Source organism: Streptomyces sp. DSM 15324, assembly GCF_001514285.1.
Lineage (GTDB): Bacteria > Actinomycetota > Actinomycetes > Streptomycetales > Streptomycetaceae > Streptomyces.
In genome coordinates this window covers 225,323-282,993 of record NZ_KQ949035.1, presented here as the reverse complement: position 1 = coordinate 282,993, position 57,671 = coordinate 225,323, and the positions used below count along the sequence as shown (strand labels likewise).

43 protein-coding genes and 2 pseudogenes (2 of these 45 running past the window's edge) are annotated in these 57,671 nt (G+C 72.6%); 15 read left to right on the top strand and 30 right to left on the bottom strand.

Translation table 11 applies throughout. The features are described 5' to 3' along the window. On the top strand, positions 1-5,378 hold part of the coding region annotated (locus tag AQJ58_RS44015) for an SDR family NAD(P)-dependent oxidoreductase (protein WP_199844746.1) (this coding region is incomplete at its 5' end). The annotated region extends 4,110 nt beyond the left edge of the window; 5,378 of 9,488 annotated nt are visible. Between the two features lie 79 nt (positions 5,379-5,457). After that, the gene (locus AQJ58_RS33940) at positions 5,458-6,504 is read left to right on the top strand and encodes a ketoacyl-ACP synthase III family protein (protein ID WP_067257103.1); all 1,047 of its coding nucleotides are present in this window, start codon (positions 5,458-5,460) and stop codon (positions 6,502-6,504) included. Between the two features lie 102 nt (positions 6,505-6,606). Here AQJ58_RS33940 and AQJ58_RS33935 read toward each other — a convergent pair whose 3' ends face one another. The 6 genes from AQJ58_RS33935 to AQJ58_RS33910 form a co-directional block, all read right to left on the bottom strand. Beyond that, on the bottom strand, positions 6,607-7,374 hold the full coding sequence (locus AQJ58_RS33935) for an ABC transporter permease (RefSeq protein ID WP_067257102.1): 768 nt from the start codon (positions 7,372-7,374) through the stop codon (positions 6,607-6,609). 3 nt (positions 7,375-7,377) lie between these two features. Continuing rightward, positions 7,378-8,346, bottom strand: a complete 969-nt coding sequence (locus AQJ58_RS33930) for an ABC transporter ATP-binding protein (protein WP_067257100.1) — start codon at positions 8,344-8,346, stop codon at positions 7,378-7,380. Positions 8,347-8,428: 82 nt separating this feature from the next. Then, positions 8,429-9,211, bottom strand: a complete 783-nt coding sequence (locus AQJ58_RS33925) for an NAD-dependent epimerase/dehydratase family protein (RefSeq protein ID WP_067257098.1) — start codon at positions 9,209-9,211, stop codon at positions 8,429-8,431. Beyond that, complete coding sequence (locus AQJ58_RS33920) at positions 9,195-10,679, bottom strand: NDP-hexose 2,3-dehydratase family protein (protein WP_067257096.1); 1,485 nt, start codon at positions 10,677-10,679, stop codon at positions 9,195-9,197. The genes AQJ58_RS33925 and AQJ58_RS33920 overlap by 17 nt, the downstream gene beginning before the upstream one ends. Before the next feature lie 107 nt (positions 10,680-10,786). Further along, positions 10,787-11,602 (bottom strand): 4'-phosphopantetheinyl transferase family protein, encoded by an 816-nt coding sequence (locus AQJ58_RS33915; RefSeq protein WP_079079399.1) that lies wholly within the window; start codon positions 11,600-11,602, stop codon positions 10,787-10,789. Then, a complete protein-coding gene (locus AQJ58_RS33910) occupies positions 11,599-12,450 on the bottom strand; it encodes a metallophosphoesterase family protein (protein WP_067257095.1) in 852 nt (283 codons plus the stop codon). Before AQJ58_RS33910 ends, AQJ58_RS33915 begins: the two co-directional genes overlap by 4 nt. Before the next feature lie 292 nt (positions 12,451-12,742). Between AQJ58_RS33910 and AQJ58_RS33905 the strand changes: the two genes are divergently transcribed. After that, positions 12,743-13,513, top strand: a complete 771-nt coding sequence (locus tag AQJ58_RS33905) for a thioesterase II family protein (protein ID WP_067257093.1) — start codon at positions 12,743-12,745, stop codon at positions 13,511-13,513. Positions 13,514-13,564: 51 nt separating this feature from the next. Here the strand turns inward: AQJ58_RS33905 and AQJ58_RS33900 are convergent, their stop codons facing one another. The 6 genes from AQJ58_RS33900 to AQJ58_RS33875 all read right to left on the bottom strand — a co-directional run bounded on the left by AQJ58_RS33900 (position 13,565) and on the right by AQJ58_RS33875 (position 26,228). Further along, a complete protein-coding gene (locus AQJ58_RS33900; RefSeq protein ID WP_067257091.1) occupies positions 13,565-16,444 on the bottom strand; it encodes an AAA family ATPase in 2,880 nt (959 codons plus the stop codon). Between the two features lie 71 nt (positions 16,445-16,515). Then, complete coding sequence (locus AQJ58_RS45520) at positions 16,516-19,035, bottom strand: AAA family ATPase (RefSeq protein ID WP_067257090.1); 2,520 nt, start codon at positions 19,033-19,035, stop codon at positions 16,516-16,518. Beyond that, on the bottom strand, positions 19,032-21,725 hold the full coding sequence (locus AQJ58_RS33890; RefSeq protein WP_067257088.1) for a LuxR family transcriptional regulator: 2,694 nt from the start codon (positions 21,723-21,725) through the stop codon (positions 19,032-19,034). Before AQJ58_RS33890 ends, AQJ58_RS45520 begins: the two co-directional genes overlap by 4 nt. Positions 21,726-22,381: 656 nt before the next feature. Continuing rightward, positions 22,382-23,431: a sensor histidine kinase gene (locus AQJ58_RS33885; RefSeq protein WP_234360376.1), complete on the bottom strand. Its 1,050-nt coding sequence runs from the start codon at positions 23,429-23,431 to the stop codon at positions 22,382-22,384. A 587-nt stretch (positions 23,432-24,018) separates the two neighbouring features. Beyond that, entirely contained in the window at positions 24,019-25,500 is a 1,482-nt protein-coding gene (locus AQJ58_RS33880) for a sensor histidine kinase (protein WP_067257084.1), read from the bottom strand. Positions 25,501-25,502: 2 nt separating this feature from the next. After that, entirely contained in the window at positions 25,503-26,228 is a 726-nt protein-coding gene (locus AQJ58_RS33875) for a response regulator transcription factor (RefSeq protein ID WP_067257082.1), read from the bottom strand. Between the two features lie 182 nt (positions 26,229-26,410). On the opposite strand from AQJ58_RS33875, the gene AQJ58_RS33870 reads away from it, so the two are divergent. Beyond that, entirely contained in the window at positions 26,411-27,637 is a 1,227-nt protein-coding gene (locus AQJ58_RS33870) for a helix-turn-helix domain-containing protein (protein WP_067257080.1), read from the top strand. A gap of 704 nt (positions 27,638-28,341) precedes the next feature. Here the strand turns inward: AQJ58_RS33870 and AQJ58_RS33865 are convergent. Next, positions 28,342-29,436, bottom strand: a complete 1,095-nt coding sequence (locus AQJ58_RS33865) for a non-reducing end alpha-L-arabinofuranosidase family hydrolase (RefSeq protein ID WP_067257079.1) — start codon at positions 29,434-29,436, stop codon at positions 28,342-28,344. Positions 29,437-29,930: 494 nt separating this feature from the next. Here AQJ58_RS33865 and AQJ58_RS33860 point away from each other — a divergent pair. Then, positions 29,931-30,971, top strand: a pseudogene (locus AQJ58_RS33860) (endo-1,4-beta-xylanase); the annotation flags it as partial. A gap of 109 nt (positions 30,972-31,080) precedes the next feature. On the opposite strand, the gene AQJ58_RS33855 reads toward AQJ58_RS33860, so the two are convergent. From AQJ58_RS33855 to AQJ58_RS42975, 3 genes are all read right to left on the bottom strand, one after another. Beyond that, entirely contained in the window at positions 31,081-31,641 is a 561-nt protein-coding gene (locus AQJ58_RS33855) for a hypothetical protein (protein ID WP_159056364.1), read from the bottom strand. Between the two features lie 114 nt (positions 31,642-31,755). Beyond that, entirely contained in the window at positions 31,756-32,568 is an 813-nt protein-coding gene (locus AQJ58_RS33850; protein ID WP_079079398.1) for an RNA ligase family protein, read from the bottom strand. 381 nt (positions 32,569-32,949) lie between these two features. Next, the gene (locus AQJ58_RS42975) at positions 32,950-33,273 is read right to left on the bottom strand and encodes a hypothetical protein (RefSeq protein WP_199844753.1); all 324 of its coding nucleotides are present in this window, start codon (positions 33,271-33,273) and stop codon (positions 32,950-32,952) included. A gap of 99 nt (positions 33,274-33,372) precedes the next feature. Between AQJ58_RS42975 and AQJ58_RS33835 the strand changes: the two genes are divergently transcribed. After that, on the top strand, positions 33,373-33,546 hold the full coding sequence (locus AQJ58_RS33835) for a hypothetical protein (RefSeq protein ID WP_234360375.1): 174 nt from the start codon (positions 33,373-33,375) through the stop codon (positions 33,544-33,546). A 12-nt stretch (positions 33,547-33,558) separates the two neighbouring features. Here AQJ58_RS33835 and AQJ58_RS45015 read toward each other — a convergent pair whose 3' ends face one another. The 3 genes from AQJ58_RS45015 to AQJ58_RS43570 form a co-directional block, all read right to left on the bottom strand. Further along, a complete protein-coding gene (locus AQJ58_RS45015) occupies positions 33,559-34,290 on the bottom strand; it encodes a nitroreductase family protein (RefSeq protein WP_234360374.1) in 732 nt (243 codons plus the stop codon). Between the two features lie 42 nt (positions 34,291-34,332). Then, positions 34,333-35,469 (bottom strand): ThiF family adenylyltransferase, encoded by a 1,137-nt coding sequence (locus AQJ58_RS45010; RefSeq protein ID WP_234360373.1) that lies wholly within the window; start codon positions 35,467-35,469, stop codon positions 34,333-34,335. A 96-nt stretch (positions 35,470-35,565) separates the two neighbouring features. Then, positions 35,566-36,339: a LuxR C-terminal-related transcriptional regulator gene (locus tag AQJ58_RS43570; protein WP_067257071.1), complete on the bottom strand. Its 774-nt coding sequence runs from the start codon at positions 36,337-36,339 to the stop codon at positions 35,566-35,568. Between the two features lie 389 nt (positions 36,340-36,728). Here AQJ58_RS43570 and AQJ58_RS33820 point away from each other — a divergent pair, with 389 nt between their 5' ends. After that, positions 36,729-37,925 carry a glycosyltransferase family 4 protein gene (locus tag AQJ58_RS33820; protein WP_067257069.1) on the top strand — a complete coding sequence of 399 codons (1,197 nt, stop codon included), beginning with the start codon at positions 36,729-36,731 and terminating at the stop codon, positions 37,923-37,925. Between the two features lie 51 nt (positions 37,926-37,976). Here AQJ58_RS33820 and AQJ58_RS33815 read toward each other — a convergent pair whose 3' ends face one another. Then, the gene (locus tag AQJ58_RS33815) at positions 37,977-38,696 is read right to left on the bottom strand and encodes a hypothetical protein (protein WP_079079396.1); all 720 of its coding nucleotides are present in this window, start codon (positions 38,694-38,696) and stop codon (positions 37,977-37,979) included. Between the two features lie 92 nt (positions 38,697-38,788). Between AQJ58_RS33815 and AQJ58_RS45005 the strand changes: the two are divergent. Then, positions 38,789-38,932 (top strand): annotated as a pseudogene (locus AQJ58_RS45005) (ATP-binding protein); the annotation flags it as partial. A gap of 76 nt (positions 38,933-39,008) precedes the next feature. On the opposite strand, the gene AQJ58_RS33810 reads toward AQJ58_RS45005, so the two are convergent. From AQJ58_RS33810 to xylB, 6 genes are all read right to left on the bottom strand, one after another. Continuing rightward, entirely contained in the window at positions 39,009-40,064 is a 1,056-nt protein-coding gene (locus AQJ58_RS33810; RefSeq protein ID WP_324613853.1) for a hypothetical protein, read from the bottom strand. Positions 40,065-41,043: 979 nt separating this feature from the next. Further along, positions 41,044-42,567 (bottom strand): acetaldehyde dehydrogenase ExaC, encoded by a 1,524-nt coding sequence (locus tag AQJ58_RS33805; protein WP_067257067.1) that lies wholly within the window; start codon positions 42,565-42,567, stop codon positions 41,044-41,046. A gap of 55 nt (positions 42,568-42,622) precedes the next feature. After that, entirely contained in the window at positions 42,623-43,927 is a 1,305-nt protein-coding gene (locus tag AQJ58_RS33800; RefSeq protein WP_067257065.1) for a GAF domain-containing protein, read from the bottom strand. A gap of 130 nt (positions 43,928-44,057) precedes the next feature. Continuing rightward, positions 44,058-44,657 (bottom strand): N-acetylmuramoyl-L-alanine amidase, encoded by a 600-nt coding sequence (locus AQJ58_RS33795; RefSeq protein WP_067257064.1) that lies wholly within the window; start codon positions 44,655-44,657, stop codon positions 44,058-44,060. Between the two features lie 162 nt (positions 44,658-44,819). Continuing rightward, entirely contained in the window at positions 44,820-46,031 is a 1,212-nt protein-coding gene (locus AQJ58_RS33790) for an ROK family transcriptional regulator (RefSeq protein WP_067257062.1), read from the bottom strand. Between the two features lie 127 nt (positions 46,032-46,158). Beyond that, on the bottom strand, positions 46,159-47,604 hold the full coding sequence (xylB, locus tag AQJ58_RS33785; RefSeq protein WP_067257060.1) for a xylulokinase: 1,446 nt from the start codon (positions 47,602-47,604) through the stop codon (positions 46,159-46,161). 151 nt (positions 47,605-47,755) lie between these two features. On the opposite strand from xylB, the gene xylA reads away from it, so the two are divergent. From xylA to AQJ58_RS33770, 3 genes are all read left to right on the top strand, one after another. Continuing rightward, complete coding sequence (gene xylA / locus AQJ58_RS33780) at positions 47,756-48,922, top strand: xylose isomerase (RefSeq protein WP_067257059.1); 1,167 nt, start codon at positions 47,756-47,758, stop codon at positions 48,920-48,922. A gap of 118 nt (positions 48,923-49,040) precedes the next feature. Next, positions 49,041-49,436 carry a hypothetical protein gene (locus AQJ58_RS41835; RefSeq protein WP_079079394.1) on the top strand — a complete coding sequence of 132 codons (396 nt, stop codon included), beginning with the start codon at positions 49,041-49,043 and terminating at the stop codon, positions 49,434-49,436. Positions 49,437-49,587: 151 nt separating this feature from the next. After that, positions 49,588-49,770 (top strand): hypothetical protein, encoded by a 183-nt coding sequence (locus tag AQJ58_RS33770; RefSeq protein ID WP_067257057.1) that lies wholly within the window; start codon positions 49,588-49,590, stop codon positions 49,768-49,770. An 83-nt stretch (positions 49,771-49,853) separates the two neighbouring features. Here the strand turns inward: AQJ58_RS33770 and AQJ58_RS33765 are convergent, their stop codons facing one another. Continuing rightward, positions 49,854-50,726, bottom strand: coding sequence for a hypothetical protein (locus AQJ58_RS33765; protein ID WP_067257055.1), 873 nt, complete (start codon positions 50,724-50,726; stop codon positions 49,854-49,856). A 134-nt stretch (positions 50,727-50,860) separates the two neighbouring features. Further along, complete coding sequence (locus AQJ58_RS33760) at positions 50,861-51,196, bottom strand: hypothetical protein (RefSeq protein ID WP_067257052.1); 336 nt, start codon at positions 51,194-51,196, stop codon at positions 50,861-50,863. A 105-nt stretch (positions 51,197-51,301) separates the two neighbouring features. On the opposite strand from AQJ58_RS33760, the gene AQJ58_RS33755 reads away from it, so the two are divergent. After that, positions 51,302-52,201 (top strand): oxygenase MpaB family protein, encoded by a 900-nt coding sequence (locus AQJ58_RS33755; protein WP_067257050.1) that lies wholly within the window; start codon positions 51,302-51,304, stop codon positions 52,199-52,201. On the opposite strand, the gene AQJ58_RS33750 is transcribed toward AQJ58_RS33755, so the two are convergent. Next, the gene (locus AQJ58_RS33750; protein ID WP_067257048.1) at positions 52,187-52,711 is read right to left on the bottom strand and encodes a PadR family transcriptional regulator; all 525 of its coding nucleotides are present in this window, start codon (positions 52,709-52,711) and stop codon (positions 52,187-52,189) included. The genes AQJ58_RS33755 and AQJ58_RS33750 overlap by 15 nt on opposite strands. 105 nt (positions 52,712-52,816) lie before the next feature. Between AQJ58_RS33750 and AQJ58_RS33745 the strand changes: the two genes are divergently transcribed. Further along, entirely contained in the window at positions 52,817-53,575 is a 759-nt protein-coding gene (locus AQJ58_RS33745) for an alpha/beta fold hydrolase (RefSeq protein WP_067257158.1), read from the top strand. A 4-nt stretch (positions 53,576-53,579) separates the two neighbouring features. Here AQJ58_RS33745 and AQJ58_RS33740 read toward each other — a convergent pair whose 3' ends face one another. After that, the gene (locus tag AQJ58_RS33740) at positions 53,580-54,179 is read right to left on the bottom strand and encodes a class I SAM-dependent methyltransferase (protein ID WP_067257156.1); all 600 of its coding nucleotides are present in this window, start codon (positions 54,177-54,179) and stop codon (positions 53,580-53,582) included. Between the two features lie 152 nt (positions 54,180-54,331). Here AQJ58_RS33740 and AQJ58_RS33735 point away from each other — a divergent pair, with 152 nt between their 5' ends. Further along, the gene (locus tag AQJ58_RS33735; protein WP_067257047.1) at positions 54,332-55,126 is read left to right on the top strand and encodes an MHYT domain-containing protein; all 795 of its coding nucleotides are present in this window, start codon (positions 54,332-54,334) and stop codon (positions 55,124-55,126) included. A 109-nt stretch (positions 55,127-55,235) separates the two neighbouring features. Then, positions 55,236-57,671, top strand: partial view of a sensor histidine kinase gene (locus AQJ58_RS33730; protein ID WP_067257045.1) — the 5' portion only. Its footprint extends 117 nt past the window's final position; the window shows 2,436 of its 2,553 coding nt (coding positions 1-2,436); the start codon lies at positions 55,236-55,238; its stop codon lies beyond the right edge, outside the window.

The window sequence follows — 57,671 nt, the reverse complement described above, 5'->3', positions numbered from 1 at the left end:
ACGCCGGCACCGCCGCCGGCCCGGCGCTGCTGCTCGCGATGCGGCTCGACGCGCGCGCCCTGCGCTCACGCGCCGAGGCCGGGGAACTCCCCCCGATGCTGCGCGCACTGGTGCGCGTCACCGTCCGGCGCGGCGCGGCCGGCGAGGGCGGCGGATTCGCCCGCCGGCTCGCCGCACTGCCGCGTGCCCGGCGGCACCGCGCGCTCGCCGAACTCGTCACCGGCCAGGTCGCCGCGATCCTCGGCTACGACAGCACCGACCTGGTCGGCTCCGACAAGCCGTTCAAGGAGCTGGGGTTCGACTCGCTCGCCGCCGTGAACCTGCGCAACCGGCTCGGTCAGGAGACCGGACTGCGCCTGCCCGCCACCCTCGTCTACGACCACCCCACCTCCGGTGCCCTGATCCGGTACCTGGCCGCGGAACTGGGCGTGGGCGGGGAACAGACCGACGGCGTCGGCACCCCCGACGGCCCGGCCCCCGCCGTACCCGACGACGACCCGGTGGTCATCGTCGGCATGGGCTGCCGCTACCCCGGCGGAGCGGACTCCCCCGAAGCGCTGTGGCGCCTGGTCGCCGCGGGAGCCGAAGGACTGGGCCCGTTCCCGGCCGACCGCGGCTGGGACCTCGACGCGCTGTACCACCCGGACTCCGACCACCCCGGCACCACCTACGTCCGCGAGGCCGGATTCCTGTACGACTCGGGCGAGTTCGACGCCGAGCTCTTCGGCATCTCCCCGCGCGAGGCGCTCACCATGGACCCCCAGCAGAGGCTGCTGCTGGAGACCTCCTGGGAGGTCTTCGAGCGGGCCGGGATCGCACCCGCCTCCCTCAAGGGCAGCCGCACCGGCGTGTTCGCGGGCGTGACCTACCACGACTACGCCTCCGGGATGCAGGCGGGCACCGCCGGGAACGTGGCCGCCGGCCGGGTGTCGTACGCCTTCGGTCTGGAGGGCCCCTCGGTGGCCGTGGACACGGCCTGCTCGTCCTCCCTGGTCGCCCTGCACCTGGCGGCGCAGGCGCTGCGGGCCGGGGAGTGCGACCTGGCGCTGGCCGGGGGAGTGGCGGTGATGTCGCAGCCGGACCCGTACGTGGCCTTCAGCCGGGAGCGCACCCTCGCCGCCGATGGCCGGTGCAAGCCGTTCTCGGCCGACGCCGACGGCACCAACTGGGCCGAGGGCGTGGGCCTGCTGCTCCTGGAGCGGCTCTCCGACGCCCGTCGGCGCGGTCACCAGGTCCTCGCCCGGATCGCCGGGAGCGGCATCAACCAGGACGGTGCCTCCAACGGACTGACCGCCCCCAGCGGCCCCGCCCAGCAGCGGCTGATCCGGCAGGTGCTGCGCTCCGCCGGACTGCGCGCAGCCGACGTGGACGCCGTCGAGGCCCACGGCACGGGCACCCCGCTCGGCGACCCGATCGAGGCCCAGGCCGTCCTCGCCACCTACGGACAGGACCGGGAACACCCGTTGTGGCTGGGCTCGATGAAGGGCAACGTCGGTCACACCCAGGCGGCCTCCGGCGCGGGCGGCGTCATCAAAATGATCATGGCGATGCGGCACGGCGTCCTGCCCCGCACCCCGCACACCGACCCGCCCTCCCCGCACGTCGACTGGTCCGCGGGCGCCGTGGAACTGCTGCGGACGGACGTGGCCTGGCCGCCCGGCGACCGCCCCCGCAGGGCCGGTGTGTCCTCGTTCGGCATCAGCGGCACCAACGCCCACGTCATCCTCGAAGAGCCGCCCCGGGACGGGGAACACGCCGACGGCGGCGACACCCCCCTCGACACCCCCACCGCCGATGGCACCCCGCTGCCGCTGCCGTTGTCCGCGCGCAGCGCCGAGGCCCTGCGCGGGCAGGCGGCCCGCCTGCACGCCTACCTGACGGAGGAGCCGGCGCCCCGGCTGGCGGACGTGGCCCTGTCACTCGCCACCACCCGCTCCGCACTGGAACACCGGTCGGTGCTCACCGTCCCCGACCGCGACCGCGCGCTGGACGCCCTGAAGGCCCTCGCGGACGGGACCGCGCCGGGCACCGCCGTCGTCAGCGGCACCGCCCCCACCGGCTCCGCCGCACCCGCCGTCGTGTTCGCCTTCCCGGCCCCCGACGCCCGGTGGACGGCGGGTGCCGCACCGCTGGCCGACGCCGCCCCGGTCTTCGCCGAGACGCTCGCGGCCTGCGGACGGGCCCTGTCCGCACTGGTCGACTGGACGCCCGCCGAGGTCCTGGCCGGACGCGCCGCCCCCGACTGGACCGACCGTCCCGAGATCGCCGGACCGCTCGGCTGGGCGGTGGCCGTCGCGACGACCGCGCTGCTGCGTTCGTACGGCATCGAGCCCGCGGCGGTGACCGGCCGGGGACTCGGGGAGATCGCGGCGGCCTGTGCCGCCGGACTGCTCCCGCTGGAGACCGGTGCCCGCATCGCCGTGCACCACAGCCGGACCACGCCGGGGGAGCTGCCCCCGGTCCGCTTCGGGCCCGCCGACGCGCCGTTCTGCTCCGCCGCGACCGGTGGCTGGCTCGACGGCGACGAGAGCGAGGCCGACGCGTGGGCGGCAGGCCTCGCGGGCGATCCCGCACGGCCCGGACAGGCGCTGCGGGCGCTGCTGGACAGCGGCCACCGCACGCACGTCGTCCTCGGTACGCCCGACCCGGGCGCAGAGCGGGCCGACGACGGCACCCCGCCCGAGCAGCAGGTCGACCTGCTGCCGCTCACCGCACCGGACGGAACCGGCCTCGTGACCCTCCTCGCGCAGCTGCACGTCCGGGGCGTCGACGTCCACTGGAGCACCCTGCTCGCGCCGTCCGGGGCCCGCCCGATCCCGCTGCCGACGTACGCCTTCCACCGCCGCCACTACTGGATGGCACCCGCCCCGCAGCCCGGCGCCGGCGTCCCCGCCGCCGGCCCGGCGGGCCGGCACCCGCTGCTGGACTCGGCCGTCGAACTGCCCGAGCCGGGCGGGCTGGTGCTGACCGGCGCGCTGGACCGCGCCGCCCTGTGGCCCGCCACTCACTCCGGCACCGGGGCCGTGCCCGGCTCGGTGCTGGTCGAACTCGCCGTCCAGGCCGGCGAACAGGTCGGTTGCGACCACGTCCTCGAACTGACGCCCAAGGCCCCGCTGGTCCTGCCCGAACGGGACGAGGTCGCGCTGCGCGTCACGGTCGGCGAGGCGGACGCCGCGGGGGAACGCGTCCTGCGCGTCCACTCCCGGCGCGTGGGCGCCCTGCCCGGCACACCCTGGACCTGCCACGCCCGGGCGGTGCTGAGCCCCGCCGCCGGACCGGCCTCCTTCGACCTCGAACTGTGGCCGCCCGCCGACGCCGAGCCCGTCGACCTCACCGGACTGCCCGGGACCGACGACGGCAGCCTTCGGGGCCTGTGGCGGCGCGGTGACGACCTGTTCGCCGACGTCGCCCTCACCGACGGACAGCGGCCGCAGGGAGCCTCGTACTGCCTGCATCCGGCGCTGCTGGACACCGCCCTGAGCGCCCTCGCCCGCACGGAGGAGACCACCGGCACCGGCGGACCGGCGCTGCCCGGCTCCTGGCACCGGACGGCGCTGTACGCCGTCGGAGCCCCCGCGCTGCGCGTCCGCCTGACGCGTACCGGGAGCGACACCGTCGCCCTGGAGGCCGCCGACGACATGGGGCTGCCCGTCGTGTCCATCGGCGAGATACGGCTCGCCACCGCCGACCCGGAGCGGCTCACCGGTGCCCGCACCACGCACCACGGACCGCTGTTCCGGCTGGAATGGCCCCGGACCGAGTGCCCGGCCCCCACGGACAAACCCCGCTGGGCACTCGTCGGCCCCGATCCGCTCGGCGCCCGCGCGGCCCTGATGAGGGCGGGCGTCTACACCGAGGCGTACGACGGCCCGGCCGCGCTCGCCGAGGCACTGGACTCCGGCACGGCCGTGCCCGAGGCGGTCCTGGCCGGCTGCGTACCGGAGCCCGGGGACCCCACCGGCGCCGCGGCGGTGCGCCACATCGCCGCGCTGGCGCAGGAGTGGCTCTCCGACGACCGCTTCGCCGACGCCCGGCTCGTCGTGCTCACGTGCGGCTCGCTCGCCGCCGACGCCACCCGCGCGCCGGACCCGGCCGTCGCCGCGGTGTGGGGCCTGATCCGCTCCGCCCAACTGGCCCGTCCGGGGCGGCTGGTCCTGGCCGACCTGGACGGCAAGCGCGCCTCCTGGCGGGCCCTGCCGGCGGCGCTGACCCTCCCCGAGCCGCAACTGGCCCTGGCCCAGGGAGAAGTACGCGTCCCACGGCTGACCCCCGTGATCACCCCCGCCGACGGAGCGGGCCTGCCGACCGGACCCGAAGGGACCGTCCTGGTCACCGGAGCCGACCGGCCGGCCGGCACCGAGATCGCCCGGCACCTGGCGGGCCGGCCGGACGTGCGCCGGCTGCTGCTCGCCGCCCCTGCCCCCGGCGAGGAGCAGGAACTGCTGCGGGACGAACTGGCCGCACAGGGCACCGAGGTGATCGTCGCCGCGTGCGACCCGGCCGACCGCGAGGCGCTGACGGCGCTGCTCGCCTCGGTGCCGGCCGCGCACCCGCTGACGGCTGTCGTCCACGCGGCCCGGGTACCGCGGCGCCCCGGGACGGACGACACGGCGGCGGCGGACCCGCTGCACGGGGAACTCCTCGCGGCCCTGCACCTCGCCGAGCTGACGGCGCCGGGGCGGCCCGGCGCCGCCGCGGTCCCCCTGGTCCTCCTCTCGTCCGCCGCCGGCACGCTGGGAGACCCCGGACACGGCGACGACGCCGCCCTGGGCGCCTTCCTGGACGCCCTGGCGCTCCGCCGCCGGGCCGCCGGGCTGCCCGGGCTGTCGGTGGCGTGGGGGCCCTGGGACGGTGAGGACCGGAACGCGAGCGCGTTGCCCGCGGGCGTGGGACGGCTGTCCCGGACCGCCTGCCGGGACCTCTTCGACGCGGCCTGCGCCCAGGACGCGCCCACCGCCGTCCTGCTGCGCCCGGACACCGGGACGCTCCTCGGCCGCGCGGGCGACGCGGGCCTGCCGGCCCCCCTGCGCGACCTGGCCGGAGCACCGGCCCGGCGCCGGGCGGGCCGGCCGGGATCCGCGGGCGCGCTCAGCATGCTCCGGCGCCGGCTCGCCGGGCTCGGCGACAGCGAACGCGACGCCGTGCTCATGGACCTCGTGCGCACCGACGTGGCGGCGGTGCTCGACTACCCCTCGCCCGCGGCCGTCGAGGACACCCGGGCCTTCCGGGACATCGGCCTCAACTCGCTCACCGCGTTCGCCCTGCGCAACCGGCTGCGCGAGACCACGGGACTGCGGCTGCCCGCCGCCCTGCTGTTCGAGGCCGACACCCCCGTCCTGCTGGTGAAGCGCCTCAAGGAAGAGCTGCTGCGCGGGTGACACGGGCGTCCCGCCCGTCGCCCGGCCGACCCCGACACCACCACCCGAACGACACGACACTCAAGGAGAACAGCCACAGATGAAGACGAACGGCGTCTACGTCGACACGGTCGGGGTCTACATCCCGGAGCAGCGGGTGACTGTCGAGGAGGCCGTCGAGCAGGGGCTCTACGACGAGTTCTCCATCCAGTACGCGACCGGGCTCACCGCCGCCTACATCGCCGGCGACATGCCCGCGCTCGACATGGCCGTGCTCGCCGCCCGGCACGCGTTCCGGCGCTCGGACAACGAGATCGACGACCTCGACTACCACGTCCACTGCACCGCCGTGCAGCACGGCCCCGAGGGCTTCTACCCGCCCGGGTACGTGCTGCGCGAGCTGGGTGCGAGCGGGGTGGCGAGCACGGACGTGCGCCAGCACTCCAACGGGCTGCTCGCCGGCATCGAGGTTGCCGTCGGACAGCTGACGGGAGCCGCGGGCGCCGAGACCGCGCTGGTGACGGCGGCGGAGAACTTCACCAGCCCGCTCATCGACCGGTGGCGCGGCTTCGGCACCGGGTTCACCGCCAGCGACGGCGGCGCCGCCGTCCTGCTCAGCGGCGAGGGCGGGTTCGCGGCGCTGCGGGCGGTGAACTCCGGGACCATGCCGGAGCTGGAGCAGTGGCACCGCGGGCAGGAGTCGCTGCTGCCGTTCCGCGGGGAGGAGCGCAAGGCCTCCGGCACGATGGACCTGCTGATGTACTTCAACCAGCACGTCATGCCGCTCGACAAGTGCATGGAGATGATCCGCGACTTCGAGCTGGACCTGGTGCACCGCTCACTGGTGGACGCGGGGCTGAACGCGTCGGACCTGCGCTGGGTGGTCGCCGCGAACAGCGACTCCCTCATGGTCGAGCAGACGAAGATGCAGCCGCTGGGCCTGCCGATGTCGCGCTCCACCGCCCACTTCGGCAAGGAATACGGTCACATGGGCGCCTGCGACATGGCGGTCTCCCTGAACCACCTGCTCACCAACGGGCTGGTGTCCCCCGGCGACAACGTCCTGATGACGACGTCGGCGGCCGGCTGGGTCTCCACCTCGGCCGTGCTCACCATCCTGGAGATCCCGGAGTGGGCCCGGTCCTGACGCCCCCGGGCCCCCGCGCCCGCGGCGGGGGCCCGGCGAAAACACCGGACCCGGCACCACGTCCCCGTGGTGCCGGGTCCATTCCGCGCCGCGCGCGGGGGCTCACGCGTCCCGGTTGCGCAGCACGAGATAGCCGCCGAGCAGGGCCGCGGCCACCCACGCCAGCATGATGGCGAACCCGCCCCCCGCCCCGTAGGGCAGGTCCGACTTCGGCACCACCCGCACCATCGCCGCACCGGCCTGGTCGGGAAGGTACTCCGCCACCTTCTTGGCTCCCGGCACGGAGGCCAGGATCTGCGTGACGAGGAAGAAGAACGGCATCAGGATGCCCATGGACAGCATCGAACTGCGCAGCATGGTGGCCACGCCCATCGAGAACACGGCCATCAGCGTCATGTAGAGCGCCGCGCCGAACGTCGCCCGGAGGACGTTGTGCGCGCCCAGCGTGGTGCTGTGCGATCCGAGGGCGGCCTGCCCGGCGAAGAACGTCACGAACGTGGTGGCGAGACTGACGGCCAGGGCCGCGCCGGTCGCCACCGCGACCTTGCTGAGGTAGAAGACCCCGCGCCGGGGGACCGCCGCCAGGGAGCTGCGGATCGCGCCGGTGCTGTACTCGGAGCCGATCACCATGACACCGAACGCGATCATCGCCAACTGGCCGAGGAGACCGCCGGTGAAGCTGGTCCCGGCAGGGTCGAAGGCGAGCTTCTCCTGCTCCGAGAGGCTGTCGTAGTCGGAGTTGGACAGGGCGCTCACGAGCGTGCCGAAGGCCACGGTGACGGCGAAGGCGGCGAACAGGGTCCACCCCGTGGAGCGGACCGTGGTGAGTTTGGCCCACTCGGAGCGCAGGGTCGCTGTGGGTGCGGACATGGGTCAGGACTCCGTTCCGGTGGTCTGCGGCGCGTTCGCGCCCTCGCTCGACGCGGCGGCGGGGGCGGGCGTCCCCGTGCGGTACTCGGCCGCCTCACCCGTCAGAGCGATGAACGCCTCTTCCAGGGAGGCGTGCTGCGGGCTCAGCTCGTGCAGCAGGACGCGGTGCTCCAGGGCCAGTTCCCCGAGCCGCTCCACGGGTGTATCGGTGACCTCGAAGATCCCCGGGGCGCTCTCGTCGGCGGTGATGCCGGCCGCCGCGAGGGCGTCGCGCAGCTTCTCCGGTTCCGGGGTGCGGATCCGCACGGACGAACGGGAGTTGCGGTCGATGAAGTCCTGCATACCGGTGTCGGCGAGCAGCCTGCCACGGCCGATGACGACCAGATGGTCCGCGGTCAGCGCCATCTCGCTCATCAGGTGGCTGGAGACGAACACCGTGCGGCCCTCCGCCGCCAGCCGCTTCATCAGCGTGCGGATCCAGTGGATGCCCTCCGGGTCGAGACCGTTGACCGGCTCGTCCAGCATCACGATCTCCGGGTCGCCGAGCAACGCCGCGGCGATGCCGAGCCGTTGCCCCATGCCGAGCGAGAAGCCCTTGGGCCGCTTCTTGGCGACCTCGCCCAGACCGACCTCCTGGAGCACCTCGTCGACCCGCGGCATCGGTATCCGGTTGCTCAGGGCGAGGCACCGGAGGTTGTCGTACGCGCTGCGCCCGCCGTGCATCGCCTTCGCGTCCAGCAGCGCGCCGATGCGGCGCAGCGGATCCTTCAGCCGGGCGTAGGGTTCGCCGTCGATGAGGACGCGGCCCGCCGTGGGACGGTCCAGACCGAGCATCATCCGCATCGTGGTGGACTTGCCCGCGCCGTTGGGGCCGAGGAACCCGGTGACGCAGCCCGGCCGGACGGTGAAGGTGAGGTCGTCGACCACCACCTTCTCGCCGTACTGTTTGGTCACTCCCGCAAGCTCGATCATGTGGCCACGCTAGGTGGAGTCGCCGCTTCCAGCCGGTGCCCGGGGGGACATGTCTAGAGGTTCCCCCAGTTTTGCGGCGCGGTCACCGCGCGGGCAGCGCCGCCAGATCCTGCGGCTGGGCGGTGTAGTAGGGCAGATACGCGTCCAGCAACGCTCCCAGATAGGCCGGATCGGGGACGGCGGCGCGGAAGTCCGGCACCAGCCGCCGCAGGCGCCGTACGGACGCACGGGTGACGGCGGTCGGGCCGGGACGGTGTACGCGCCGGGCCGTGACGCCCAGCCGCTCCTCGACCGCGGTCACGATCGCCTCCACCGGTTGCGGGACCCCCGAGGCGACGTTGACGACCTCGCCGTGGACGCCGTCCTCGAGGAGGCGGCCGACCGCGTGCACCAGGTCCCGCACGTCCAGCAGGTCGCGGTGCGCTCCCTGATGGACCGTCACCTCGCCCTCGGAGACGTGCCGTACCAGGGTGGGCAGCAACTGGTGCGGCCGCTGGTGGTGGCCCACGGCGTGACTCACCCGCAGGATCAGGTGCTCGACGCCCGAGGAGCGCACCACGCTCTCCAGGGCCAGCTTGTGCCTGCCGTACGCCGTCGGCGGCCGGAGCGGACCGGTCTCGTCGACCTCGTCGTCCGTGAAGCCGTACATGGAGAACGAGGCGGTGGAGAGGAACAGCAGCCGCCGGCCGTCCCGCCGGCACGCGTCGAGGACCTCGTAGAGGAGCTGCGCCTCACGGTCGTACTCGGACACGGCCGTGGTGGCCGTGCTGGAGACCCCGGAGGCGATCGTGGTCACCTCGGGGAAGCGGTCCCCGAACGCCTCGGCCAGATTGCGGGCCAGGAATCCGTCACCGATGATCCGCACGGCTGCCTCCCCTGCCCGGGGCGGCGGCCCCGATCGAGCGGACTCCCGCCGCGGGCAGCCCGGTCGGGAGCCCGGTGACGCTGCGCAGGGCCGCGACCAGTGTCCGCGCCTGCACGTTGACGTAGTGGCTGTACTTCAGCAGCTCACCGAGCTGACGCAGCGTCACCCACCGGTAGCCCGCCGGGATCTCGTCGGGGACGCCGTCGTCCGCCTCGATGATCAGGTACCGGTTCTGCGCGTTCAGGAAGCGGCCGCCCTCCTCCGACAGCACCGTGTCGAACAGCACCTGCTCCGGGCGGGCCCCGGTCACCAGGTCGAGGAAGCGCGGCTGGTCCGACGCGGGAAGATGGGCGTAGTTCTCCGGGGTGTACTGCACGGTGGGGCCGAGCTCGACGACGTCCAGATAGCCCGGCTCGACCCGGGCCTGCACCAGACAGTGCGGCACCCCGTCGATCCGGCGTACCAGCATCGCCGAGATGCCGATGCCGTGCGGTTCGAGCAGCGGCTGCGACCAGGACGTCACCTCACGCCGGTTGGACGAGACGTCCACCGGCACGATGCTGAAGAACAGCCCTCTCCGGTGCGAGATGCGGTCCTCGGTGCGGAACCAGTCCCGCCCCTCCACCTCGCTCAGCGGCAACAGGGAGGCGCTGACCTCCCGTTCGCTCTGCTGGGTGGTGATCCAGCTGCGGATCGCCACGTCCGGGTGGAGGCCTGCGGCCGGACCGGTCCCGTGGTGCCAGTCGGGGAGACAGGAGAGCACCGTGCGCGCGTCCATGTTCACCAGGTTCTCGTAGTGCAGCAGCGCGTTGACCTGCCGCAGGGTCAGCCAGCAGAAGTCCTCGCCCGCCTCGACCTCCGGACCGACCTCGACGATCATGTTGCGGTTGCGCTTGCAGAAGAACCACGAGCCCTGCTCCGACTGGAGCACGTCGGCCAGCACCCGGTGGCCGCGGGCCTCCGGCTCGCGGAAGCAGTCCAGATACGGCACCGACGCACCGCCGTGCACCCGGGTGTAGTTGCTCTTGGTCGCCTGCACGGTCGGGGACAGCTGCACCCCGTTGACGTTGCCCGGCTCGGACTTCGCCTGCATCAGGCAGTGGAGCACCCCGTTGGTCTCGCGGACCGCGAGACCGAGGATGCCTATCTCGGGTTGCCTGATGATCGGCTGGGTCCACTCCGGCACGGGACCGAAGTCGGTGCTCACCCGTACGCCGCGCACAGTGAAGAACCGCCCGCTGCGATGCGCCAGGTCGCCGCTGCCCGGGACGAAGTCCCACCCCGACATCTCGGCGAAGGTGGTGCGCCGCACCACCTGGCTGTGCATGCGGCGGCGCTGGTCGAACCAGTCGAAGAACTCGACGTCGGTCATCACCTCGCCGCCCTCGGCCGTCGCGGAAAGGGCCAGCCGCGCGGCCAGCAGTGCCTCGCTGTCGGACTCGGGTCCGGTCGTGTTGAGCTGGGGCATCGCTGCCTCTCCATCGGATCGTCATCGGTTCGAGGCGCCTCACGGCAGCCGGTGCGGCCCAGGGGATCGGCCTGCGGCCGGTGGGCGCCAGGCGTCGGGGAAGGCCGTCACGCGGGCGCGGACGGCCGGGTGCGCGGCGCGCCGGACACGGCGCGGCCCATCGGCTCGAAGGCGGCCGGTACCCCGCCGGGCACCTCGCCCGGTGCCCGGCCCGGTCCCTCGGCCGGGCGGCGCACCACGGGTGCCAGCGCGGTCAGCACCAGCCCGCCCTCCACGAGCCAGCGGCCGGTGAGCCCGGCGCCGCCCACGGGGCCCGCGAACTCGCGGGGCACCGGCACCAGCAGCGTGACGTCGAACGTGCCGCGCGCCGCACCGGCGAGGTCCGGCTCCCGGGTGAAGCGCAGCCGGGCCTCCTCGAACCCCAGCGGCCGGCGGGCGAGCGGGAACCACACCTTGTAGACCGACTCCTTCGCGCTGAACAGCAGCCGGTCCCAGGGCACCTGCGGTGCGGTGCGCGTCAGCCGGGCGAGATCGGCGCGCTCCTCGGGCAGGGACACCGCCTCCAGGACGCCGTCCGGCAGCGGGGCCGCCGTCTCGGCGTCGACGCCGAGCGCCGCCAGGTCGGTGGCGCGGGCGACCGCCGCCACCCGGTAGCCGTCACAGTGGGACACCGCACCGACCACCCCGGCGGGCCAGCGGGGTTCCCCCTGAGGACCGGACAGCAGCGGAACGGCCGGAAGTCCCAGCGCGGCCAGCGACAGACGGGCGCACCGCCGGCCGGTGGCGAACTCGCGGCGGCGCTTGTCGACCGCCCGCGCCACCATCGCCTCCTCCTCCGGGAACAGCGGCGGCCCGGTCAACTCGCCGCGCACCTCGGTCACTTCGACCGTGTCGGGCAGCAGGCGGCGCATCAGCGGCGTCACCGGGCACCTCGCCGGGGCAGGATCTCGCGCAGCAACGGGTCGGGCATGCCGCGGGCCTGCCACTCGCGCGGGTAGCCCAGCGACACCTCGCGGTGCGGTACCCCGTCGTGCCAGGTGGTGCGCGGGATGTGCAGATGGCCGTAGACGACGGTCGCCGCCCGGTAGCGCCGGTGCCAGTCATGGGTGGCGGTCGTCCCGCACCACAGGGCGAACTCCGGGTACCGCAGGATGCGGGTGGGTTCGCGCACCAGCGGGAAGTGGTTCACCAGCACCGTCGGCAGGTCGGACGGGCAGGCGTCCAGCCGCTCGCGCGTGTACTCCAACCGTGCCCGGCACCAGGCCGCCCGGTCGGGGTAGGGGTCGCTGTGCAGGAGGAACTCGTCGGTGGCCACCACCCCGGCCTTCTCCGCCCGGGCCAGCGCGTCGGCGGTGCCGGTGGCACCCGGCGGCAGGAACGAGTAGTCGTACAGCAGGAACAGCGGTGCGATCACCACCGGCCCGTCCGGTCCCGGCCACTGCACGTAGGGGTCCTCCGGGGTCAGCACCCCGAGGGACCGGCACAGTTCGACCAGGCTGCGGTAGCGGGCCTCACCGCGCAGCGTCACCGGATCGTCGGGATGCGTCCACAGCTCGTGGTTGCCCGGCACCCACACCACGGTCGCGAACCGCTCGGCGAGCAGCCGCAGCACCCACTCGACGTCCGCCGTCAGCTCCCCGATGTCACCGGCGACGATCAGCCAGTCGGAGGGATCGGAGGGGCGCAGCCGCCGCACCACGGCGCGGTTCTGCTCGTAGGCGACATGCAGGTCACTGACCGCGAAGAGCCTGCCGCCCGGGACGGGGCTCACCGCTTGTGCGCCTCGCCCAAGGCGGGCCGTGGAACCGTGGTGCTGGGCATGGGAACTCCTCGCTGGGGGTCCGGAGCCTCGATACGCGTCCGGCGCTCAGCTTTATGCCACCGCGCCGTCCCGCCGCACAACGGGCAGCCGCCCCACAGCTCCAAGAACAGGGGAAACGCCCAGACTTCGGGGAGCGGGCGGCCGTCCGGCCCCGGCGGTGCCCGATAGTGGCGGCACACCTTCAGGAGCACGCCAGTGATCCAGCCCACCGAAATCCGCTGACACAGGACGGACGAACAGCGTGAGTGTTTCCCCCGCAGACGACGGACTGTGGTGCCGACGGTTCGACCCGGCCCCCGACGCCGCCCACCGCCTGATCTGCTTCCCCCACGCCGGCGGCTCGGCCAGCTACTACCTCCCCGTCGCGACCGCGCTCAGCCCGCGCGTCGACGTCGTGGCCGTGCAGTACCCCGGACGTCAGGACCGGCGCAACGAGCCGCTGATCGACGACATCGGCACGCTCGCGGACCAGGTGCACGAGGTGCTGCGCGGCTGGGACGACCGCCCCCTGACCTTCTTCGGGCACAGCATGGGCGCGCTCGTCGCCTTCGAGGTCGCCCGGCGGTTCGAGCGGGAGGGCAGCGGTCCGGTACGGCTCTTCGCCTCGGGCCGGCGTGCCCCCTCCCGCTACCGCGACGAGAACGTCCACCGCCGCGACGACGACGGCATCATCGCCGAGATCAAGTCCATGAGCGGCACCGACGACCGGCTGCTGGGCGACGAGGAACTGATCCGCATGATCCTGCCCGCGCTGCGCGGCGACTACCGGGCCGTGGAGACCTACCGGTCCGCCCCGGGTGCCACGGTGGACTGCCCGGTCACCGCGCTCGTCGGCGACAACGACCCCAAGACGTCGATCGACGAGGCCCGGGACTGGGAGAAGCACACCACCGCCGACTTCGACCTGCGGATCCTGCCCGGCGGCCACTTCTACCTCAACAGCCGTGCCGCGGACGTGCTGAAGCTGCTCGAAGAGCACTTCACCGCGCAGAGCGCACCGCAGGCCACCTGAACGGGGATGGAGAGCCGCGCGGTCGCCCGCCGTCCCGGACCCGGCCGGCGGTCAGGCCGCGCCCTGAGGGCGGATCGTTTCGGCGGGCGGAGCCTGCGTGCCCGGCGACTCGAACAGGCCCGCGTCCTCGAGGGCGCTCGCGAGCCCCGCACGGCCGGATGTCGACATCTTGCGGTAGCAGTTCGTCAGGTGCTTCTCCACGGCACGCCGGGAGACCCCGAGAGCGTCGGCGATGGCCTGGTTCGTCAGCCCCTCCACGGCCATCCGCGCCACCATCCGCTCGGTCGACGTCAGCCCCCGCGTCGGGACGCCGACCGCCGCCGGTCCCAGCAACTCCTGGGCGCGGGCCGCGATGCGCGCGGCTCCGCACTCCACGGCCAGCTCGTGCGACGTGCGCAGCGCCGCCTCCGCCTCCGCCCTGTGACGAGGTGCCACTGCCTCCGCCAGCCGCAGCAGGACCGACGCCCGCGTGAGCAGGTCGCCGGACGCCTCCAGCACCCCGGCGGCCTCCCGCAGCAGCCTCGGCGCCGAGGACCCGCCCGTCACGGAGGCCTGGAGGGCGAGCGCGCGCCCCAGGCCCGACGGGGCGCCCCAGGCCCTCGCCTGTTCCAGGTGCCGTTCGGCCAGGTGCTCGGCGCGCTCGGACTCGCCCATGCGGTGCAAGGCGCGCGCCGCCCAGTACGCCGCCGGGGCGAGGACGGGATTGCGCCAACCCGCCCGGTCCAGGGCGTACTCGGCGTCGAGGTAGTGCTCCACGGCCATGCCCGGCTCGTGCCGGCGCTCGGCCTTCATGCCCCGCACCATGACGAGCAGGGCGGCCAGCACACAGTGCTCGTGCATCCCGCGGATCCGCTCCGGCAGCGCCTCGACGAGGTCCGGCTCGCGGGTCCGCAGTGCCACCATCACCGACGCGATGATCGAGAGCGTGCTCGCCTCCTCGGGGCCGGACACCGACAGGGCCCGTACCGCCCGTTCCCGTGCGGCGGTCAGCCTGCCCTGGGCGAGCAGGACCAGCGCCTGTTCGCTGAGCACCACCGACTGCTCCACCCGTCCGCCCCGGCGTTCCGCGTCGGCCAGGGCCGTGTCCAGCCAGGACATCAGCCCGGTGACCGAGTCCGCGGTGACGGCGACCGGAATCACCAGCGGCACCACGGTGTGCACGTGGGCCGCGGACGCCGGCTCGTGCTCCAGGACCCGGCTCGCGAGCGCACTGAGCTGCGCGGCGGGCAGCGTGGCGGAGACCGTCGCGGTGTACGTGAGCGACACCAGCAGCTCCCGCTGCCCCGGGTTCGTCATCTCCGGTCGCCCGCCCAGCCCGGCCAGCCGGTCCGCGGCCGACGCGAGCACCGACGGATCGAGGTCGCAGAGCTGATGGAGCCGGGCCTCCAGCCGCAGCTCCAGTAGCCGGCGGTCGCTCGGCCGCATCTCCGCGGCGGGCAGTTCCCGTGCCGTCTGCCGCATCGCGTCCTCCAGCGACAGCAGGGTGGCACCGGTCGCCACCGGGGTGAGCGTCAGCAGCGCCTCGGCGCGGGCCCGCGCGCCGGACAGCAGCGGGAGCGCCTGGGTGATGTGCCGGACGGCCACGGACGGCGCGAAACTGCGCTCCGCCGTGGCCAGTTGGACCAGCAACTCGGCCCGCGCCTCACTGTGCGGCGGGACGTCGAGCAGCGCCCGGCGCAGATAGGGGGCCGCCGTCTCCGGGGCGCCGCCCCGCACCGCGGCGTCGGCGGCGTGACGCAGCGCCGCCACCGATTCGTCGTCCAACGGGGCGGTACTGGCGAGGAGATGGCCCGCCACCCGCTCGGGCGCGTGGCCCCGGTACCGCAGGAGTGCGGCCGCTCTCAGGTGCAGCCGATTGCGCTCGCCCGGCGGCATGGTGTCCTCGATCACCTCGTGCACCGCTTGATGCGCCAGCCGCAGACCGGTGCCCTCCCGGACGACCAGCGTCAGCCGGCGCAGCCGCCACAGAGCCGTCTCCCGGTCCACCCCGTCCAGTCCGGCCAGTTCCCCCACCACCTGCGGCTCGGCACCGTCCCCGAGGACCTGCAGCGCACGCGCGGCGGCCAGGACGGAGGGCGGCTGGTCCTGGAGCCCCAGCAGGAGCCGCCGGCGCAGCGCCGGCGGCACCAGCGCGGCCACCTCGGACGCGCCGGCCGCCACCGGGGCGATGCCGCGGGACCGGCATTCCTGGAGCAGCGACACGAGGTGCAGCGGGTTGCCGCGCGTGGCGGCGTGACACGCGGCCGTGAACTCCGCCTCGGCCGGTGTGCCGAGGTGCTGCAGGATCAGGGCGTCGACCGCCGCCGGGCCCAGCGGGGCCGGGAACAGCGTGTGCTCCGCGGCGGCGAGCGGACGGACCCCGGGCGGCTCCGCGGCGGGCTCTCCCTCGCAGACCGTCGCCGCGACCAGGATTCCGCGCTGGGGCACCTGCTGCACGAGCTGCTCCAGCCAGTCCAGCGTGCCCGCGTCCGACCAGTGCAGATCGTCGATCAGGAGCACGGGAGTGCGGTCCTGGCTCATGTTCTCCACCAGGGACAGCAGGGCCCGCACCGTCGTCGCCGTGTGCTGGCGGGGCGACTCCGGGTCGCCCTGGAGGAAGCCGAGCGCGGGCCGGGCGGAGCCGGCGCTCCATCTGCCCACGAAGGTACCCGACTTGACCACCGGCTCCAGCAGTTGCCGGGTGACACCGAGAGCGAAGGAGCGTTCCGCGGGGGCGGCGTAGGCACGCATCACCAGGGGCCGGGGAAGGGCCGCCGACCCGGCCGTCGGGCCGGTGGTCAGGCGGGCGGCGAGTTCGCCGATCTCCGACAGGACCGCCGACTTGCCGATTCCGGGCGGCCCGCTGATCACGACCATGGATCCGTTGCCGTGTGCGGCGAGCCGGAGGGCCTCGGCCGCCACTGTCAGTTCGTTCTGCCGCTCGAGCAACATGCCAGCGGCCTCCTTGCGCGGTGTGATGGAGCTTGAGGGGGGTGGGTACGAGGTGCGTCGAATGCGCGGCGTCAAGGGTCCATCGACATCCCGCCGTCGTGGTACCCCTGTCCGGTGGACGCGGTGACCGGCCGTACCCCGCAGCGCGCTCCGGCGGCCTCCCGGGCGACCACGGTCTGGACGAAGTGCCGGGACCCGGGCGTGTGGCCCAGCCGGCGCAGCGCGAGTTCGGTCAGCCGCGCCGCCTGCGGCGCGGGTGAGCCGAGGCCCCGGCGCAGGTCGGTCCAGGCCAGGGCGGAGTCGGTGCCCCACCGTCGGGCCAGTCGCGACTCCTCCGCGAACAGCTCCGCCGCCCGGTCGTCCGCCCCGCAGCCCAGGTGGGCCAGCGCCGCCAGCGAGCGCCAGGCCACCAGCCCCGGGTTGGCCCACCCCCGGGCGGCCATGCGCCGGCCGCACTCCTCGGCCTCGGCCAGCGCCCGCCGGGGGCGCCCCTGGCAGAGGTACAACTGGGCGCGGGAGTAGAGCAGATGGATCGCGGCGTCACTCTCGTCGGCGGCCGGCGTCAGCTCCTCACGGGCCAGCCGGTCCGCCTCCGCGTAGCGCTCCCGCGCGACCAGGAGGCGGATCTCCAGCGATCGCAGCAGGGTGAGCCGGGTGGGATCCCACACCTCCGCCGGTGCCAGGGACCGGCAGGAGGCAAGGTCGTGCACGGCGATGTCGGGGGCTCCGGCCTGAAGGTTGAGCTGTGCCCGCAGCAACCGCCCCCAGGCCACGAGCACGGGACTGCGGCGGCGGCCGGCCTCGGCGAGGGCGACGTCCAGGGCATCGCGCGCCGCGTCGTGGGCGTCCGCGACGGACAGGGCGCAGCAGGCGGCGAACCGGGGGAGCAGCGCCGCGTCGAGCGGCGCCCGCAGGGCCTGGCGGCACATCTCGCGCACGGCGGCCGCGTCGTGGCCGCGCACCGTCTGCCGCCACGCCTGCGCGGTGAGCGGCCTCGGGTGCAGGGCGGCACCGGACGTGTCGTGTGCGCCCGGCCGCGCCCCGGAACCCCTGGGCGACCCGGGGCGCGGGGCGTCCTCCTCCAGGATCTCCGCGGGCCCCCCGTCGTAGGTACCGAGCGACACCGGCAGGGCATGAGGGCTGCGGCTGATCCGGAGGTCCTCGGCGGCGGCCCGCACCCGCAAGGGCGCCTGCGTCCCGGACAGCAGCTCCGCGATCCGGCGGTCCGCGGCCTCGGGCGCGCTCATGCTGTACGACTCGGCGGCCTCCAGGAGCACTTCCGCGCGCTCCCCGGCGCTGAGCGGCTCGCGCAACGCGCGCTCCAGCACCACGGCCGCCTCGGCGTGACGACCGCGGGTGAGCAGAGCGCGGGCGGTACGGCGCAGCACCGACGGCACCCAGGGCTCGCCCAGCGGCACCGTGTTCAGCAGGAGGAGGGCGAGCGCCTCCTCGTCGGCGTCACAGTGGTGCGCCCAGCGGGCCGCCTGCGCGTGCAGCCGCTTGCGCTCGTCGCCCGCCAGACCGGTGAGCAGAGGGGCCGTGCAGCCCGGCATCCGCACCGGCGGTGGATCGCCGTCGCCGATCAGGCCCTGGACCCGCAACGTCCGCAGGGCACACGACAGTTCGGTTTCGTCCAGCTTCACCAGGGCGGCGACCCGCTCCACCGGCAGCAACTCGCGGCAGACCGCCAGCCCGCGCAGCAGCGCGAGCGGACCCCCCACCAGGTGCGCGGCCGACTCGGTCGCCCGGTCCCGGTGCGCGGCCTCGATCTCCTGGGAGAGCGCCGTGCGCAGCCCCACGGAGGACACGAGCGCGGGATCGCGGCGGACCTTGTCCACGGAACGCAGCATCACCCAGGGGCTACCGCCGGTGAGGCGGCTGACGCCGGCCCACCAGACGTCGTCGGACGCCGGGGGGACGGGCAGCCCCGAGGCGGTGCACATCGCATGGACCTCGGGCACGCCGAGCGGGCCGAGTTCCAGCAGCAGCCCCCGGTGGTCGGGGGAGGCGGCCGCCTGGTCGAGGAGCCCGGCGCAGGCGTCGGGGAACTCGCCGTGGGCGCTGGTGACGGTCAGCAGCACCCCGAGCGGCGCCGAGGACAGCCTGCGCAGCAGTCCCGCGAGGACCTGCACCGATTCCGGGTCCGCCCACTGGACGTCGTCCAGGGCGACGAGCGTCGGCCGGTGCGCGGCGGCCAGGAGGGAGCGGCACCAGCCCTGCACGGAGTCCTGCGCGGACGGCTCTTTGGCGAGGGCCGCACCGCCCACCGGGGAGCGGCCCGGCCGCAGCTGTCGTACCAGGGAGTACGGAGCGGGCGGGGCCGGCGCCGTGCCCACCGCGGTCAACACCTGGACACCGGCGGCCCGGGCGAAGGCCGTGCCGCGCCGCAGCAGGCGGCTGCGCCCGGAGCCCGGGCTGCCGTGGATCACCGTCACGCCGGGATGTCCGGCGGCGAGCCGGTTCATCATGTGCAGCAGCGCCGCTTGTTCGGCCTGTCGCCCGTACAGCGGGGCGAAGCCGTCCAGGGAGGCCGGCTTGAGCGGGAACGGGGTGACGGAGGACGCCGTCCGGCCGTCCGGTGCGGCACTCATCGCGCTCCGCCACCGGACGGGGACGCGCTCATTCCGGTGGCCCGCAGGACGCCCACCAGATCCTCCCGGCCGCTCACGCCGAGCTTCTGGTAGGCGTGGGTCAGGTGCAGTTCGACCGTACGCCGGGTGATGTACAGCGTCTCGGCTATCTCCCGGTTGGAACGGCCCGCCATCGCCAGGGCGGCGACTCTGCGCTCGCGTGCCGTCAGGGCGTCGTCCGGGCGGCCGCTGACCTGGCGGGGCCGCCCGCCCGCCTCGGCCAGCCGGACCCGGATGGCCGTCGCGGCGTTGCCGGCGCCGCACCCGATCGTCAGGTCCAGCGCGGTCCGCAGCCGGGGCCGGGCGGCCAGCGGGTCGCCGGCGTCCAGCAGGGCGGACCCCAGCGCGTACTCGGCGCGTGCCCGCAGCAACCGCGCCGGGGATTCGGCCAGGCGGCTGCAGGCGTCGTCGAGGAGCCGGTGTCCGGCCCGGCCCGGCGTGGCCAGCCCGCGGGCCAGCAACTGCAGTCCGGCGCCGCGCGGGGTGTCGCACCGGCCGACGAGCGCGACGCCCTGGGCCGCCACCTGCCGCGCCTCGGCGGGTCGGCCCAGCTCCGTCAGCAGGTTGGCCGTCTCCAGCCACCACGGCAGCACCAGCGGGGACTCGGCGCCCTGCGGACCGAGGGCCCGGCCGCCGGCCCGCAGGGCCACCAGGGCACCGGCCAGGTCGCCGTGCTCACGCCGTACGGCCGCCGTCGCCCACCAGTACAAGGGGTGGACGTGCGACAGCCGGCGCAGGTCGGCGCAGCCGGCCTCGGAGAGGACCGCCGCTGCGGCGGCGATGCTGCCGCGCTGGGCGAGGACATAGGCGAAGACGACGGCGGACGTGACGGCGGGGCCGTCGTCGCGCCGGCGCTCGAGTTCCAGGGCCTGCCGGCTGTCCCGCTCGGCCGCGGGCAGGTCGCCCGTCGCGCTCAGCACCAGGGCCCGTACCGTGAAGGCCTGGATCCGGCTGGGGTCGAGTTCTCCGCGCAGCGGGTTGCCGAGGAGCCGGTCCAGCGTGGCGAGCGCCGTGGTGTTGTCGTCGGCGAGGTTCGCGACGACGGCGGCGGCGATCATCGACAGGTCGTCCAGCGGGGTGCCGGGGGTGCCGACGGCGCTGAGGCCGGGGTGCTCGGGGACGGGGCGGCCGCTGAGCACCGACAGGGCGGCGCGGGCCAGCCGCAGCCGACGGTTGCCGGGGCTGTCGTCGCAGGGCTCGCTCGAGGTCCGGAGGCGCTCCTTGACCCAGAGCACGGTCCCCGGTTCCAGCGCTCCGCTGAGCAGCAGGGCGGACTCCAGAGCCGCCCTGCACTCCTGCGGCACGACGACCTGCGACGAGCCGGGCCGGCGGTCCAGCACGTCGGCGAGCAGCCGGGCCGCCTCGTCGCCGCGACCGAGCGGGACGAGCGTGTCGGTGTACCGCAGGGCGAGCTCGGCGAGTTCGTGTCCGTCGGTGCTGCTGGCGAGGAGCATGCTCAGGTGGTGGACGGCCAGGTCCGGTGCGACGGTGCCGAGGGTGTCGGCCAGCAGGCCCCTGATCCGGCGGAGCGTGCGGGAGTTCTCCCCGGCACCGATGTCGAGCGCGTGGGAGAGGTACCGTACGGCGGCCCTCGGGGAGTCGGTGGCCAGGGCCGCGCTGTAGAGGGCCTCCAGCATCCACGGTGCGGCCCCGAACCGGATCCGCAGGAGTGCCTGCGCCACCTGGGTCGGGGGGCGGCCCGCGTCCTCCAGCAGCCGGGCGGCGCGGGCGTACAGCGGAATGAGGTCGTCGCTCGCGAGACCGGCCGGCATGTCGTCGTCCGGATCGCGGGATCCGGCTCGCGCACCGTCGAGCGGCAGGAGCCGGCGTTCGGCGAGATGGTCCAGAGCCCGGCGCACGGTCGGCAGCGGCATCCGGATCAGTTTGCTGACCAACTCCGGTTCGGCGCAGCCGAGTACGGCCACCGCGGACAGGACGGCCGAGGCCGAGGAAGGCAGTTGACCGATGTCCTGCGGCGTGGCGCGGTCCCCTCCTGCCGCTCCGCCCGTCGCGCCGCCTGCGCCGGTGTACCGGTCGACGAACGCGTGGACCGCCGCGGGGATGCCCTCGGACTGCTCCGCGCACCGGCGCAGCAGGGCCGTGGAGGGTTCGTGCCCCAGTTCCCGGAAGAGCAGTTCGGAGATCTCGTCGGTGGTGAGGGGCATCAACTCCCGTGCGGTCCACGGGTGATGGGTGAGCAGAGCGGCGAGGGCCGGCGGCTCGGTGACGGGGGGCATCGTGATCACCGGCAGTAGGGGCAGTCCGACGGATCTGCGCAGGACGTAGTCGAGTGCGCGCAGCGAGCGGGGTCGGGGCAGGTGCGCGTCGTCCATGGCGAGGACCACGGGCCCGCGCCGGCAGAGCTCCATCACCGTCTCATGGAGCTGATGGCACGTCAAAGGCGCCTCGTCGGCGGGTGTTGGGCCTCGGTCCGCGGCACAGTGTACGGCCCCGGGGGCGTCGTACCACGTGCCGTCCCGCGGGCCGGCGCGCAGCACCGACGCCCAGGGTTGCACCAGGTCGCAGAAGGCGTGCAGCAGCGTGCTGCGGCCGACTCCGGCCGGTCCGGTGAGCATCACGCCGGTGGACGCTCCGGAGTCGGTCCCGGGGACGCGGCGGATGAGTGCCGAGAGCACGGTGGATCTGCCCACGAGGGATTCGGCCGGGGTGGCACGTGTGAGCGGTGAGCGAGGGGCCGGTAAAGCCGAAGTGAGGTTCACGGGGCCACCGAATGTTCTGGGGGGACGGACACTTGATGGACTTTGTGGCGAGGCGCCGGGGAAATGGGGAGCCGGGCCACATGGGCGGCACAACGGCACGGGGAGGGGGGAACTCGCGGTGGCCCAAGGGGTGAAGGGCGTGGGCGCACACCGCTTTGTAAGCGGTTTTCGGCGCTCTCTTCTCGGTTCACAGCTGGTGCACACACAACGCTGTGGATTGTAGCCGATACTCACTGTCGACATGTGAGTGATGTGAAGGACATGAGGGTCGGAATGCCCCGCACAGGTGCTCCGGCGGTGCCCGGGAAAGGCCAGAAGTGCCTGCTGAGGCGGGTATTGCGTCCGGTTCATCCAATTCGCGGCGATGTGGTGCGGGTGTGAATGGAACGGGACTAGTGAATCACCTAGAATTTGAGTCAATACTGCCGGTGGATACGTGGCGGGATCGCGCGCCGCTTTTTCCTGCGAGCGGCCGGCCGTCCCGGCGATTTTCCTCCTCGCGCACGAAGCCTTCTTGCCCGGCAGCAGGCCCGCCCCCGCTGCGGAGGGCCGGAATTTCGGTGGGGGAGTGGTGTGACGGGGCCGGCTCAGGCGGGCAGCCGGATGCGGAACCACGCCCCCCGGCGACCGGGCTCCAACGACACGGTCCCGCCGTGCGCGGTGACGATGGCCGCCACGACGCTCAGGCCCAGCCCGTTCCCGCCGCCCGTGTCCGCGACCGGTGCGCGCGTCGCGGCATGACCGCCGTGGACGAACCGCTCGAAGGCCGAGTGCCGCAACTCGAGCGGGATACCGGGCCCGTCGTCGATCACCTCGATGACCCGGAAACCGTCCTCGGTGCCCAGCCCCAGCGCGGTGCGGGTGCCCCCGGGCGTGTGGTGCCGGACGTTCGCCAGCAGGTTGGCGACCGCCTGGTAGAGCCGGTCCCGGTCGCCGACGACGGCGTGGGTGCCCGGCAGGATCGTGAGCCGGATGGGGTGGTGCGGGGAACAGGCCTGGGCGTCGGCCACCACTTCGCGGCACAGCTGGGCGAGGTTGACCGGCTCGCTGCGCAGGGGCTGGCCGAGGTCCAGCCTGGCGAGGAGCATCAACTCGTCCAGGAGCGCGGACATACGCCGGGTCTCGTCGGCCATACGGTCCATGACCAGGTCGAACTTCTCCGCGTCGGCCAGTCCGCCCAGCCGGGCCAACTGGACGTAGCCGGAGATGGCGGTGAGGGGAGTGCGCAACTCGTGGCACGCGGTCGCCACGAACGCCATCATGCGCTCCTCGGACTTGCGCCGGTTTCCCCGGTCCCTGTGCAGTTGGGCGCCGAGCCCGACCGCCGCCAGCAGCGGCAGGAGGATCAGGGCCAGCTTGAGCATCGCCCGTGAACCGGGGGCGCGCAGAGCCCCTTTGGGTCCCACGACCCCCATGCTCTGCCGGCTGCTGAGGATCACGGCCACCCGTTCGCGGCCGCCGCCCACGGCGCCCGGGTGGAGGGCCGTCGCGTGCGTCAGGAGCGGCCTGACCGGCGGGGGTGACCCTCCCTCCCGCGTCGGCCCGGCGGACAGGACGAGGAGGAGCACCATGAGGGAGAGGGCGCCGACCGCCGCACCACCGTGCGGGGTCCACGCTGAGGTCAGGGGGCGAGGCACCGACACCGCAGTCTCCTCGTGGGTCTCTCGAAGATATACCTCACCGCCCGATCAGGGTCCCCTGCGCCAACGCGACGAAAACAAGCCTTGCTTGGCGGCACGATACCGAAGGGCCCTCTCCGGTCGGCAAGTCTTCGCGTGACCAGGTTGTTACAAGGCGCTATCGATGTCGACAGGGTGGTCGCACCAGGTGGGAAGGGGTGCGGTGGGACCGGCGGTCGAGGCCCCGCCGGGCCGGAGCGCCGCCGCCATCGAGGTGCGGACGGGCAGCCCGGTCGTCGGCCCGGCCGGCCGCGTGGCCACCGCGGCCGACTGCCGGAGCTCCGGACACGGTGAAAAAGCACTGATCACAGGGTGTCGCGTGGCACGGAAGGGGCCAGGCGCGCGGCCCCCCGACCTCCCGCTCCGCCCCACGGCGGGGAAGACGGGGCGGGTCCGGCCGTGACAAACTCCCGCCCCGTGGATCTAGGGGAATCCCTGGTTTTCGCGGAAGTACGCGACACGGGGCGGGTGTCTGTGCAGGGGGGTTCCCAGGGTCGGCGGGCCGTGGTCGCTGCGGCAGGTGCTCAGCGGGCCGCCGTTGCGGGTCAGGGCAGTTGAGGGGATGCGGAGCCGAGGCGGCGCCCCGCGCTGGCGGGCAGGCTCACCCGGAACCACGCCCCCCGCTCCGAGGGTTCGAGACCGATCGAGCCGCCGTGCGCGATGACCACCGCCGCCGCCACGCTCAACCCCAGCCCGCGTCCCGGGCAATGAGGCAGGTCCGGGTCCGTGGGGGAGGAGTTCGGCGCGCGGAAGAACGGCTCGAAGATCCGGTCCCGCACGCTGCCCGCGATCCCGGGCCCGTCGTCGATGACGTCGATGACATGGCGGTCCCCGTCCAGACCCAGCCGGACCTGGGCCGAGGTCTCCTCGGGAGTGTGGGCCAGCACGTTGGAGATCAGGTTGTCGATCGCCTGCTCCAGCCGTTGCCGGTCGCCCTCCACCCAGTGCGGGAAGGACTCCACCTCACAGCGCAGTGTGCGGGGAGCGCCCGGCGCCTGGGCCCGGTCCACGGCCTGGACGCAGACCTGCGCCAGATCCACCGGACGCTGTTCGAGCATGCCGCCGTGCCCCAGCCGGGCCAGTAGCAGCATGTCCTCGACCAGGCTGATCAGACGCCGGGTCTCCTTCTGCACCTGCCCCATGGCCTCGTCCAGGCGGCGTGGGTCGTCCAGCGCCCGGATCAGGGCCAGTTGGGTGTACCCGGTGATCGTGGTGAGGGGGGTGCGCAGTTCATGACTGGCGGCCTCGACGAGTTCGCACAGCCTGTTCTCGTCCTGCCGACGGCGCAGGGCCGCCTCCTCGATGCGGCGCAGCAGGTAGTTGTACGTGTCGGCGGTGCGCTGCAGTTCCCTGGGCGGCTGCGTCGTGACCGGGACGCGTTCCGAGGGGTCCTCGCCGCCTTCCGCGATGCGTCGGGCGTCGGCCGACATCTCGCGCAGGGACACACAGGCCCGACGACTGATCCACAGGGCCCCGAGGGCCAGCGCGGCGATCAGCGGGACGGCGGTGACCGTCTCGATGTCCACGAGCGTCCGTACGGTCGCCTCGTCGGAGGCCGTCGACCGGGCGGTCACCAGATAGCCGCCCTCCGGCAGCCGGTCCACGAGGGCCCGTGCCGGCCGGCCCGGCACCGGCAGGGGCTGCTCGATCCCGTCCCGCTCCCGCAACAGCGCCGCCGGCATCGGCAGTCTGCCGAGCGGGGACGTGGCCCCGGTCGGCAGGCGCACGACACCGCGGGCGTCGGTCACCACGGACGCGGGGTCCTCCTGCGCCGGGTACCAGTCCCTCCCGGCGCGCAGTGCCTCCATCCGGAAGCGGTGGGTCTGGACGATCTGCTGGTCCGTGCGCTCCCGGAGGCGGTACGACAGCGTGCACACGCAGTAGATGTCGGCCCCGAGCACACCGATCGCGGCGATGACGAGGAATCCCCAGGCGAGCCTGCGCGACAAGGACGTGGCGGGGGCCGGACGGGAGCCGGCCCCCTGGTCCTTTCGACGGCTCTGGGAGGGGCACGCGGCGGTGGACATCCTCAGCCCTCCGTGCGGTGTCCGGGAGGGGCCGAGCGCACCAGGTAGCCCGCCCCGCGCACGGTGTGGATGAGGGTCTGGTCGGTGTCGCCCAGTTTCCGCCGCAAATAGTAGATGTAGGTCTCGACGATTCCGGACTCACCCCGGAAGTCGTAGCTCCACACGTTGTCGAGCATCTGGGCCTTGGAGATCACCTGGTCGGCGTTCTCCAGGAGATAACGCAGTAACGCGAATTCCGTCGACGACAGCTGAACCGGCTGACCGTGCCTCCAGACCTCGCGCGTGTCCTGGTCCAGTTCCACCCAACCGGCGCGCAGCCTGCGGCCCTGGGCCGGAACCAGCTCACGGCCGCGGCGCATGACGGCCCGGATCCGGGCCACCACCTCATTGAGGTCGAACGGCTTGGTGACGTAGTCGTCGGCGAGTTCGAGGCCGCGGACCTTGTCCGCCACCGCGTCCCGGGCGGTCACGAACAGGACGGGGGCGCTGACGCCCGCGCCGCGGAGGCTGCGGCAGACCTCGAACCCGTCCATGTCGGGCAGGACGACGTCGAGCAGAACGACGTCGGGGGCACAACTGGTCGCCAGGGCGAGCGCCTTGCTTCCCCGGTCGGCGGTGACCACCGCGAATCCGAGGAACTGCAACGCCATGGTGAGCATGGAGGCGATGCTGGACTCGTCCTCCACGACGAGCACGGTCGTTTTCGAGGACGTGTCGCTCTGGTTCATCGTGTGCGCACCAAGTCGGTAAGAACCCATTGTTGTCGAGATCTGCCCGCGGAATCGAGGAAGACGGGATCAGTGCTGTCGTTGTCATGATGGCACAGGGATGATCCATCGGATCGTATTCCGATCGTGCTCTGAGCGGACTTTGATGTATCTCTGAACTTCGTGCACTTTCCTGTCCTGACATGACCACACACGCGGAGCCGATACCCGACCTTCACCCACTCTTCGCGTCGGAGGGGATCGAGGATGTCGACGAAGTACGCCGCAGGGTCCGGTGGGAGATCTTCTCGGCCCTGACCGAGGTGGTGTCCGGCCAGGGCGACTGGAGCTGGCAGAGCGCGGCTCGCATCCGCGCGGAGGGCCGGGCGTGGGCCCGACAGGGCCGGTCCCTCGACGAACTGCTCGCCATGGTGGGCGGGATGACCCGCCACCTCATCAACCGCTGCACCGTCGGCGCCCATGACCAGGACGCCATGACGCACGAGGTGATGGTCCTGCGTCTCGGTGACGCCGGCAGGCTGGTGGGCCGTGAACTCAACTGCGGCTTCTTCGACGTGGGGATCGGCGGTGAGGCCGCCCCCGAGCCTCCCCGCCAGGTCCCCGCGCCGCGCACCCCCGGCTCTCCCGACGAGGCGCGCGCGGTGCTGGCCGTACGCGCTCTGTCGTGCACGATCGCCGACATCGACCGGGTCTTCCGAGGTCTGGCCGCGGCCGTGGTGCCGACGTCCGAGGACGGCGCCCACGTCCTGCTGCGGGCCGCCGGCCAGGAAGAGGCCGTCTCCCTCGCCCGGGAAGCCCACAAGGATCTTCCCGGCGACGTCTGGATCGCGGTCCACTGGCAGGAGCCCGGCCCCGGCACTCCGGGCGGACGGGCGGTGCCGGAGGGCGGCGGGGTGTCGGTCGCCGACGGCATCTGTGCCACGCTCCTCGCCCTCGAGTGTCCGCCCGGGGTGTACGGACTCGACGACGTCCTGGTGGAGTACGGAGCGGCGGAGACCCCGGCCGTCTCCGAGCGGCTCCTCAAAATGGTCGAGCCGCTGAACGAACACCCCGTCCTCTGGGACACCCTGACCGCCCTCATCGCCGCCGACGGGGTCCGTCACCGCGCCTGCGAGCGGCTGGGCGTCCACCGCAACACGCTGGACCGGCGCCTCCAGCGGATCGGCATGCTCACCGGCCAGCGCCTCGACGGGCTGCGCGGCCTGTGCACCCTGCGTGCGGCTCTCGCCGTCGTCGCGGTCACCCGGCTCCAGCGCGCCGCGGGCCTGACCTGGTCCGAACCGACGACGCCGGGCGGGTGGTCCCCGGAGGACGCCCTTGACTTCGGCGGCCACGAGGCCGTCCCGGACGGCCCGCCCCCGCACGCCGCAGGCGCGACCCGCCCGCGCGTCCCGGCCCCCCTCCGTTGACCGTGCCCCGGACCCACGCTCCCAGTTGAGCTGAGCCGAGCCCTGCCGAACTGAACCAAGCCGAGCCGACAAGCCGGCTGTACGTTCTCCAGAGCGCGGTGGAGAAGGGTGGCGGTCGCCGGCCGTGTGGTCAGCTGCGATGCGCGGCACCGGACCGACCCGCCCTGTTTCCACTGTGCCGCCGAGGACGCCTCGCCCGCGGCCCCCCGCACCACCACCGCGTGGGCCCGCCACCGCCGAGCGCCGACGACGAGACGGCGTCAGGCCCCCTGCCGCACACTTCCGGCACCTCCCCACCTCCCCCGGTTACCTGGCCCCGTAGCCCCCTGGCCCTCCTGCCCGCGCACCCGCGCAGGGTCGTACGGCGCCGGTTCGGACCACGTGCTCACGACGGCTTCCCGCCTCTCACCACGCCCACGCGGCGAGCCGGCGATTCTCCTTCCTGCCGCCGGCCTCACATCCCGGCATGTCGGCGACCTCGGCTACAGCGGATACGTCGCCTCCGCCGTCACCAAGGACGTGTCCCCGGCGGCGCCCGGGTCGCCGAGAACTGGCCCTGCCACGGCCCGGTCCCCTGGCCCCACGCGCCCTGCCGGGACGCCGTCAACGCCTACCCGGCGCGGTCCGGCGGCGACGCGCGGGCTCGGCCTTGCGCCGAGCCCGTCACGCCGGTTCCACACCGGAGCCGGAGTGCTGTCACGCCATCAGCGCTGGAGTGTCAGCAGACCCGGACGGTAGGGCAGGAGGCCGTAGTCACCGCCGGAGTTGGGGCTGCGCCCCTGGTAGAGCAACTGCAGGTGGCAGGGATCGACGGTCATGGTCTGGTCGGGGCTCGTGCGGATGAGTTCGCCGTGGCTGATGTCATTGGTCCACGTGGCGCCACTGTTGGCCTTGCCGGCGAAGGGGTTGCTCTCGGTGGCGGCCTGCGGGGTCCACTGACCGTTCAGGCTGGTGGCGGTGAACGAGCGGAAGTAGCGCCGCTCATTCGTACCCCGGGCCTCGACGATCATGAGGTAGCGGTTCTGGCCCTCCAGCTTGTAGACCTGGGGGGCCTCGAACAGGTTGCTGGTCGTATCGCTCATGACCACGGTCGAGGCCGAGCCGAAGCTGCCCGGGAAGTTCCCGATCGGCATACTGGCCCGGTAGATCTTGCCGTTGTCACCGGCGAAGAACAGGTACATGTTCGTGCCGTCACCGATGAGCGTCTGGTCGATGGGGCCTGTTCCGGAGCCGGAGATGCTCCCGGAGAAGAGCACCTGCTGGGATGACCAGCCATTGGGGTTGGTGGGGTTGGTCGACGTCCGGTAGGAGAAGGCGGTCCCGCCCCACTGGTAGGCGAGCACCCAGATGTTCTTCGGCGCGAAGTAGAAGAGGGTGGGCGCGACGGTCGAGGCCGACATCGCGTTCTGGCCGGCCGAGGCCATGTCCGACCAGTTCGTGAACGGGCTGAAGCTCATCGAACCCCAGCGCGACCCGTTGTCGTGCGTCGTCGCATAGACGAGTTGCCGCCCGTTGTACGGGACGACCGTGAAGTCCTTGAGCGAGACCCAGCCCGCCTTGGGCTGCGCCAGCGCGCCGGTCGATGTCCAGCGGTACGCCGACGGAAGATCGCACGCGGCGGCGGTGTCGGCGCCGAGGGCCTTGCCGCTGTCGTGGTTGACCAGCTGCTGCGAGGCGTTGGGGTCCGCGGGTGCCGCGCCGGAGGGCTGGGCACCGAGGAAGGCCGAGACCAGCAGCAAGGGCGAGAGGACGGCGAGTGATCGCCTCAGACGGACCGCGGACGAGTGGCGGAACCACATGGGAGGGCCTCCTTTGAGGTGGGGGTGAGGGACCTCGGTGAACCATGGAACGGACGTGCCGAGAGAGGGGCCGATCTCGAAAGTTTCGTAGATTTCCCGCAAGCTTCGACGCCACAAGCTAGGAATACAGGGTCCTTTGGTCAAGAGCTGTCACGGAGGTGTCCAAGAAATGCTCCTCCCTTCGCGTCAGGCAGGCGGGTCGACCCAGTCGGAGGCGCTCCGGCCGCGAGCAGGGATTCCGGAAGTTTCGGATGGGCAACCGAAACTTCTTCTGCGGGGAGTATTGACGATGCATCGTCAATAGCTCAATCATCCGTGCCTGAGGGGCCGGTTGCAGTTCGAGATGTCGAACGAGTCGCATCGAGTCTGTGCTGCACGGCAGAACCACGCACCGCCCGGGTTTCGGCCCGCCCTGTCCGTCTGCCAAGTGGGAGCGGGCGACGCATTCCCCTGCGCTTCAGTCCTTCTCTGATTCCTACCCAGGAGGCACAGTCATGGGCTGTTTTGCCCTTCCCAGAACCGTAATCCGCCGGAAGGTCCGCGGTCTGCTGCTGGCGCTGGTCGTCGGCGTCCTCGGGATGGCCGCCGTACTGGTCGCGCCGCCGAGCGCGCACGCCGCCGAGAGCACGCTCGGCGCCGCCGCGGCGCGGAGCGGCCGCTATTTCGGCACGGCCATCGCCTCCGGGAGGCTGGGCGACTCGGCGTACACGACGATCGCGAACCGTGAGTTCAACATGGTGACGCCCGAGAACGAGATGAAGATCGACGCCACCGAACCGCAGCGGGGCCAGTTCAACTTCAGCGCCGGCGACCGTGTCTACAACTGGGCGGTGCAGAACGGCAAGCGGGTGCGCGGCCACACCCTGGCCTGGCACTCCCAGCAGCCCGGCTGGATGCAGAGCCTCAGCGGCAGCACGCTGCGCCAGGCGATGATCAACCACATCAACGGCGTGATGGCCCACTACAGGGGCAAGATCGCCCAGTGGGACGTCGTGAACGAGGCCTTCGCCGACGGCAGTTCGGGAGCCCGGCGCGACTCCAACCTGCAGCGCACCGGCAACGACTGGATCGAGGTCGCCTTCCGCACCGCGCGCGCCGCAGACCCGGCCGCCAAGCTCTGCTACAACGACTACAACGTCGAGAACTGGACCTGGGCCAAGACCCAGGCCATGTACTCCATGGTCCGGGACTTCAAGCAGCGCGGCGTGCCGATCGACTGCGTCGGCTTCCAGTCGCACTTCAACAGCGGCAGCCCCTACAACAGCAACTTCCGCACCACCCTGCAGAACTTCGCCGCCCTCGGCGTCGACGTGGCGATCACCGAACTCGACATCCAGGGTGCTCCGGCCGCGACGTACGCGAACGTGGTCAACGACTGCCTGGCCGTCCGGCGCTGCCTCGGCATCACCGTCTGGGGTGTGCGCGACACCGATTCCTGGCGATCGGACCAGACGCCGCTGCTGTTCAACGGCAACGGCAGCAAGAAGCCCGCGTACACCGCCGTCCTCAACGCACTCAACAGCGGCACGGTGACGGTCCGTTAGCCCGGCACCGGTACCGCCTACGGCACAGTGACTCATCCGCACCGAGGAGTGGAGCCTGGATCATCCCGGCTCCACTCGCGCCGTCCGGTTCGCCGCACCCTCAGATGCGGGCGAAGACGTTGACCACCACTCCGATGTAGAGAATGACGAGGATGGTCCAGAAGGTGTAGACGATGCCCGGATACCGGATGTAGAGAGGTATCCGGATCGTCGGGTAACGCCTGCGCAGTTCACGGGGGGTCGGCGTACCTCCGAACTGCTGCTGGAAAGCCGCCCTGCGCCACACCTCGTCGAGTTCGTCCTCACGCCACTGGCGGGGATTGAGCATGACGGCGGCGCGGTCGTCGCCCACGACGAGCACCGCCCCGGCGATGCCGCTGGAGTTGATATGGGTCCGGGCCACGAAGCCGGGCCCTTCGACGGTGGTCAGCCGGCGCGCCCAGTTGCGCACCAGGACGGTGCCGTCCACCCATGCCACATACGTGTTCAGGGTGTGCAGGACCGCATAGACCACGTACCACAGGAAGGGGAGCGCGACGAGGGCGATGGCCGCGGGTACCGCCGCCGGCCCGAGCCCCTCACTGGTGCCGCGTCCGCCCGCGAGCAAGCGCACCATGCTGATACCCGGCACGATGACCGCCGGCACGATCGCCAGTGCCACGCGCCCGAACCGGCTCTTGTCCGGGGATACGAAGAGCTTTGTGCGGCGGTCACTCACAGACGGTCTCCGGTCTCTCCATACGCGGCGGCACAACGAAGGTCGTGTGTTCTGGTTCTAGGCGGCGGCAGGGAAGTCCTTGCGCTTGATCTTGGCGCGGCGACCGTCCGGGTGGTGGAAGACGATGCCCTCGGCCAGTGTGCCGGGGGCGAAGCGGCTCTCCAGCCGGGTCAGGAAGTCACGCAGGCCCGCGTAGTCGCGGGGCACGCCGTGGTAGACCGGCACCTCCAGGTTGAACGGCACGCACCGGTGGTCGTCCAGCCGCAGGGGGTTGCCCTGGATGCGGGGGCCGAGCGCTTCGCAGGAGTGCTCGCCGTCCGGCCAGGAGGTGACGTCGGTATTGCGGGCGGCGGCGAGAACCCACTTGTCCTCCGCCGCGCCCTCATGGGCGTCGACGTACCAGCCGTCCTTGATCCCCTGCTCCTTCTGCAGCCTGTTCGGGTTGCGTCGCTTCTCCACCCGTACCAGCCGGCCGGCCCGGACGGTGAGGCGGACGTTGGTTCCGTCGAGCTTCTCCGTCGGGGCCCCCTCGCCGTCGAACACCCACGCGCACTCCACCCGCGGCCGGTCGACGACCCGAAAGTCCCCGTCCCGCTCGAACAGTGTGGGGATCTTCTCCATGACCCGCAGCCCCTTTCTGACGTGCCCGACCAGTTCCTCGTGAGTGAGGGCACCGGACGCCAGGCCGCCCGCCAGCGCGCGGACCAGGTCCGCCACCGAAACGTCCGCCTCGACGGCAACCCGCTTCAACGCCTTCTTCTCTTCGGGCGAGATCCAGGCGACCAGCCGGGACCAGCCATCGGGCGGTGTCCATCGCGCGAGCTGCTCCGGGTTCTTCCGGGGCCGACCGCGTCCCCTGCGCTCCTCCATGGGCAGGACCCTAGGGCGACATTTAATGATGTGTCAATTGGCATAACAGAAAATGCAGAACCGGACCTTCGGAAGGCGCGGCCGGGCCTGCCGCTCTTGTACGTCGGCCCTCTTCGTGGGCGGGAAGGCGTGTTCAGTTCGCCGTGTGCTCGATGAGCCGTGCACACCCTGCTGTGCGAGGACGAGCTGTTCGTGGCTCTCCCGCGCGAGCATCGCCTGGCCGGAGCCGCGGCGGTCGACCTGCGGGAACTGCACGTCGAGGCCTGGCTCCACAGCGCGTACGGCGAAGTTCGGCTACGCGGCCGCCGGGTTGGGGGTGGCGGCCGTCACCGTCGACATCGAGCGCCTCGGCGGACCCGAGCTCCCCGACGGAGTCAAGGCTTACAGGACGGTGCCGTCACGATGGGCGAGGATGAGATCGGCGGCCCGGTGCACCCCGCCTGCCTCGCGCAGGAGCTTGCCCCAGCGGTCCGTTGCCCCCGCCGTGAGTGACGAAGGCCCGCACATGCGGATGGGCGAGCACGTCCAGCTGGGAGGGACCCACTCGCGCACCTGTATGTGCGCGGGCAACGGTGTGGGCAGCCTGGCCTGCTGGTCGGCCGGCAGCTTCCACAGCACGTGGTGCTTGGGGTCGAGCTGGGACAGAGCGCCTGCCAGGGCGGCCAGTTGTGCGTCGGACAGCACGGCGATGGTGCCGAGCCCCACCTACACGACCACCGCTACCGGGCGCTGCCGCAGAACGCCCTCGATGCGGCGGGACGCATCGACACACCGGTACTGCTCATCGCCGGCAGTGAGAACGGCTTGTGGCTCGACTCCCAGAAGCTCTGCCACGAGGCCCTCGCGCGCAGTCAGCCTCAGTTGGACGTGGAGTACCGGGAAATCCCCGGCTACGGCCACCTGGACACCTTCTTCGGCCGCGCCGCCGCTCTCGATGTGTACGGGCACATCCTGGACTTCGTCGGACGGCGCCGCTGACGGGGACGGGGGCTATCGGGCCCACCGGACGGAGTCCTCGATCCGGCAGCGCGCGCCCTGGTGGTGCGGCGTGGTCGTGGACCGTCCGGTTCGCAGGACCGCCAGGACCCCGTGGTACCCGTCGGGGCCGAGTCCGGCCGTCGGGCGACCGAACTCGCCGCCCAGCGGCTGGGCGGCATATCCGGCCTCGGTCAGTGCGAGCCAGATGCGCATCAGCGTGGCTCCCGCTTCGAGGCGGTCGGCGACGGTCCGGCGCGGGCCGCGCAGGACGAGCACGGCCCCGCAGTCGCGCAGCCTCCGTGCCCGCGCGCCGGCCGTCGCCGAGGCCAGTCGGCGGACCAGCGCCCGCGGTACCGCCTCGCTGTCGACGGCGCGGGCGAGCACGCCGGTCGCCCCCGAGTGGTCGAGGAGGTCGCGCGGTTCCCCGAAGGAACGGCGGCCGCTGTCGTGCCGTGCGCGTTCCCGCAGCCAGGCCCGGAGTCGGGCGTCCGACGCCGGATCGGCGGCCATGGCCGAGTCGAGCTCGGTCCGGGCGAGCCGGGCCAGGGCGGTGGGGCCGGTCACCGTCTCCAGGGCGAGGTTCCGCTCGCCGCTCAGCAATTCGATCCGCTTCGCCGTCGCCCTGTCGAGAGGGGTGCGCAGCAGGCTCTCGCGGTGGGTGGAGCGCAGGCCGAGCGCGCCCTGCCGGACGAGGACGTCGTCGCGGAGGCGGTCGCAGTGGAACCGGCCGACGTACGCGGGCATCCCGTCCTCGTCGGCCGGCTGATCCGACGCGGTCGAGGCCTCTCACTCGCCGTGCGCCAGGTAGGCCATGGCTCCCAGAGCGCAGCCGAGGCTCTCCGCCCAGCCCAGCGGGTCCTTGACGGCGGCGGGCCAGCGCTGCGGGTCGTGCGCCAGCCGGACCGTGCGGTCGTCGAGGAGTTCGAACGCCCAGGGCTGGGCGTTGAAGGCGGAAGGGGCGAGCCGGGCGCCGTCCAGCACGCCGGCGAGCCGCTCGGGCAGTGGGCGCGGGGGCTCTGGCGCGGCTGAGGGCCGGAGCGGGGTGCGCCGGGAGGCGGCGCGTAGCGCCCGTCGGGACCGTACGATCTCCACCGGCAGCCGCGCCCGGTGCAGCAGGGCGGCCGGGCGGGTCATGACCGCGGCATGCACGTCGATGGTGACGACATGCCGTGTCCGGCGGTTCATGAGCACGTCCACGACGGTTCTCGCGGTCAGTGTGGCCAGGCCGAGGACGCAGTACCCGATCTGCGGCCAGGAGCCCCCGTTGACGCGCCGGTCGGTCTGCACGGCCAGGAAGTCGCTGGGAACGTGAGTACTGCCGATCCACCGCATCGATTCCCACAGGCGGTTCTCGCGGTGTGCCTCGGCGCTCGCCCTGCCGTAGAACGGCACCGGGTTGCGCCGGTAGTCGAAGACGTACAGGGTCGGTCTCCCGCCGAAGTCCATACCCGCCAGGACGGGGATGCCGAGCCGGGCGGCCCGCTCGTGCAGCTGGTACTTGACCCAGGACGACATCGTCGGGTCGATGGCGTCGAAGACGATGTGGACGCCGTCGAGTGCCTCGTCGAGGTTCTCCAGGGTCAGCCCCTGCGGGTAGACGGTCACTTCGGCCGAGGGGTTGAGCGTGCGCATCCGGTCGGCGATCGCCGTGGGCTTCGAACGGCCCAGGTCGGCCTGTACACAGGCCTGCCGGTTCAGGTTCGAGACGTCGAAGACGTCGGGGTCGGCGAGCCGGAAGCGCAGCACACCGAGCCGGGCCAGGGGTTCGACGACCCCGCCACCGCCGCCGCATCCCGCGACGAGTACGGTCGCGGCGCGCAGGGCCGCCTGTTCCCGTTCGCTGATGATGCCGGTGTTGCGGCTCACGGCCTCGGCCCCTGCGGCCATCATGTCGATGTCCGCCCGGTGGGTGTCAGTGGCCATGGCTGGATCCGTTCGCTCGGTGCTCGTGTTCGGCCCGCGCTCCGACGGCGGTGGAGCGAAGTGCCCCACTACGCCGGCGGGTTGGGCGTGTTCGGCTCATGCGCTTTCCAACTCGGAGTGGTGGCCGCCTGCGGTGAGCACCGGTGCGGGCCGTCGAGCGTCGATGACGTTGTCGGACGGGCGGGATGCCGACACCTGGGCGCGGTCCGCGGGCGCGGGGCCCGAGTCGGCGCAGGCGGACCTGCCGACCGGGAACCGCGCCATCTGCTGGGGCCTGACCCGGGGCGGCCAGCAGTGCGGGACGAGGATGTTCAGCGCATAGGCGCGGGCGACGAGCGCGGACCGGGTGGGGGCCTGCAGCTTCTTCAGCATCGCGCTGATGTGGTACTCGACGCCGTGGCTGCTGAGGCCGAGCCGTGAGGCCAACTGCTGGGTGGACAGCCCGGCGGCCACGCCTTCCAGGATGCGGGCGGGCACCTCGGAGAGTGTCGTGGCCGGTGTGAGCGTGGGGCTGTGGACGGCGTCCGGGACGATGAGCGCGATCGCGGCGCAGTCCGTGCGGCAGACATGCAGGACGGTGTTGAGCGTGAGGCCCGTGACCAGGCAGTCCCTGTCCGTGAGGGTCCCGTCCGTGAGTGTCAGGCGGATGCTGAAGTCGCCGCACCGCCCGTCGACGAGTTGGGAGAAAGGTTCCTCCAGGCTCCCCGCGGCCGTCGGGTGGAAGAACCGTGCCAGAGGTTCCCCCGTCACCTCTGCCCGTACGAGCCCGAACTGCTCGCAGAACGCGTCGTTCGCGTCCACGACCCGGAGGGCGGTGTCGAGATGGACGATGCCTGGTGCCGTGGTGAGCGCCGACGGGGGCGCCGGCACCGACGGGGCTCCTGATTTCGCCGGGACGGGCTCTGGGTGTGGCTCCAGAATGGTGGCCTTGGGCAGGGTGGACAAGGCAGTACCTCTTTCGGGGGCGGCCGGAAGAGACTCGGGTGTTCCGCGTTCGGCCGATGCCGGTGGACTGCCCTGGGCGGGGGCGTCCTCAGTCTCTTCCGTCAGGTGGGACAGAGGGCCATGGGGGAAGCCGGCCGTGCGGTGGGGGGACAGGCGCGCCCGAACGTCCAGGAGCTCGCACAGAGCGCGGAGGGCACCGACGGCCCCGATCGGCTCGGGTGGGACGGGACGGCTTGGTCGGCGGCGGCCTTGGAGCAGGACGAGGACGAGGCGCCGGGCACGGCATCCTCGAGTCGAGGCCACAGCCAAAGCCCGTGCGTGTACTGGCGGTCGCCGACGAGTGGTTCTCCGCACGGGGCGGGATCAGCACGATCAACCGGGAACTGTGTATCGCGCTGGCGGCGATCGAAGACGTCGAAGTCTGGTGCCTGATCGCCGGATCCTTCTCCGAGAAGGAACGGCTCGATGCCGCGAAGGCGAAGGTGACGCTGGTGGCGTCCACGGCAACGCCCGGGCTGAGGGACGAGCAGATCATCTTGCGTCCGCCGCGCCTCCCTGGCGGTGGCAAGCCGGATGTCGTCATCGGGCACGGCCAGGTGACCGGGCCCTATGCGCTGGCCCTGGTCGAGGACTTCTACCAGCGAGCGTGCCACTTCCACTTCGTGCACACGGAACCGGATCTCCTGGAGTTGCTCAAGTCGGGGAGGAAGGAGGACCCCGCGTGGCGCGCCGAAGAACGTTCATGGAACGACTGGCAGGTGGGAGGCAGGGCCTCGCGGGCGGTCGGAGTCGGACCAGTCCTGTTCGACATGCTCGAACGTGATCTCCCGCGCTCGGCTCCGCCTCCCCATCGACTGGATCCGGGATTCGACCCCTCGCCCGTGTCTCCTCCCGAGAGGCTGCGGGGAAACCCACTGGTGACGCTGATGGGCAGGTTGGAGGACGGGGACACCAAGGGCGTCGTTCTCGCCGTACGGGCCACCAATCGGGCCCTTCGACTGCGTCCCGACATCAAGCGTGTCGACCTCATGCTGCGAGGGGTGCGCCCGGGCCAAGGCGACCGGCTCGTCCGCAAGTTGTCACCATGGGTGACCGAGCCACGGCTGAAGCTGCTGCCCCGCAACTACACCACCGACCAGGCTCGGCTGGAACATGACCTGGGACGCGTGTGGCTGGCGTTGATGCCGTCGCTTGCCGAGGCGTTCGGTCTCGTCAGCTCGGAACACGTCCGTGCGGGGATTCCCTGTCTCATGAGCGCCGACAGTGGTGTGGGGGAGTTGATCACCGAAGTGGACCCCGACCTCGCACGCCATGTGGTCCTGCCCGTCACCGGCGGCGAGGAGGACGAGGAGTTGTGGGCCCATAGGATCGCGGAAGTCATCGCCCACCCCGAAGAGGCACTGACCCGGGCTCGTCGCCTGCGCGACGCCATGGCCCAGGCACGCAGTTGGGACGATGCCGCGCGACAACTCCTCGACGCTGCTCGTGGGGTGCTCGCCGACCGCGGCTGAAGGAGCGGCGCAGGGAAGCACCCCAGCCCTGAAGCCACCCCGCCGAAGTGCCTACGCCACGGCGCGGAACGCGGAGGCAGTGACGTCACGGGCGAAGGTCGCGCCGTGGAAGCCGTACGTGCGGATGGAGTCGATCCGTAGAACGACGCAGAACCGTTCCGTGTGATCCAGCCGGGCGGCCAGGTCCCGCCACGAGGTCATCAGGTAGTGCACGGCGGCATGGTTGGCGAGAGAGGTCTGACCGCTGATCAGCACGACCGGTCGCTGAGCACCCGGCGGGACGAACTTCGCGACCAAGGCGTGCTCCTGCTCACCGCGATCCCACCCGAACACCTCGCCGCCGACCTCGATCGCCATCGAGAGGCCCGGTTCGTCGAAAGGGTGGACGGTCACGCCGGGCAGATTATGACGGAGATGCCCGCCTGTGCGTACGTTCGATCCGTTCTCGGGGCTTCCGATGCAGAACTCCACGGCTCCGCCGTTGCTGCCGCGGAACTCGTCGCTGGAGCGCATCGTCACCTCGCAGCCCTGCTCCGCGGCAAGGAGCGCGGCCTTCAGTACGGCCTGCACATCCCGATGTTGAGCTGTTCCGGGGGCGTCCCACTTGTTGTTCATGACGACGATGCACGGATCGCCCGGCATGATGCCGAAGAAGCCCGCCTTGCGGCGCAGGACACGGCGTCTGGCCTGTCGCTGCCACACCCAGACCGTCCCCCCACTGAGCATGCTGGTAACGAGACCGATCACTACGTTCAGGGCGATGCCCGTCACGCCGCGCCCTCCCCCCCGGCCGGTCCTTCATGATGCCAGGTACCGGCTTCGGCGGACAGATCACCGCGTTCGGGTGGACACAGAGCGTGATGGACGCTGGGCGGGTCGGGCAGCCCGGCCTGGAGGTCGTCATGGCCGGGGCCCAGGGTTTCGAGGCGCAGCGCGAGCCGGTCGGCAAACGCATCACCGCGCGCATCGCCCTTCTGGACGACACCGACGGCGCCATCACCGGGCGCCGGCTCGCCCGTGAACGGCTACTACGAGAACTACTGCTCGATCACTGCTGGCGGCGGGCTGCACACTGCGGACGGGCTACGTCATCAACTCGATGTGCGGATGCTCGGGCTTCGCCGGGCAGACGAACAGGTGCTGCCGGTAGCCGCTGCCTATCTGGACCCCGGTCGCGTTGTAGCCGCGGTGGCCGGGGTACGGTCCAGCACCTGGGTGGGGGTGCGGAGACCAGCTGTTCCCGGCGTCGTCCCCATCTTCAAACGTGGCAATGGTCATCAGGACCTCCATGCCGGTGCCGCACTCGGAACAGAGCTGCGGGCTGGGGTCGGTGGAGTCCCAAGCGGGCCAGCCGCCGACTTTCCAGCCCGGTGCGTTGGACAGCACACGGTCGTAGTACACGTCCGGGTCCATGCCTTCCTCTGCTGCCTGCGGCACACTCCACTGCTTGAGCTGCTCCCGCAGTTCTTCGCTCAGCTCCAGATGGTCGGGGTACTCGGTGATCTGCTCCGGTTCGAGCACGCACGGTTCCGGCAGATAGCCGTCGAACTGCACTGCGGGTGGCTCGGGGGGCGTCTCGAGAATGTCGGTGACGGCGGCTGCGGAACGCCAGAAGAGCAGGGTCCTCGGCATGATCGGGTGATCGAAAGGGCACCACAGAACCTGCAGCAGGTCCTTACCGTTCGGCGGGCTCAGACGGGTCACATCCCTTACGTACAGCTGCGCGACGGGCAGCATCGCTATGGGGCCGTCGTACGACTGGACCGCCAGCCTCACGGGATACGTCTGACGGGGCCGGATCCGCTCGAGAGTCTCCCGTTCCTCCGGAGTCAGGTCCCGGCCGTGCGAGGCGGCGAAGATCCGTCGCACCAGCCGCAGATCCGCCGGGGACTGGGCTGGGTTGATGCCGTCCACCACATGCGGTTCCTCGCAGTGCGGCCACGGCTCCTCGGCGGGCCACAGCAGCGGCCCGCCGATTGAGCTGTCGTGCCACGTCGGCGCCCCAGGGCGGGGGTGCAGACGGGTCGCCGTGCGGGCCAGCGGGGCCAGTTGGGGAAAGACCGCGGCAACGTCGATCGGCCGTGGCGGAGTGACAGGAGTGACAATCATGGCCGCAATCTTGCCGATCGCCTCTGACAACGGCCCTCGTGGCCGCCCCACGAAGAGCTCCGGGCGCCACCCCGGAGAGCGCCACCGCCTGTCCGTTGCCGGCAGATGCCCCGCGAGCAGGTCCACGATCGCCGCGTGGATGTCCGTCGACGCGCGCGGTTCGGCGCCACGTCCCACCTGGACAGGGAGGACCTTGACGCGGTCGGCAGGCCGTGGCCGAGCCCATTGAATGTGAGCTTCTCGCCGATGGTGAGTACGCAGACGGCCCTGGTGCCGCCTCACGGGGGCAGGGCAACGCCAGGGCCGATCTACGGATCACCGTAGCGCTGAAGTGCTGGTCAGGGGCGGCGAAGCGGCAAGCCGGGCTCTTCGTATGAGGCGGGGACTTCGGGGCGTACGACACGAGGTCGGGCACCGGCCTGTCGGTGGGCTGGGCGACGACGATGACCCGGCCGTCGTGCAGGCGGGCGGCGAGCGCCTCGTACGGACCGTCCGGCACCGCCTGCCGGTATGGCACCGTGCCCGGCCGCCGGGTGAGTCCGGCGATCAGCCGGACGAGCCGGGCCTTGGGCGGACGGGCGCCCGTTCGCCCGGGTCGACGACGAGATGACCGACGCCGATCGGGACGGGGTATCCACCCACCACCCCGCTGCTCGCCGACTTCGGCCCCAAGGAGCCCGTCCACCTGCCGCAGTTCATCCACTTCGCCGAACTCACTGGCATGCACCACCCTGAAGCTCTCCGCCTGGCGGCTGGAGACCCGCCGCCGGTACGCCTCCGGCGAGGAGACAGACACCTGCGCGCAGCTCCTCGCCGAGGGCCGCGTCAACTGGGACTGCATATGGCACAACGTGGGCGCGGGCACGGAGGTCGGGGTCTGATCCGTGACTGGTCCGGAAGCACTGGCAGGAACTGGGAGTTATGACGTGCGTCGGTCCTTGCTCTGGGCCAGCCGAGAGGAAGGCGCCTGGCAGGCAAAAGCTCAGGTCAGGCGCCTCTTTTCGTGCCTCTAGAAGAAGCCCAGCTTCCTCGGGGAGTACGACACCAGCAGGTTCTTCGTCTGCTGGTAGTGCTCCAGCATCATCTTGTGCGTCTCGCGGCCGATCCCCGACTGCTTGTACCCGCCGAAGGCGGCATGCGCCGGGTAGGCGTGGTAGCAGTTCGTCCAGACGCGGCCCGCCTGGATCGCCCGGCCCGCGCGGTACGCCGTGTTCATGTCGCGGGTCCAGACACCCGCTCCGAGGCCGTAGGGGGTGTCGTTGGCGATCTTGATGGCGTCGTCGAAGTCGTCGAAGGAGGCCACCGAGACGACCGGTCCGAAGATCTCCTCCTGGAAGACACGCATCCGGTTGTCGCCCTCGAAGATCGTCGGCTGGACGTAGTAGCCGCCCTTCAGCTCGCCGTCATGCTCGGCGCGCTCACCGCCGGTGAGCACCTTGGCGCCCTCCTGCCTGCCGATGTCGATGTAGGACAGGATCTTCGACAGCTGCTCGCTGGAGGCCTGCGCGCCGATCATCGTGTCGGTGTCGAGCGGGTTGCCGGGCTTGATCAGCTCGGTGCGGGCGACGGCCGCCTGGAGGAAGTCGCCGTAGTTCCCGCGCTGGATCAGACCGCGCGACGGACAGGTGCACACCTCGCCCTGGTTCAGCGCGAACATGGTGAACCCTTCGAGGGCCTTGTCGCGCAGGTCGTCGTCCTTGTCCCACACGTCGTCGAAGAAGATGTTCGGCGACTTGCCGCCCAGTTCCAGCGTGACGGGCTTCAGGTTCTCCGCGGCGTACTGCATGATCAGCCGGCCCGTGGAGGTCTCGCCCGTGAACGCCACCTTCGCCACCCGGGGGCTGGACGCGAGCGGCTTGCCCGCCTCCGGGCCGAAGCCGTTGACGATGTTCACCACGCCCGGCGGCAGCAGGTCCGCGATCAGGCTCATCCAGTAGTGCAGGGAGACCGGCGTCTGCTCGGCCGGCTTGATGACCACCGCGTTGCCCGCCGCGAGCGCCGGCGCCAGCTTCCACGAGGCCATCAGGATCGGGAAGTTCCACGGGATGATCTGCGCGACGACCCCGAGGGGCTCGTGGAAGTGGTACGCCACCGTGTCGTCGTCGATCTCGCTGAGCGAGCCCTCCTGCGCGCGCACCGCCCCCGCGAAGTAGCGGAAGTGGTCGATGGCCAGCGGGATGTCCGCCGCGAGCGTCTCCCGGACCGGCTTGCCGTTCTCCCAGGTCTCCGCGACCGCGAGAGGCTCGAGGTAGGCCTCCATGCGGTCCGCGATCTTCAGCAGGATGTCCGAGCGCTCGGTCGCCGACGTACGCCCCCACCCCGGCGCCGCCGCGTGTGCCGCGTCGAGCGCCCGCTCCACGTCCTCCGCCGTGCCGCGCGCCACCTCGGTGAAGGGCTGCCCGTTGACGGGGGACGGGTTCTCGAAGTACTGCCCGCGGGCCGGCGGCACGTACTCCCCGCCGATGAAGTGGTCGTAGCGCGCCTGGTAGGAGACGATCGCGCCCTCGGTGCCGGGCGCCGCGTAACGGGTCATGGGGGTGTGCCTCCCTCAGCAGGGCCGCCCGCCGTTGGACGGCTCTGCCCGGAGGCTAGGGACCCGGACGTTGCAGCGACGTTGCGGTGATCCCCGCGGCTGCCGGCCCGGGCCGGGGCCAGCCGTCCGGCGCGCTCAGTTCCGCCTCCAGCGCCGCCAGCCGCGCCCGAGTCGCCGCCGTCGGACGGGCCGCCGCCAGCGCCCGCCAGACGTCCAGGTCGTCCTCACCCCACGGCGCGTGCGCCCAGTCCGCCAGGAGGTCGGGATCACGGCCGGCGATCAGCGCGGCACGCAGCCCGTCGGCGAGACGCTGCCGCAGCCGTACGACCGCCGGGGCCTGCGACGCCGGCAGCAGCGGCCCGGAATACCCCGCCGCGGCGGCCGTCAACGCCCCCGAGGCCAGGCGCCGTTCGACGATCGCCACGTCCGACTCCAGGGGAACCGTGAGCCGGTAGGGGCGCGAGGCCAGCAGCCCGGGCCCCAGCACCCCGCGCAGCCGGGCGAGTTCCGCCCGCAGGGTCACCGGCGTCACCGTCTCGTCCTCGTACAGCGCGCACAGCAGCTCGTCGCCGGTCAGACCCTCCGGATGACGGGCCAGCAGCACCAGGATCTCGCTGTGCCGGCGGCTGAGCCGCACACTGCGGCCACCGGTGACCAGCCGCGCCTCGTCCCGGCCGAGCACGGACAGCTCGGGTACGTCGAGCTGCGGCGACTCGGGCACGAGCAGGGCGAGCTGGGACTCCGCGGCCCGCGCGACCGCCTGGACGAAGCCCAGGCTGTGCGGATGGGCCAGACCGTCCCCGCCGGTGATGTCCACCGCCCCCAGCACCCGTCCGGTCCGCGGATCGTGCACCGGCGCGGCCGCGCACGTCCACGGCTGCACCCGCCGGATGAAGTGCTCGGCGGCGAACACCTGCACCGGCCGGTCCAGGGCGACCGCCGTGCCCGGTGCGTTCGTCCCGACGGCGCTCTCCGACCACCGCGCACCCGGCACGAAGTTCATCGTCCCGGCCCGCTTGCGCGTCGCCGCGTGGCCCTCGACCCACAACAGCCTGCCGTGCGCGTCGCACACCGCGAGGAGATGCTCGCCGTCGGCGGCGAAGGTACCCATGAGCTCCCGGAACAGCGGCATCACCCGCGCCAGCGGATGCTCGGACCGGTAGCTGCCGAGAGCGCCGTCGGTCAGCTCCACACTCGCGGTGCCGTCGGGACCGACCCCCGCCCGCGCCGACCGCCGCCACGAATCGGCCACCACCGACCGCACCGGTCGGGCGACAGTGCCCGCCTCGGTGAACGTCTGGTACGCCCGGCGCAGGATCCGTGCCCGCTCGGCTGCATCGGCCCCTGGTTCCAGGGCCACCCATGAGTCGCTCGACAACTCGCCCTCCCGGGGGACGACACGGCGGGACGTCCACTGGGGACATCGCTGGGACATCGGCTGGGGACATCGTCACCCCGGGTGTGCGGAGCGACAACCACTTGAACGTGGATCAGACGCCGTTGACGAGTCTCAGGTAGCGCGCCCAGTCCCAGTTCGGGCCGGGATCGGTGTGGTCCGTGCCCGGCACCTCGTAGTGGCCGATGATGTGCGCACGGTCCCGGGGGATGCCGTACCGCTCGCAGACCGACGCGGTGAGCCGGGCGGACCGCTCGTAGAGCGCGTCGGTGAAAGAGGCGGGCCGGTCCACCCAACCCTCGTGCTCGATGCCGACGCTGCGGGTGTTGACCTCCCAGTTCCCCGCGTGCCAGGCGATGTCGGACTCCCGTACGCACTGCGCCACATGCCCGTCGGCGGAGCGCACGACGTAGTGCGCCGACACCCTCTTCCTCGGGTTCTGGAAGACGGCCAGGGTCTTCGCGAAATCGGTCTGGGTGACGTGGATGACGACCCGGTCGACCGGATGGGACGCGGGGCGGTCGGCCGCCGTGTAGTTGGCCGCGGTCGCCGGTCGCCATGCGGCGGGCCGGTAGTCGACGGCCTGGGTCTGCGCACCGGCCGGCGGGTCCGGGAGCAGGGTGTACGGGACGGCCGCGAGCAGGGCACCCCGCAGCAGCCGCCGCCGGGTGGGAAGAGACACGTGTGGGGTCATGGCTGGGCTCTCCGTTCCGCGGAGGCCGACGGCTGTGCCCCGCGTCGCTCACACTACGGCGACCACCGGCCGGGCCGTGGGACGTCGGGCGGTTCGGTGGACAGCCGGCCACATGGGGACAACTCGCTCACCCGAACAGGGAATTCCGGTCGCGCGTCGAGGTCAGGAGCCGTCCTTCGCCACCGCCGCCGGGTCGTCGAGCACGGCCCGGACCACGGAGTGCGCCGCCCCCAGCAACGGCCCTTCGGGGCCCAGCCGGGAGACGGACACCGGGCGGGCGGGGCCTGCCGTCCGCCGGGCGAGTTCGGACTCCAGCGACGGCAGCAGCCACGGCGCGAGCCCGGCGAGCGCGCCGCCGAGCACGACGCTCTCGGGGTCCAGCAGATTCAGCGCACCGGTCAAGGCGATACCGAGGGCCGTGCCCGCCTCGTGCAGGGCGCGCCGCACTTCGGCATCGCCGTCCGCCGCCCGGCCCGCGAGGAGGCCGACCCGGTCGCCCCCCGGCTCCAGCCCGGCCGCGCGCAGTACCGCCTCCTCGCCGGCGTACTGCTCCAGACACCCGCGGCCGCCGCAGCCGCACCGCGGCCCGTCGGGGTGGACCGGCACATGCCCCAGCTCGCCCGCGAAGCCGCGGGTGCCGCGCAACAGGCGGCCGTCCACGACGACCGCGGCGCCGATGCCGATCTCCGCCGACACGTGCAGGAAGTTCTGCGGGGTCTGCTCGCCGAGCCAGAGTTCGGCAAGTCCGCCGAAGTTGGCCTCGTTGTCCACCGTCAGCGGCCAGTCGGCGGGCAGCAGGGCACCGAGGTCGGTGTCGTGCCAGCCGAGGTTCGGGGCGCGGACGACCGTCCGGGCATCGCGGGCGATCAGGCCCGGGACGGCCACCGCGAGCCCGGCCGGCCACAGCCCCGCGCCCTCCGCCTGCGCGACGGCCTCGCGCAGCAGATCGGCGAGTTCGCCGATCACCGGCTCGGGGGAACGGCCCCGGTTCGTCCCGTGCCGCACGGCACGCGCGCGTACCTCGCCCCGCAGATCGACGACGCACACCGCGAGATGATCGACGCCCACCTCGGCGCCCAGCCCGGCCGGGCCGCGCCCGCTGACCGCCAGCGCCGACCCGGGCCGGCCCACCCGGCCGGGCCGCTCCGGGCCGAGTTCCTCCAGCAGGCCGGTGCGTATCAGCTCGTCGACGAGGGTCGACACCGCCGCACGGGTCAGTCCGATGCGGGAGGCGACCGCCGCCCGGGACAGCGGCCCGTCCGCGCTCACGGTGTGCATCACCCGCGCCAGGTTGCGGCGGCGCATGCCCTGCTGGGTGTCGGGCAGCGCGCGCCCCGGGCCGGTGCCGCGGGCCTCGTGCAGCGGTGCGGTCATGCCTCCATCGATTCGTTGACTCGTAGCTTTTCTTAGATCCGGGTTGATCCGTTGATCCGTTGACACTGCCGGTTCGTGGCTTGCCGGATCTCCTCGGTCCGTCGTCGGCGCGTGGGCGCGCCGACGCTCAGCCGGCGGGCGTGCCCCGCTCCAGCAGCGGAGCCGCGTCGGAGAGTACCCCGGCGATCCTGGTCAGCGTCGCGTCGTCCCGCTCCACGGCGTCGAGGACCGGCCCGCGCGCGGTGTTCCAGCGGCGGGCGACGGCGGCCGGGTCCTCCCCGGTCAGCAGCCCGGCCGCCTGCGCCGCCGCGCCCAGCGCGACCAGTTCCTTGGCCTCCGGGATCTGCACCGGCCGCCCCGACAGCCGCCGTACGGTCTGCTGCCAGGCCGCGCCCCGCGCGCCGCCGCCGATCAGCAGCAGCGGAGCCGACGGGTCCGCGTCCTCGTCGAGGACCAGGTCCAGCGCGCCCAGCAGCGAGTGCACGGCCCCGTCGTAGGCGGCCTGCAGCAGCTGCCCGGCCGTCGTGTCGTGGCGCAGGCCGTGCAGCAGACCCGAGGCGTTCGGCAGGTTCGGGGTGCGCTCGCCGTCCAGATAGGGCAGCAGCGTGAGGCCGACGGCGGGCTCCACGGCCTCCCGGTCCAGGCCCAGCAGGGCCGCGAGCCGGTCCACGGCGAGGGTGCAGTTCAGGGTGCAGGCCAGCGGCAGCCAGTCGCCGTGCGCGTCCGCGAAGCCCGCCACCGTGCCGGTCGGGTCGGCCGGCCGCCGCTTCGACACCGCGTACACCGTGCCGGACGTGCCGAGGCTCAGCACCGGCGTGCCCGGACGCAGCCCGAGGCCCAGAGCGGCCGCCGCGTTGTCGCCGGTGCCCGCGGCGACGAGGGTGCCCTTGGCGAACGGCAGGTCGTGAGTGTCGCGCACGGTGCCCGCGATCTCACCGGGCCGCACCACGCGGGGCAGCAGCGCGGGATCGAGCCCCACGCGCGCGAGGATCTCCTCGTCGTACCCTTCCGTCGCCGACGCCCACCAGCCGGTGCCGGAGGCGTCGCCGCGGTCGGTCGTGCCCTCGCCGGTGAGACGTCCGGTCAGGTAGTCGTGCGGGAGCCGTACCGCCTTCGTGGCGCGCAGCGCCTCCGGCTCGTTCTCGGCGAGCCACGCCCACTTCGTGACCGTGAAGGACGCGGCCGGGACGGATCCGGTGCGCTCCGCCCAGAACTTCGCCCCGCCCAGTTCCTCGGTCAGCCGTCGGGCCTGGGGGGCCGACCGCACGTCGTTCCACAGCAGTGCGGGCCGCACCGGCTCGCCGTTCGCGTCCAGCGTCACCAGGCCGTGCTGCTGCCCGCCGATCGACACCGCGGCGGCCTCACGTGCCGGCTCACCGCACTGGCGCAGCGCCTCGTGCAGCGCGTCCCACCACTGACGCGGGTCGCTCTCCCGGCCGGCCCCGGCGGAGACCGTGTGCGGCGCCTGGCCGCCGGCGACGATCTCGCCGGTGCCCGCGTCGACGACCAGCACCTTCGTGGACTGGGTGGACGAGTCCACCCCGACGACGAGCGGACCCTCGGCTGCTGACATCGGGTTCTCCCTCAAGTTTTTCCGCGGCTCCGTGGGATCTGTCTTCCCAGAGATGCGTTGGCATACTAATTTGTAAACGGCCATGACGAAATAGTTCGCCACCGACCGCCACAGACCCGCACGACCATCTGCACACCAAGGAGCAGCGGCAATGAGCTACCAGCCCACCCCTGACGACAGGTTCACCTTCGGCCTGTGGACCGTCGGCTGGCAGGGAAGGGACCCGTTCGGCGACGCCACGCGGCGTGCCCTCGACCCGGTCGAGACGGTGACCCGCCTGGCCGAGCTGGGCGCCTACGGCGTGACCTTCCACGACGACGACCTGATCCCGTTCGGCTCGTCCGACAGCGAGCGCGAGGAGCACATCAAGCGCTTCCGCCAGGCGCTGGACACCACCGGCATGACCGTGCCGATGGCCACCACCAACCTCTTCACCCACCCCGTCTTCAAGGACGGCGCGTTCACCGCGAACGACCGAGACGTGCGCCGGTACGCCCTGCGCAAGACGATCCGCAACATCGATCTGGCCGCCGAGCTCGGCGCGAAGATCTACGTCGCCTGGGGCGGCCGCGAGGGCGCCGAGTCCGGTGCCGCCAAGGACGTGCGCGTCGCCCTCGACCGCATGAAGGAGGCGTTCGACCTCCTCGGCGAGTACGTCACCTCCCAGGGCTACGACCTGCGCTTCGCCCTCGAGCCCAAGCCGAACGAGCCGCGCGGCGACATCCTCCTGCCCACCGTCGGACACGCGCTCGCGTTCATCGACCGCCTGGAGCGCCCGGAGCTGTACGGCGTCAACCCGGAGGTCGGCCACGAGCAGATGGCAGGCCTGAACTTCCCGCACGGCATCGCGCAGGCGCTGTGGGCGGGCAAGCTCTTCCACATCGACCTCAACGGCCAGTCCGGCATCAAGTACGACCAGGACCTGCGCTTCGGCGCCGGCGACCTGCGTTCCGCGTTCTGGCTGGTCGACCTGCTGGAGAGCGCCGGCTACGCGGGCCCGAAGCACTTCGACTTCAAGCCGCCGCGCACCGAGGACCTCGACGGCGTGTGGGCCTCGGCCGCGGGCTGCATGCGCAACTACCTGATCCTCAAGGAGCGCGCGGCCGCGTTCCGCGCCGACCCGGAGGTCCAGGAGGCCCTGCGCGCCTCCCGCCTCGACGAGCTGGCTCAGGCGACCGCCGCCGACGGCCTGCAGGGCCTGCTCGCCGACCGCACCGCGTTCGAGGACTTCGACGCCGACGCGGCCGCCGCCCGCGGCATGGCCTTCGAGCGCCTCGACCAGCTCGCGATGGACCACCTGCTGGGCGCCCGCGGCTGACCCGCCCCGGCCCGACCTCCGCACGGAATACGCCGGAATCATGCGCTCCACGGCATGACCCGGTATCAACTTCCGCGCGGAGGTCGTTCCCGGTCCCGTTCGCGGGGACGCTGGTCGTATGGCCACGCCACCCGTACCGCCCCATCCGCCCCATCCGCCCGGTCCGCCGGGCGACGACACGCCGCCGCACGGCGGCTTCGGACCGCCCGCCCCCGGCTACGGTCCCGGCGGCCCGAGGCGGCGCCGCAACCCGCTCATCGCGCTCCTCGTCCTGCTCGTCGCCGCCGTCGCCGTGTTCGTCGTCGTCCTGATGGCCTCGTCCGGGGACGACGATCGGGACGACAAGCCGACCGGCGGGACCGCCACCGCGCCCGCTCCCTCGATCACCCTTCCCACGGGACTGCCCAGCACGCTGCCGAGCGGACTGCCGTCCCGGCTCCCGAGCACCCTTCCGACGGAGCTGCCGAGCGACCTGGACTCACTGCTGCCGTCCCTGACGGCGCTGCTGCCCTGAGCGCCGTCTCGGCCCTGGCCCGCACGCGTGGTTCTCAGGGCTGCCTCGGGGTGGAGCTCAGGGACGTTTCAGGGTCGCTTCCGGAACCGCGCGTGGCGCGGAGCCGTTTTCATGACAGAGAGCGGCAGGGGCCGCGAAGGAGGCGACGCACATGTCGAGGAACGCGAAAATCGCCGCAGGAGGTGTGGCGGTCGGGATTCTGCTGTTGATCTGGCTGCCCTGGTGGGCAGCTGTGCTGATCGTGCTGGGAGTTCCGGCGGCGGCCTACCTCACCCTGGATCCCGCACAGCGGCGCAGGCTGCGCCGCGTCACCCGCAAGGAACTCGGCCGCTGAGCAAGCCGCGGTGGGCGCGCGTCCCGGAGGGACGGGCGGGGGTGATACCCCGCACAGCGCCTCACCGCGGCCCTCGTACCGACTCAGTAAGGGCGTACGGCCATCTTGTCCAGCGCCTCCAGGAGCCCCGGCAGTTCTGGTCCCCGGCCGACCGGAAGGACCTCGCCGGGCCGCGCGTCCAGCAGGAGGAACGCGATGTCGTCGGTCCTGGCCACGAGCGACCAGCCCGGACCGTCGGCGCGCAGCGTGCGCGCCTCGCCGGGCGCGAACGACGACCGTACCCGCCCCGGCGGCGGCGGATTCTCCACATAGGCGCGAGCCTCGGCCAGCACCCGCCGGATGTCGCTGTGTCCCGTCGGCGGTGTCTGTCCGGCCTCGGTCCCGTCCGCGTCCCCGTCGGTGCCGCCGCCCGTCTCGACGTCGTCCACGCCGTCCACCCCGGTCTCCGTGGTGAAGTCCGCGTCGTCCAGCTGATCCCGCCACAGGGTCCACTGGACCCCGATCTCATCGGCCCCCAGCCGCCGCCGGGCCGGCCCCCACACGGACGTGTCCGGCGGGGTCAGCGTGGGGGCGTCGGTGATCTCCGGGGCGGGATCGTGCGGTGCGGGCACCCCGGGCGCCGCGACGGCGACGTCCAGGGGCCAGCCCGGCAGCGCCGCGACCACCGTCCGCTCGTCGGGCGACAGCTCGTGCTCCATGCCGCAGTCCCACGACGCGATGGCGACCGCCACGAGCGACACGTCGTCGATGACGACTGTCCACCGCGCACCCTCGCCGTCCTGGCCCAGCACCAGGCCGTACCCGTCTGCCAGCGGCGCGAGACCGAGCGCCGCACAGGCCTCCGGGTAGTCGTCCCCGAGCACCGCCGGGAACTTCGCGGGCGTCAGCAGCGCCGCCGTGAGCACATAGAGCGCGTCGTCCGCGGCGGCGACGGTGTCCTCGTCCGTCCCGGCCATCCCAGCCTCCCCATCCATTGGTCCAACGGCGCGCACCCTAATGCGGCGGGAAGGCGCTTGTCACGACTGCCCGGCACACCCGGAGCTGCCGTTTTCCGACGTGACGGGGCGAAACGGCCACCCTTCTCGGTCGGTCACGCGGCCGGCAGCCCCAGCAGCGCCCGTGCCACGGTCCCCGGCGACTCGTCGCGCTCCCGCGCGAGGGCGACGACGGCGCGGCAGGCGAGTTCGTTGACCCCGAAGGACAGCGCCTCCGGCGACACCCAGCCCGCCGCCTCCTCGATCCTGTCCTGATCGTCCTCCGCGCGGGCGGAGACGTACACGGCGGCCGCCTCGAACAGATTGTGCGGGCGCTTCGCGGCGGCGGAGCCCTTCCCGGCGGCGGGCCGAGACCCGCCCGGGCCGTCGGGCGACGGTGTGCTCCGCGCGCCGAAGAGCCTCGCACCGGCCTTGCGGATCGTGTCGAACATGGTGAAGCCCTTCCCCGATACGGTGGTACACCTTGCCAGGGTGCTTTTCATCTCCCTTTACCCAAGCTGGAGTTAGAGTCACGGCGACAGAGAGGGAACCCTACGGTGAAGCGATTCGAGCGGCTCGAACAGATCCGGCGCATGGACCCCTACCGGGACGCCCACGAGATCTACCGACTCACCGCGGCGTACGAGTTCCCCTGGGACTTCACCCGCGCACTCGAACTCGCCCTCTACCGCACCTACGCGGTGCCGAGCATCGGCCGGCTGCTGGCCGAGACGGCGGAGCTCACCGACCGCTCCCAGAAGCGCTACGACGACACCTCCCTGCTCCTCGACGCGGTCGTCGAGCACGGCTTCGACAGCGCGCGGGGCCGCACGGCGGTGCGCCGCATCAACCAGATGCACCGCGGCTACGACATCGGAAACGACGACCTGCGATATGTGCTCTGCACGTTCGTCGTCATGCCGAAACGGTGGACCGACGCCTACGGATGGCGGCGGATGTCCCGCCACGAGACCGTGGCCTCCACCGTCCACTACCGCACGCTCGGCCGCCTCATGGGGATCCGGCGCATCCCCGAGACGTACGAGGAGTTCGAGGACTGCCTCGACGCCTACGAACTGGCCCACTTCGCCTGGGACGAGCAGGCGCGCCGCGTCTCGGACGCCACGCTCGACCTGATGGCCTCCTGGTACCCGCGGCCGCTCGCCCCCGCCCTGCGCACCGCCACCCTCGCCCTGCTCGACGAGCCGCTCCTGACGGCCTTCCGCTACCGCCCGCCGAGCCCTGCGGTCCGCACGCTGGTGCGCAGGGCCGTACGCGCGCGTGGACGCGTGGTGCGGCTGCTCCCGCCCCGCCGCGAGCCCCACTACGCCCGGCAGAACCGGGAGATCAAGAGCTATCCGGACGGCTACCGCCTGGAGGACCTCGGCACCCGCCCGGTGCCCGGTCTGCGCGGCTGCCCGGTACGGCATGCCGGGGGCGAGTCAGCCGCCCAGTGAGTCCAGGGTTTCGCGCAGCCAGCTGATCTCGGCCCGGGACGTGGCCCGTGCGACGGTCAGCACACCACGCCGGAACGGGTCGTCGAGCTCTTCGGCGCGCAGGGGCCGCTCACCGTCGTAGAAGAAGCTCGTCGGCTCTTGGAGGAAGTCCAGGCGGCGACGGAGCACGGCGGCCTGCGCGCCGGGATCCTCCAGGTGCCGCAGGAACGTGAGGACCGTGAACCAGCGGTTCTCGTCGGTGATGTCGCGCTCGCCCGGCTCGGCCAGTCTCCGGCGCAGTTCGCTCCGGCCCTCGTCGGTGAGGCTCAGGACGTGGCGCGGGGCGGCCACGGCGCCCGGTTCGGTGGCGCGGGCCAGGAATCCCGGCCTTTCCAGGCGCTTGATCGCCGGATAGAGGGTGCTCTCCGCCACCGGGCGCACATGTCCCGTCAGCGCAGTGAGGCGTTTGCGCAGCTCGTAGCCGTGCAGCGGGGTGTCGTACAGGAAGCCGAGGATGGCGAGCTCCAGCATGCCCGCATCTTATAGCTCATTGACGTAATATTTCGTTGACGTAATACCTCGGTGCCGATGTATCGTCTCCTCGGACGTGACAGCCGGATGCGCGAGGGGGAAGAGATGCGGCAGGCCGTGTTCGACGACCGGGGGAGCGCCATCAGGTGGACGGAGACGCCGGGGGAGGAACCCGCGCGCGTGTACGTACACGGACTGGGGTCGGTCTCCGCCGTCTACCACGCGCACGTGGCGGCCAGGCCCGCACTGGCCGGCCGGCGCAGCCTGTTCGTCGATCTTCCCGGGCACGGCATCAGCGACCGGCCCGAAGCGTTCGGGTACACCCTTGAGGACCACGCCGACGCCCTGGCGGCCGCCCTCGACTCGGCGCGGGTGAGCGGGGCGGAACTCGTCGCCCACAGCATGGGCGGCGCCGTGGCCATCGTCCTGGCGTACCGCCGGCCCGACCTGGTCGCCCGGCTCGTCCTCACGGAGGCGAACCTGGACGCGTACCCGCCGCTCACCGCCGGCAGCGCCGACATCGCCTCCTTCTCCGAGGAGGAGTTCCTCGACCACGGGTACGCGCGTGTGCTCGACCGGGTGGGTCCCCTGTGGGCCGCGACCATGCGTCTCGCCGATCCGCGCGCCCTGTACCGCAGCGCCGTCGCGCTGCGGCGCGGTTCACAGCCGGTCATGCGCGAGATCCTGGCCGGGCTCCACACTGTCGACCGCGTCTACCTCCAGGGCGAACGCAGCGGTGTGCTCGACGGGGCGGACGCCCTGGAGGAGGCGGGCGTGCGCGTCGTGACGGTGCCGGGCGCCGGACACAACGTCATGTTCGACGCCGCGGACGCGTTCGTCGGGGCGGTCGCCGCGGCCGCATGAGCCCTCAGCCCTCCCGGACGGCCACGGCCAGGAATCGGGTGTCCTCGTCGACGTACGAGGTCAGGCGCCAGCCGGAACCGGCCAGCAGGGGGCGCAGGTTCGGCTCCGCGCGCAGATCCTGCGGAGTGAGCTGCCTTCCCTGGCGGGCGGCCAGGGCGGCTCGTCCGATCGGATGGAACAGCGCCAGGACGCCGCCGGGGCGCACCACCCGGGCCAGCTCCCGCAGGTTCTCGGCCGGCCGTGGGAGATGGGCGATGAGCCCCGCCGCGAACACCGCGTCGAGCGACTCGTCCCGCAGAGGGAGCGCGGCGACGTCGGTGAGCAGCAGTCGCCCCGCGTGGTCGCGTCCGGCCCGTACGGCGGCCTGGAGCATGGCCGGAGTCAGGTCGGCCCCGACTACCACTCCCGAGGCCCCCACGGCCGCCCGCAGCGGCGTGAGGGCCCGCCCGGTGCCGCAGCCCGCGTCCAGCACGCGGCTGCCCTCCCGCAGGCCCAGCTCGGCGACGGCTGCCGCGTAGACGGGGCCGTCGTCGGGGAAGCGGGTGTCCCAGTCCGCCGCCCGCGCGCCGAAGAACTCCTGGACTTGTGTGTGGTCGTCGCTCATGGACCGCATGATCCCTCACCGTCAGGGGGGACGTCGCTGTGCGCATGTTCGAGCGTGCGGCGATCGGTACAGCACACTTATGCGTCACATTCCATCACCTTTCGAAATGCGCCCCCTTTGTGCACCCGTGCCCCCACTAGCGTCCCCTGGCCATGGGACACCTGGACCACGCCGCCTTCGGCTGGCTGACCCCCGTACTGTCGTACGTGATGGCGTGCACAGGCGCCGCCCTCGGGCTGCGCTGCACCGTGCGCGCCCTCGGCGCCACCGGGCGCTCACGGCGCAACTGGCTGATCACCGCCGCCTCCGCGCTCGGCACCGGCATCTGGACCATGCACTTCGTGGCCATGCTCGGCTTCGCCGTCGGCGGCACCGACATCCGCTACGACGTGTGGCTGACCGTGCTCAGCCTCCTCGTCGCCATGGTCGTCGTCTGCGCCGGTGTGTTCGCCGTCGGCTACGGCCGTGACCGCACGCGCGCGTTGCTGATCGGCGGGCTCACCACCGGGGTGGGCGTGGCGAGCATGCACTACCTCGGCATGGCCGCGGTCCGCCTGCACGGTGACGTCTCCTACGACCCGACGCGCGTCGCCCTCTCCGTCCTGATCGCCGTCGTCGCCGCGACCGCGGCCCTGTGGGCGGCGCTCAACATCAAGTCCCCGATCGCGGTCACCGTCGCCTCACTGGTGATGGGCGCGGCGGTCAGCAGCATGCACTACACCGGCATGTTCGCGGTGCGCGTGCACGTCACACCCTCCGGGGAGGTGCTGCCCGGGGCCACGGCGATGCAGTTCATCTTCCCCCTCGCCGTCGGCCTCGGGTCCTATCTCTTCCTGACCTCGGCCTTCGTCGCGCTGTCGCCCACCACGGGCGAGCGTGAGGCGTCGGCCTCGGCTCAGCAGCCGCTGGAGAGCGGCGCCGTCCGCCGTCCGGCCCGGACCGTGTGACCGGCCCGGACCGCACGCCCCGAGCCGTGCGACACGCCCCGAGCAGTTCCGCACGCCCCGAGCCGTTCCGGACGGCTCGTCCCCCGCACTACTCCCGAGCGAGGAGGCCATGCGTACACCCCGTAGGACCCCCACCGCCGGCGCCGAGGCGCCGCCCCCGGTGCGCGGGCGGCGCGCCCACGCCGGGCCGCCCGCCGACGAGGGCCCGGACGAGCAGCCGGGCTCGCCGGACGGCGCGGCACCCCCGCGCGCGGGACGTCGGCGCCTGCGGCCGCGCACCGTACGGGCCAAGATCATTTGCCTGCTGATGGTGCCGGTCGTCTCCCTGCTGGCCCTGTGGGCGTACGCCACCGTCAGTACCGCCCAGGACATCTCCCGGCTCCGCCAGCTGCAGCGGGTGGACGCCCAGGTCCGTACGCCCGTCGCGGCGGCGGTGGCGGCCCTGCAGAACGAGCGGGCGGCCGCCGTGCGGTACGCGACCGAACCCGCCGCCGGGCAGGACGACGACCTCAGGCGACTCGCGGAGCACACGGACGCGGCCGTCGCCCGGCTCCGCCTGGGGGACCACAGCACCGTCGCCGACGGCCAGGAGCTGCCCGCCGGAGTCGCCCGGCGGCTGGAGACCTTCGTCTCCGGAGCCGAGGCGCTGAGTCCGCTGCGGACCGCCGTGCTCAACGGCGGCGCCGACTGGCGGGATGCCTACGACCGGTACACCGCCACCCTCTCGGCGGCCTTCCAGGTCGACGGCGCGCTCTCGGGCATCCAGGACGCGGAACTCGGCTCCGACGCGCGCGTGCTGCTCGAGTTCTCCCGTGCGGGCGAGGCGCTGGCCCAGGAGGACGCCGTCCTCGCGAGCGCCCGCCTGACCGGCCGCCTGGACGGCGAGCGCCTGCGGCTGTTCACCGGCGCCGTCGCCACCCGCCGTACCTTGGCCGAGTCGGCCGCCGCCGACCTGCGCGGCCCCGAACGCACCGCCTGGCAGCGCCTCGCAGCGGGCAGCGCCTACGCGGCGCTGGCCGCCACCGAGAACCGTGTGCTCACGGGCGGATCAAGGGCGAAAGCGCTTTCGGCCGCGTCGGGGGCCACCTGGAACAAGGCCCACGCGCGCGTGCGGGACGACCTGCGCGGCATCGAGTCGGCCGCCGCACGCGACGTCGCCGACCGCGCCGACCCGTTCACCCGGGGCGCGCTCACCCCCGCGGGCGCCGCGGTCCTCTTCGGTCTCGCCGCCGTCGTCGCGTCGCTCGTGATCTCCGTCCGCATCGGCCGCGGGCTCGTCGTGGAACTCGTCAGCCTGCGCAACAGCGCCCTGGAGATCGCCCGGCGCAAACTCCCCGAGGCCATGCGCCGGCTCCGCGCCGGGGACGAGATCGACATCCGCGCGGAGGCACCGCCCGGACCGGCCGCCGAGGACGAGACCGGCCAGGTCGCCGAGGCGCTGACCACCGTGCACCGGGCGGCGCTGCGGGCGGCGGTGGAGCGCGCCGAACTCGCCAGCGGCATCTCCGGCGTGTTCGTCAACCTCGCCCGCCGCAGTCAGGTCCTCGTCCACCGCCAGCTGAGCCTCCTGGACAGCATGGAGCGCCGCTCCGACGACCCCGACGAGCTGAGCGACCTCTTCCGGCTCGACCACCTCACCACCCGCATGCGGCGCCACGCCGAGAGCCTGATCATCCTCTCCGGAGCGGCCCCCGGCAGGGCCTGGCGCATGCCGGTCTCCCTGACCAACGTGGTCCGCGCCGCGGTCTCCGAGGTCGAGGACTACGCGCGCGTGGAGATACGGCAGCTGCCCGAGACCTCCGTCGTCGGCGCCGCCGTCGCCGACCTCACCCATCTCCTCGCCGAACTCGTGGAGAACGCCGCCCAGTTCTCGCCGCCGCACACGCGCGTGCGCGTGACGGGCGAGCCGGTCGGCAACGGCTACGCCGTCGAGGTGGAGGACCGCGGACTCGGCATGGGCAAGGAGACCCTCGCGGAGGCCAACCGGCGCATCGCGCAGTCCGAGGCGCTCGACCTGTTCGACAGCGACCGGCTCGGTCTGTTCGTCGTCAGCAGACTCTCCGCGCGCCACGGCGTCAAGGTGCATCTGCGGACCTCGCCCTACGGCGGCACCACCGCGGTGGTCCTCCTGCCGACGGCCCTCCTGCACGGCGGGAAGCCGGAACGTTCCGCCCCCGATGCCGTGGAGGCGGTGGAGCCGGCGGAGGCGGTGCAGGCCGAGTGGACCACGACACGCGCGTACGCGCGCGTACCCGCCCCCGAACGGTCGGCGCCCGAACCGGAGGCCGTTTCCGCGCCCGCCGAGCGACCCGCGCTGATCGCCCCGTCCCGCGCCGCAGCCGAACCGGCCTCCGCCGACCCCCCGCCCCCTGGAGTCACCGCCTTGCGTCTGCATCGCCCCCCTGACGACTCCGAGGGATCGGACGACCTGCCGCGCCGGGTCCGGCAGGCGCACCTCGCCCCCCAACTGCGCAGCTCGCGCCCCGAGGAACCGCCTCGCGAGAACCGCCGGCGCGACGACGGGCGCACCCCCGAACTCGTACGG

What these genes read in the sequence shown, in the direction of transcription:
- AQJ58_RS33940 (WP_067257103.1), top strand. Translation starts at nt 5,458, where the DNA reads ATGAAGACGAACGGCGTCTACGTCGACACGGTCGGGGTCTACATCCCG.
- AQJ58_RS33935 (WP_067257102.1), bottom strand. Translation starts at nt 7,374, where the DNA reads ATGTCCGCACCCACAGCGACCCTGCGCTCCGAGTGGGCCAAACTCACC.
- AQJ58_RS33930 (WP_067257100.1), bottom strand. Translation starts at nt 8,346, where the DNA reads ATGATCGAGCTTGCGGGAGTGACCAAACAGTACGGCGAGAAGGTGGTG.
- AQJ58_RS33920 (WP_067257096.1), bottom strand. Translation starts at nt 10,679, where the DNA reads ATGCCCCAGCTCAACACGACCGGACCCGAGTCCGACAGCGAGGCACTG.
- AQJ58_RS33900 (WP_067257091.1), bottom strand. Translation starts at nt 16,444, where the DNA reads ATGTTGCTCGAGCGGCAGAACGAACTGACAGTGGCGGCCGAGGCCCTC.
- AQJ58_RS45520 (WP_067257090.1), bottom strand. Translation starts at nt 19,035, where the DNA reads ATGAGTGCCGCACCGGACGGCCGGACGGCGTCCTCCGTCACCCCGTTC.
- AQJ58_RS33880 (WP_067257084.1), bottom strand. Translation starts at nt 25,500, where the DNA reads ATGTCCACCGCCGCGTGCCCCTCCCAGAGCCGTCGAAAGGACCAGGGG.
- AQJ58_RS33875 (WP_067257082.1), bottom strand. Translation starts at nt 26,228, where the DNA reads ATGAACCAGAGCGACACGTCCTCGAAAACGACCGTGCTCGTCGTGGAG.
- AQJ58_RS33870 (WP_067257080.1), top strand. Translation starts at nt 26,411, where the DNA reads ATGACCACACACGCGGAGCCGATACCCGACCTTCACCCACTCTTCGCG.
- AQJ58_RS33865 (WP_067257079.1), bottom strand. Translation starts at nt 29,436, where the DNA reads ATGTGGTTCCGCCACTCGTCCGCGGTCCGTCTGAGGCGATCACTCGCC.
- AQJ58_RS33850 (WP_079079398.1), bottom strand. Translation starts at nt 32,568, where the DNA reads ATGGAGGAGCGCAGGGGACGCGGTCGGCCCCGGAAGAACCCGGAGCAG.
- AQJ58_RS45015 (WP_234360374.1), bottom strand. Translation starts at nt 34,290, where the DNA reads ATGCCCGCGTACGTCGGCCGGTTCCACTGCGACCGCCTCCGCGACGAC.
- AQJ58_RS45010 (WP_234360373.1), bottom strand. Translation starts at nt 35,469, where the DNA reads ATGGCCACTGACACCCACCGGGCGGACATCGACATGATGGCCGCAGGG.
- AQJ58_RS33805 (WP_067257067.1), bottom strand. Translation starts at nt 42,567, where the DNA reads ATGACCCGTTACGCGGCGCCCGGCACCGAGGGCGCGATCGTCTCCTAC.
- AQJ58_RS33795 (WP_067257064.1), bottom strand. Translation starts at nt 44,657, where the DNA reads ATGACCCCACACGTGTCTCTTCCCACCCGGCGGCGGCTGCTGCGGGGT.
- AQJ58_RS33790 (WP_067257062.1), bottom strand. Translation starts at nt 46,031, where the DNA reads ATGACCGCACCGCTGCACGAGGCCCGCGGCACCGGCCCGGGGCGCGCG.
- xylB (WP_067257060.1), bottom strand. Translation starts at nt 47,604, where the DNA reads ATGTCAGCAGCCGAGGGTCCGCTCGTCGTCGGGGTGGACTCGTCCACC.
- xylA (WP_067257059.1), top strand. Translation starts at nt 47,756, where the DNA reads ATGAGCTACCAGCCCACCCCTGACGACAGGTTCACCTTCGGCCTGTGG.
- AQJ58_RS41835 (WP_079079394.1), top strand. Translation starts at nt 49,041, where the DNA reads ATGGCCACGCCACCCGTACCGCCCCATCCGCCCCATCCGCCCGGTCCG.
- AQJ58_RS33770 (WP_067257057.1), top strand. Translation starts at nt 49,588, where the DNA reads ATGTCGAGGAACGCGAAAATCGCCGCAGGAGGTGTGGCGGTCGGGATT.
- AQJ58_RS33765 (WP_067257055.1), bottom strand. Translation starts at nt 50,726, where the DNA reads ATGGCCGGGACGGACGAGGACACCGTCGCCGCCGCGGACGACGCGCTC.
- AQJ58_RS33760 (WP_067257052.1), bottom strand. Translation starts at nt 51,196, where the DNA reads ATGTTCGACACGATCCGCAAGGCCGGTGCGAGGCTCTTCGGCGCGCGG.
- AQJ58_RS33750 (WP_067257048.1), bottom strand. Translation starts at nt 52,711, where the DNA reads ATGCTGGAGCTCGCCATCCTCGGCTTCCTGTACGACACCCCGCTGCAC.
- AQJ58_RS33745 (WP_067257158.1), top strand. Translation starts at nt 52,817, where the DNA reads ATGCGGCAGGCCGTGTTCGACGACCGGGGGAGCGCCATCAGGTGGACG.
- AQJ58_RS33740 (WP_067257156.1), bottom strand. Translation starts at nt 54,179, where the DNA reads ATGAGCGACGACCACACACAAGTCCAGGAGTTCTTCGGCGCGCGGGCG.
- AQJ58_RS33735 (WP_067257047.1), top strand. Translation starts at nt 54,332, where the DNA reads ATGGGACACCTGGACCACGCCGCCTTCGGCTGGCTGACCCCCGTACTG.